Here is a 55,441-nt window from a genome sequence, read left to right on the forward strand (position 1 = left end):
GCAGGGTTCCGGTGTCGGGCAGGCTGGCCTGATCCAGGTCGCCCTGCTTCATGCAGGCGACGGCGTCGATGACGAGTTCGTTTTTCGAGGGCCAGCGCCGGTACAGCGTGGCCTTGCCGGCCTTGGCCCTGGTGGCGACCATGTCGATGGTCATGCCGTCGAAGCCGGTCTCGGCGAGCACCTCGAGCGCCGCGGCCAAGATCTCCGGGTCACGGGTGTGGTCACGCTTGCGACCCAGTTTGGTCTCGGCCGCGGTGGTCTCGGCCGCCCCGGCGGGTTCGAGCTGCGTCATTGCGTCGACCTCCTTTTCGGTGACGGATCAATCCTGTATGCCTCCACATGTTACCGGGGCGTAAATTCAGGAACTGTTAAGATCCGGAACTCCACAGTATCGTATAGAGTCGCGTTTATGTCTGAAACGATGCCAGCTTCGTCTGTCGCGACGAGCACCCCCGTGCCACACTCCCGCCGGTGGTGGACCCTCAGCGTGGTCGCCCTCGCCCAGCTCATGGTCGTGCTCGACTCCACGGTCGTGAACATTGCCCTCCCCTCCGCCCAGGCCGACCTCGGCTTCTCCAACGGCGACCGCCAGTGGATCGTCACCGCGTACTCGCTCGCCTTCGCCAGCCTGCTGCTGCTGGGTGGCCGGCTCTCCGACCTGATCGGGCGCAAGCGCACCTTCATCATCGGCCTGATCGGCTTCGCGATCGCCTCCGCGCTCGGCGGCGCGGCCGGAACCTTCGGCTGGCTGGTCGCCGCCCGGGCCCTGCAGGGCGCATTCGGCGCACTGCTGGCCCCGACGGCCCTGGCCGTGCTCACCACGACCTTCACCATCCCCAAGGAGCGGGCGCGGGCCTTCGGCGTCTTCGGCGCGATCGCCGGTGCGGGCGGTGCCGTCGGACTGCTGCTCGGTGGCTTTCTCACCGAGTACTTCGACTGGCGCTGGAACCTCTACATCAACGTGGTCATCGCCATTGTCGGGGTCATCGGCGCCGCGATCTTCGTCGACCACCTGCAGCGCACCGGCCCCCGGCCCAAGCTCGACATCCCCGGCACGATCCTGGTCTCGGCCGCGCTGTTCGGCCTGGTCTTCGGCTTTTCCAACGCCGAGACGGATGGCTGGGACTCGCCGCTGACCTGGGGCATGCTCGCGGGCGCCGTGGTGCTGCTCGTCGCGTTTGTGCTCTGGCAGCGCAAGGCCGCGCATCCGCTGCTGCCGCTGCAGATCGTGCTCGACCGCAACCGCGGTGCCGCCTACCTCTCGGTGATGATCGCCGGTGCGGGCATGTTCGGCATCTTCCTGTTCGTCACGTATTACCTGCAGACGTCGCTCGGCTTCACACCAATGCAGACCGGTTTCTCGTTCCTGCCGATGATCGCGATGCTCGTGCTCGCTGCGCAGCTGTCGACGAACATCTTCGTGCCGTGGTTCGGCCCCAAGGTCATGGTGCCGTTCGGCATGGCGCTGGGTGCGACCGGCATGATCCTGCTCACCAATCTCAACCTCGACAGCACCTATGCGGCCAATGTGTTGCCGCCGCTGATGATTCTCGGCTTCGCGATGGGCTCGATCATGCCCGCCTCGATGCAGACCGCCACCCTCGGCGTCGACCGCCAGTTCGCCGGCGTCGCGTCGGCGATGGTGAACACCAGCCAGCAGGTCGGCGGCTCGATCGGCACGGCCCTGCTGAACACCCTGGCGGCCACCGCGGCGGCCGACTATGTGGCCTCGCACCTGCCCGCCACGGCCGAGGTGGCCGCACAGGCCGCGGTGACCAGCTACGCCGTCGCGTACTGGTGGGGCGCCGGTTTCTTCGCCGTCGGCGGCATCATCGCGGCGCTGCTCTTCCGCCGGATGGGCCACGGCCTGTCCCTGTCCAACGCGCACCTCGCCGCCGAGACCGAGCCGGTGGTCGCCCGCTAGGGTCGGTTGCTCTCAAGCAGGGGAACGGACGCAGGCTCGAGCGCGGCATCCGTCTTCTCGGAGCGCACGAAGCCGATACCGATCAGGATCAGCAGCCCGCCGACCAACTGCGGACCGGTGAGCTGTTCGCCCAGCAGGAGCCAGGCGTAGAAGGTGGCGGCCACCACCTCGAGTAGACCTACGAACGAGGCGAGCCTGGAGCCGAGCATTTCGCTCGCGGCGATGCTGGTGGAGTAGGCGATGGCCGTGGCCACCACGCCGATGATGATGAGCGGCAGCCACCACGGCACCGTTCCGCCGAACATCGCCACATCCGCGGTGGAGGTGGTGAAGGGCACCAAGCCGCTCAGCCCCACGGCACCCAGCAGCACGCCGCCGAGCAGCAGACCGAATCCGGCCAGCGCCACGGCCGGCAACCCCTCGCTGGGCTGCGCCGCCACGAGGTAGTAGATGGCGCAGCCCACCATGGCGGTCAGCGCCAGAGTGAGGCCGAGCACGTCCAGCCGCACCGACCCGGTCGGGTTCACCACGAGGATCAGGCCGGCCAGCGCCACGATCGAGCCGACGAGCACGACGCGCTTGGGCATCCGCCGGCTGCGCGCCCAGGCCCAGACGACGAGCAGCAGCGGGGCCATGTATTCGATCAGCACCGCGGTGCCGACCGGGATACGTTCGATCGCAGCGAAATAGGCGAGCTGGGTGCCGGCCACGCCGATGACCGCCATCGCGAGCACCCGCCACCGGGCACGCCAGAGCGTCGCCCAGCGGCCGTGTAGCGCGATGACGGCCACCGGGGCGAGCACGATGCCGCCGATGAGCACCCGCAGGGTCACGGCCGCGGCGGGACTCCAACCACTCTCGAGCAGCGGCTTGGCCAGGGCGCCGGAGAGGCCGAACGTGGCCGCGGCGATGAGGGCGATGACCAGGCCGAGCGAGGTGGACGGGCGAGTCATGGGGCTCCACACAGACAGACAGACGACGGAATTGAAGGGGTGTTGATCATGAAGATAGTGTGGTCGTGAGTAAGGAGTCAATTTGCATTTTGCCCCTGACACCGAGGCGAGTCTGGCGTTCACGGTCGACCTCGCCAACACCGTCGCCGGCGCCACCAAAAGCGGTCTCGACGAGCTCGTCACGCCCGTCCAATTGACGGCGCTCTTTGTGGCCCACCGGTTCTCCGGCCGCCTCGATGGGACCGAGGCCGAACTGGCCGAGGTGCGCGCCACCCGTGAGCTGTTGCGCCACATCTGGCTCCTCGGCCGCGACGACGCGGCCGTGGAGCTGAACGCCATGTTGCGAAACGCCAGGGCCCTGCCCCGGTTGATGCGCCACGACGGACTCGACTGGCACCTGCACGCCACCGACCCGGCTGCTCCGCTGGCCGAACGCATCCGGGTGGAGGTGGCCCTGGCCCTGGTCGATGTGATCCGCACCGACGAGACCGGCCGGCTGCGCGCCTGCGCGGCCCAGGACTGCGCCGGCGTTCTGGTGGATCTCTCCCGCAACGGCTCGAAGCGGTTCTGCAGCATCCGCTGCGGCAACCGGATGAATACCATCGCATTCCGGCAGCGCGCCGCGGGCTAGGTCAGGGGTGCGGCCGGCGCAGGAACAGCTGGCGCAGGGCTCGGATGAGCAGGATGAAGCCGACGAGGCCGATCGAGGCACCGAGGAAAGCGAACAGCCGCACCCCCGCCACGAGGTCAGGACCGGTGTCGGAGACCACCAGCACGATGCCCAGGCTGACGGCGGTGATGCCGATCAGTACTCCAATGGCTTCGGTGACGACCGAGCCGATCCACCACCTGTCATCGGGCTCGGCGAAGGCGCGGATGCGCAGGCTGAAGGTGCCCTTGGCCAGGGAAGAGCTGATGGTCTCCAGCCGACGCGGCAGCCGACGCGCCGTGGCCTGCAACACGGCGGCCTGCGCCTGGAGCGAACCGAGAAGGCTCTTGGGAGTGACGAGCCGCCGCAGAAAATGCGGCACCCTGGCCAGCGCCGTTTCCACCATGTCGAAGTCGGGGTCGAGGATGTCCAGGCAGCGTTCCAGGGTGATCAGGGACCGCAGCGCCTGGCCCAGCGAGGTCGGCACGGCCAGGTGGTGGTCGCGGATGGTGTCCAGCATCGCGGCGAAGATCGAGCCGTTGGCGCTGTGCCGGTTCAACGTCAGCACGCGGCCCAGGTCGCGTTGCAGCGAGAGGATGTCGGCATCCGGCGGCGCCTCCACCACCAGCAGCAGGGCATCCGTCGTGGCGATATCGTCGTCGTTCGTCGCCGCGAGCAGCAGCGTCACCAGGCCCTCCCGCATGCTGCGCTCCAGCACGCCCACGTTGCCGAAGTCGATCATGCCCAGCATGCCGTCGGCCCGCAGCATCAGATTGCCGGGGTGCAGGTCGGCGTGGAAGATGCCCGTCACGATCACCTGCTCGAGAACCGCATCCAGCAGGGCCGCGGCGAGCGCCCCACGATCCTCGGGGTCCATCCGGCTCAGCCGGTCGCCCGCGGCGTTCAGCGGGAGACCGTCGATGAGGTCCATGGTCAGCAACCGGCGGGAGCTGGCCTCGGCGTACACGCGGGGCACCACGAGGACCTCGTTCTCCGCCGACGACGCCACCACGCTGCCGATCTGTTGGGTGCTGCTGAACTCGATGCGGTAGTCCAGCTCGTCTCGCAGCGACCGGCCGAAGCCCTCGGCCAGGGTCACCACGCCGAAGTCGCGCCCCCAGCTGGTCTGGTTCTCAATGCGCTGCGCGAGCCTGACGATGATGTCGATGTCCGCGGCGACCTGAGCCGCCGCGGCCGGTCGTTGCACCTTGAGCACCACTCGGGTGCCGTCCAGCAGGGTTCCGGCGTGTACCTGAGCGACGGATGCCGCCGCGAGCGGCAGTGCGTCGACCTGACTGAACACGGTCTCCAGCGGGCCGCCGATCTCGGCCTCGATCACCTGACGGATAGCCGGCCACGGCAGCGTCGCCGCGCCGGACTGTAGCGAGGCGAGCGCCCGGGTGTAGCTGGCCGGCAACAGGTCGCGCCGGGTGGAGAGCAGCTGGCCGAGTTTCACGAAGGTGACACCGGCCTCGTTGATGGCCGAGACGAGGGCATCCGGGGTGCGCCCGCCCTTCTTACCTTCGCGGGGAGCGCCGCCTGCCCTCTCGTTGAGGATCCAGCCGATGCCGTGTTTGGAGAGCAGCGTGAGGATCTGCAGGTAACGCTTGGTGCGCCGGCGCCGGTGCAGGGCCGCCCGGAAGGCGTCGATCGGGTTGGCGGCAGTGGTGGGCCAGAGCGCCTCGGTGGCCACCAGCATGGCCATGCCGAGCGCGAAGACCCAGCCGAACGCGAGGGCCACGAAGAGCAGCACGACCACGATCGGCACCGTGGGCGTGCCGTCGGCGGCGATCACCTGGGCCTGAATCGAGACGAAGTAGGCGAACGGCCAGCACCCGACGAAGACCAGCAGGCCCACCAGGAAGGTGCGCAGCCAGCCCACCGTGGTGCCGAGCAGGGAGCGGGTGGCGAATCCGATGGCGACGGAAAAAACGAGGGCGACCAGGATGATGACGACCCACGTCCAAAACGATTCCAACAACCCGTGCCCCGCAATCTCTCGCCGTTGGGGCTCAGGCTACCGCGCTGTTGAAGTCAGTGCAGCAGGAGTGCATACCGCACCATGTCCCGGGGTGTTCCGCCCACAGACCGCCAGGCCGGCATCAGCTCGGCGCGCTCGAAACCGGCGCGCTCGGCGGTGCGGGCGGAGCCCATGTTCCAGGGCTCCACGTAGAGTTCGAGCCGCGCCAGCGCCGGCAGGGTGCCGGCCCAGTCGACCAGCGCTCCGAGCGCCGCGGCCGCGTGGCCCTGACGGCGAGCGGTGGGGCGGATCCAGTAGCCCACGCTGGCGGAGCCGGGGTCGGCGCGCGGCCAGAGTCCGATCTGGCCGACGGCCCGGTCGGCCGGATCGGCGATGGCGAACGAGTAGCCCTCCCCGGTGCGGGACCGTTCGTGCTGCCGGTCGATGAAGGCCAGCGCGGCAGCGTGATCATTGGTGGCAGGCACGCTGGTGATCAGCGGAATCAGCTCGTCCCCCGATGCCTCTTGGATCAGCGGCGCATCCGTGGCCCTGAAGGCACGGAGGGTGACGCCGTCGCCGGGCACAACGGGCAGCCGCAGCGTCACGCGGCGCTCCGGGCCATCAGGGTGAACGCCGCGGTGGCACGCGGGTTGTCGGCCGGGCACTCGCTGCGGAAGCGGCGGGTGGCCACCCCGGCCTCGTAGGATGCGAACTCGATGTCGAAACCCGACCCAAGCTGCACGGCCAACCGCATCGCCAGGCGGATGCCGGTGGCGGTGAACTCGGCGGCCAGCTCCGGGGTGCGCCAGCCGAAGTCCTCGGTCAGCGCGTCGTAGTAGTCGATCTCCCAGCGGATCAGATCGGTGACCAGGGCGGCATCGAGCTGCGTGGCAGCGTACACGACGGGGTGCGGGCACCAGAGCACCGTGCCGGCGTAGTCGGGCAGGAGGCGCACGAGCACCGCCGACGATGACGTGGACTCACTGACGCAGTCGTCGATCGACCGGCCAGCCCTCTTCTCACGTTGCATGATCGCGCTCCCCCCAGCGTGCTGCCGTCTCTCACATTCCCCGGTACCTACGATTTCAGGTGTCGATGATCTGCGCAATTCGCGGCGGGTGCGCTGCTAGATTGCAGCGGGGGTTGATGATGACGATCAAAACAGGCCGGGTCGCGGCTGCGCTGCTGACCGTGGCGATGTTGAGCGGATGCACGGCAGTCGGTATGCGCGAGCCGACCGCCACTCCCACGCCCGGCGCCGCTGCCGATCGGCGCGGCCTGGCCCCCGGCATCGTCGTCGCGACGGGCACCTTCACAGGGTTCGTCGACGGTAGCGGCACCACCGCGCCCCGCCCCGAGGTGCAGGGCACGATCGAGGTGTCCACGCACAACGGTCGGTTGATGGTGAGCCTGCTCGACCTCGACGTCGGCCCGGTGGCGAACACCACCATCCTCGAGCTGAATGCCGTCGACGGCAACGCGACCAGCGGTGACTTCAGGGTCGCGACGAGCTACCTGGGCGACAGCGAGGTCACCACGGCCACGACGCAGACCTTCGACCTCGGCTACGACACCGAGATGGTGACCACGGACCCCAGCTGGATGCGCACGGCCGTGATCTGGGAACGGGTCGACGGCATCGGCACTCTCGGTCGTGCGCTGGCCACTGCCCCGCTCACCTGGACTCTGCCCGACCAAGACCCCGACCTGACCGTGACGGACGCCGGCGCTGGGGACCTGGCCAGGGGCGAGGTGCACTACGACAGCGCCGGCAACCCGTCGGCCTACGTCGTGGCACCCCTCGACGCGCTGGAGACCATCGCCATCCGGTTCGGCATCACCGAGCACGACATTCTCTGGCTGAACCCGATGCGAGGCTATGGAATGGCGCGGGCCGGGGAGACCCTCAATCTGAGCCTGTATGAACGCGGCCGTTGAGCGCCGGCTAGCTAGCGTCCGCTGGTGCTGACCACCGGGGCTCCGCCGCAGGAAGAGGTCTGCGCCTCGGCGACTCGAGGGTCGTCCTCTGGCAGGGCGCCCGACACGGCGGTGTATCCATTGATGGCGGTGAGCCCGTCTGTCGACACCGTGATGCCCGTGGCCATCAGGGAATAGCTGTCGTCGCGGTTTTGGGTGACCTGGAGACCGTTCAACTCGACACCGCCTTCGACGTCGAGGCATCCCACCCCGGTGCCGTTGTCGTGGGTGTTCTGCATGTCGAAGGTGTACGGCCGGGCGTCCACACCGATGGGGGTCACGAACTCGCAGTCCACCAGCGCGTGCAGGGTGGCGCTGCGGCTGTCGTCGAGCACCGTCACGACCACACCATTGTGCAGTGTCGCCGTCCAGCCGTTGTGCCCGCCGGGGCCGGCCAGGTCGTCGGCGAGGGTGACGGTGGCGCCGGAGGCCGTGCTGATGCCGAAGGTGAACGGCGAGGTCGTCTCGTCGTACCACTCGGTGTCGTTCTCGCCGTCGCCGTCGACGTCGGCGATCTCAGCGCTGACCGCCTCGGCCGGCATCGACTCGGCCGTGGCGGGACAGCCCGTGGGCATGGCGACGGCGGGGTCGACCGACGAATCTGGTGTCGCATCCGCGGAGTCGCCGGGCTCGGCCGGCGTCACGGCGCTGGTCTGGGCCGCGCCGGATGCCGCGCACCCGGAGAGAGCAATGGCCAGGAACCCGGCGACGACGAAATACCGACCGGCGGTCCTGGTTTTCGAGTGAACGGTTGACATCAGGATGATGCTACCGACGTTGTCTGGGGGGCCTCCGTGTTTCGGGCCCGCTTTCGGAGGCGATTGCCAGCGTGGACTGCGGGCGGTGCCTGGAGAGCCCGACAACACCGTAGGCCGCGATCGCGCCGGCGATGACAAAGGCGATCAGGGCGTACGGCGGGGCCTCGGACGCCTCACCGAGCACGACGATGCCGATGCCGACCGCCACCAAGGGATCCACCACCGTGAGACCGGCGATCACCAGGTTGGGCGGACCCGTGGAGTACGCGACCTGCACGAACACACCGCCCACGACCGCCGCCGTGAGAATGCCGCCGACACACAGCAGGGTGAGCAGCGACAGGTCGCCGGCCACCAGCTGGGTGATGGTGAGTTTGGCCAGGGTGGCGACGAAGGCGTAGAGCACCCCGGCACCGAGCACGTAGGCCACGGCGGTGAGGCGGGCGCGGAGCAGCGTGAAGATCAGGCCGCAGACGATCAGGACGACGCCGAGCAGAATCAGGATGATCACCACCTGGGGCGGCTGGATGGGCCGATCGGTGGCGTACACGGCAGCGATGGAGACGAAGATCACGATGCCGCCCACGGACAGGGCCACCGAGCGCAACACGGTTCCGTCAAGCCTGGTGTGCGCGAGCCGGGAGTCCACCACGGTGGACAGCACCAGGGCGGCGACCCCGAGCGGCTGCACAACGAGCAGCGGAGCCAGGCCGAGGCTGGTCAGCTGCAGCAAAATGGCGAAGCCCAGCAGGAGCGTGCCGAGCAGCCAGGACGGTCGTCGCAACAGGGCCAGCAGCTGGCCGATACTCATCTTCTGCTGGTCGCCGGGGCGCATCCTGGAAGTTTTGCCCACGCCTCGGTGCTGCAGCTGAGCGCCGAGGGCCAGGAACACCGTGCCGGCGAGCGCGACGGCGATGCCGAGGTTCTTGCGGGCGACCGGGTCGAGAAACGACACCATCGCATCGGTGGCTTCGGTGGGCATTACGGGCACGAGCACATCCAGACCTTATTTCAGTGCGGCTGCCGCCGACGATTCGGGCGGGTCTCCGCCTGGTCGGCGGTAGGTGTTAGCGTGCCCCCATGAAGCAGAGAGAGCTCTTCCTCCAGGCGGATGCCGCGTTGCGCTCCGTCATCGACCGGATCACCCCTGACGAGCTGATGCGGCCCGCACCGGCCGACTGGGCGGTGACGTCAAACCCCACCGTACGCGACGTTGTGGCCGCGCACGCCCGCGACGAGGCCTGGGTGCCCGATGTGCTGCTCGGCAGAACAATCGAGGATGCCGGCGGCACCTACGACGGCGACCTGCTCGGCGACGACCCGATCGCCGCCTACGACCGGCTCAACGACACGGCCACCGCGGCCGTGCAGGAAGACCTCAACCCGGAGAAGGTCGTGCACCTGAGCTATGGCGACTTCACTCTTCGGGAGTATCTCGAGCACATCAGCATCTACCGGGCGTTCCAGGCCTGGTCCATCGCCCGCCACCTCGGCTGGGACTTCGCGTTGCCGGCCGCGTTGGTGGAGACCCTCGAGGAGGTCATCGGCCCGCAGATCGACGGTTTCCGAGAAATGGGGGTGTTCCCGCCCGCGGTGCCGGTGCCCGAAGATGCGGACCGGGAGACCCGGCTGCTGGGGGCGGTGGGCTACTGGGTGCCGAAGGACTGACCGGCCTCGGCGGCCGACCGGGACCGGCGCGCCCGGTCGGCCAGGGTGATTGCTACGACGAGCACGCAGACTGTCGCGACCAGGACCACCACCACGGTGACTCCCGTGACCGAGGCGAGCAGCGGCACCAGCAGTACCAGCGCCGCCGCGGGCAGGATCACCAGGGGCTGGATCTGCGACCTGGACACCAGCACCGCGTGCACGGCCCACAGCAGCACCAGGAAGACGCCCGCCGGCAGGGCCACCGCATAGCCCAGCGCCACCGGTGACACCTCCAGGTGATGCCCGGCCTCGGCCACCGCCACCTCGAGTCCGGCACCGAGGGCCGCGAGCGCGGCGAACACGCTGTAGTGGCCGTACCCCCACAGGAAGGAGCGGCTGCGTTTGACGGAGAGCCCCTCCCCCGCGGGCTCGAGGAAGTAGAGCCACCAGATCGCGAACAGTGTCACCAGTGCCGCAGCGGACACGAGAACCAGGTCGCCACTCACGCCGCCCTCGCTCAGGGCGTCCTGGACGCCATAGGTGGCCGCCAGCACGCTCTCGCCGAGCAGGATGATGGTGAACAAGCCGTATCGCTCACTGATGTGGTGCGGGTGCCAGAAGGTCATGCCGGTGCGTTCCGCCCAGAGCGGCACGGCCAGGTCGAGCGCCGCGAAGACGAGGAACGAGAGCACGCCGACCTCTTCAGGCAGGGCCAACCGGGCCAGCCAGCCCAGTTGCACGAGGCTGACCCCCGCCGCATATCGCCAGGCCGTCACCCGGCTCGCCGGATGCTCGAAGCCGGCGCGCAGCCACTGGGCCACCAGGCCGATGCGCATGATGAGGTAGCCCAGCGTGATCGCGCGAAAGTCCTGCTCGGTGAACGCTGCGGGCACCCCGGCGGCGAGCACGAGTACCCCACCCATCTGCAGCATGGTGAGCAGCCGGTAGGGCACATCGTCGGTGTCGTAGGCCGACGCGAACCAGGTGAAGTTCATCCAGGCCCACCAAATGGCGAAGAACACCATCAGGAACGGGCCGACCTCTTCGAAGCCGTGGCCGCCCTCGATGCCGTGCGCGAGCTGCACCACAAGCTGAGCCACCGCAACGACGAAGGTGAGGTCGAAGAGCAGCTCGAGCGGGCTCGCCGCCCGGTGTGCCTCGCCGGTGTCGCGGGCGCTCATGCGCCGGTGGAGTCTGAAGCCGCCCGCATCCGTCATGCGCACAGCATATTGACTGGGCGTTACGAACGCACGAGCCGGGCGATGGCGTCGCCGGCTTCCTTGAGCTTGGCCTGGGCCTCGTCGCCGCCGACGGCCACGGCGTCGACGACGCAGTGGCTGAGGTGGTCGTTGAGCAGGCCCAGGGCCACCGACTGCAGGGCGCTGGTCATGGCCGAGACCTGGGTGAGGATGTCGATGCAGTACTTGTCGTCGGTGACCATGCCCTGCAGCCCGCGGGCCTGGCCCTCGATACGGCGCAGGCGCTTGAGGTAGTCGTCCTTGTTGGAGATGTAGCCGTGCGGGCCGTCGTGGGTGTGGTCTGCGGGGTGGTCTGCGGTCGTCATTGTGCGCTCCTGGCTGTCGGCTGACCTTATACCCCCTCACGGTATCACGATGGTGCGCTAGAGTACCCATAGGGGGTATCCCCATTCCGCAACATCCGTACGCAACATCCGTATCGTAAGAGAAGGTTCGCATCATGGCTCAGACAGAAACCGTCACCGACTACCTCGTCACCGGCATGACCTGCGGCCACTGCGTCGCCAGTGTCATCGAAGAGGTGTCCCTGGTGCCGGGGGTCAGCGCGGTGACCGTTGACCTCGCCGTAGGCGCCGCCAGCACCGTGCACGTCACGAGCGCAACCGCCCCCGCTCGGTCCGACATCCGCGCCGCCATCGACGAGGCCGGCTACGAACTGCAGACCACCGCGGGCGCCGCCGCGTGAACGAGCCCGTCGACCTCGTGGTCGGCGGCATGACCTGCGCGTCCTGCGCCGCCCGCATCGAGAAGAAGCTCAACCGGCTGCCCGGCGTGGTGGCCACCGTGAACTACGCCACCGACAAGGCCACCGTGCGCCTGCCGCAGGGCACCAGCATCGACGACGCCATCGCCACGATCGTGGCCACCGGCTACACGGCGCGGCTGCCCGCACCGCCCGTCGCCGCCCCGGCCGCCGAGCTGATCGAGCTGGATGCCGACACCCTCGCCCTCCGCCAACGCCTGCTGATCTCGACGATCCTGGCGATCCCGGTGGCGGTGCTCTCGATGGTGCCGGCCCTGCAGTTCACCAACTGGCAGTGGCTTGCGCTCACGCTTGCCGCCCCGGTGGCCGTCTGGGGCGCCTGGCCGTTCCACCGTGCCGCCGCACTGAACGCCCGGCACGGTGCCGCGAGCATGGACACCCTGATCAGCGTGGGTGTGCTCGCCGCGTTCGGCTGGTCGCTCTATGCCCTGTTCCTCGGCGATGCCGGAATGGCCGGCATGACCATGCAGATGGACCTGAGCATGACGGGGTCAGGGTCCGCCGAGATCTACCTCGAGGTCGCCGCCGCCGTGACCGTGTTCATCCTCGCCGGGCGCTACGTCGAGGCCCGCGCCAAGACCCGCTCCGGCGCGGCCCTGACGGCGCTGGTGAACCTGGGCGCCAAGGACGTCGCGGTGCTCCGCGGAACGCTGGAACAGCGCATCCCGATAGCCGAACTCGTCGTCGGCGACGTGTTCGTGGTACGCCCCGGCGAGAAGGTCGCCACCGACGGCATCGTCGTCGACGGCGCCTCGGCCATCGACACCAGCCTGCTCACCGGCGAGACCGTGCCCGTGGAGGTGGGCCAGGGCGACACCGTGGTGGGTGCCACGGTCAACGCCGGCGGCCGTCTCACGGTGCGCGCCACCCGGGTCGGCGCCGACACCGAACTGGCCCGCATCGGCCGCCTGGTCGAGCAGGCCCAGACCGGCAAGGCGCCGGTGCAGCGGCTCGCCGACAGGGTGTCGGCGGTGTTCGTGCCCATCGTATTCGTCATCGCGCTAGGCACACTGGCCACCTGGTTGGCTCTCGGCGCCAGCGCCGAGCAGGCCTTCACAGCCGCCGTGGCCACCCTGATCATCGCCTGCCCGTGCGCGTTGGGCCTGGCCACTCCCACGGCGTTGCTGGTGGGCACCGGCCGGGGCGCCCAGCTGGGCATCCTCATCCGCGGGCCGCAGATTCTGGAGTCCACCCGCCAGGTGGACACCATCGTGCTTGACAAGACCGGCACCGTCACGACGGGGCGAATGTCGCTGCTCGGCGTGCACGTCACGGCGGCGGTGTCCGCCGACGCCGGCGAGACCGAACTCCTGCGGTTCGCGGGCGCGGCCGAGGCCGGCTCCGAGCATCCGATCGGCGTTGCCGTCGTGACCGGAGCCGCAGCTCGGGTCGGCGTGCTGCCGGCGGCCACCGACTTCGCCTCGGCGCAGGGCTTCGGCGTGCAGGCCGTCGTCGACGGGCACCTGGTGCTCGTGGGGCGGCCACGCTGGCTCGCCCACGAGTGGCAGATCACCCTGCCGAACGATCTGCAAGCCACGCTCGACACCGTCGAGGGTGCCGGCCAGACGGCCGTGGTCGTGGCTTGGGATGGCGAGGCCCGGGGCATCCTGACCGTCGCCGACGAGGTCAAGCCCTCCAGCGCCGCGGCCGTCGCACAGCTGGTGGCCCTGGGCCTCAGCCCGGTGCTGCTCACCGGGGACAATCCCACCGTGGCACGTTCCGTGGCCGACCAGGTGGGAATCGGCGAGGTCTTCGCGGGAGTGCTGCCCGCGGAGAAGGTGGAACGGGTGCGTGCCCTGCAAGCCGCCGGCCACGTTGTGGCGATGGTCGGGGACGGGGTGAACGACGCCGCGGCTCTGGCCGCCGCCGACCTCGGCATCGCGATGGGTACCGGCACCGACGTGGCCATCGAGGCCAGCGACATCACCCTCGTGCGGGCCGACCTGCTCGCCGTGGTCGACGCGATCCGGCTCTCGCGGCGCACCCTGGGCACCATCAAGGCCAACCTGTTCTGGGCGTTCGCCTACAACGTGGCCGCGATCCCGCTCGCCGCGCTCGGTCTGCTCAACCCGCTCATCGCGGGCGCGGCGATGGCACTGTCGTCGGTGTTCGTGGTCACCAACAGCCTGCGCCTGCGCGGGTTCCGGGCGTCGAGCTAGCGCCCTCCGCCGGCCGTGCCGTGCCGGGCGGCCGGCAGTCGCCAGGCCAGCACGGCCGTGACCAGACCGACGATGCCGAACACGACCTGCAGCGGGTGGAAGCCGATCAGCGAGAACTGCACGATCTCGAAGAGCACCAGGCCCACTCCGGCGGCCAGCGAGAGTAGGCGGGCGTAGGGGCCGCGGCGCCACTGCCAGACGGCGGTGACCACGAAACCGAGCCCAACTAACAACGCCAGGGCGGCGCCGGGCAGCAGCCAGGTCTCGAACGCGGTGCCCTCGAGGGCCGCGGAATCGGCCATCAGGAGCGAACCGTCAGGGGCCAGCATCAGCAGCACCCCGCCGGCCAGCGCGGTCACGCCGGTGGCGGCCTCCAGCACGATCAAGGTTCTTTCTGATCCGGTGCGGGTGGGCGTCGGGTTTCGATGGGGGGCCTGGATGCGGTGCGTGCCGGTTGCCGTCATTCCCCGAGTATCGTCCGGCGGCCGGTTGAGCGCGAGGGGCGGCGAGCACGGTACGGCACGGCGGCACAGCACGCATCCGGCGACCCCTAGCCGCGGGGACGGCGGGTGCGCATGCTCAGCTGCACCGCCACCGCGGCGATCAGCATCAGCACCACGGCAATGATCGACGTGACACCCACCCCGCTGTCGAACGCGGCCTTGGCCGATTCGGTGAGCGCGTGAGCGTCGGCGGCGGGCAGCTCGCCGGCCACGCCGAGCGCACCACCGAGGGTCTCGCCGGCCTGGGCGGCCGCGCCCCGGCCGAGCCCGTCGGGCAGCACCACGCTGGCCCGGTAGGACGCCGCGAGGATCGCGCCGAGCACGGCCGTGCCGAGCACGGCACCCAGCTCGTAGGCGGTCTCGGAGACCCCGGCCGCGGCACCGGCCTTGTCCGGCGGCACCGAGCTGAGGATGGTGTCGTTGGAGATCGTCTCCGCCGCGCCGACGCCCACCGAAAGGATGCCGAAGGCCAGAACCACGACGCCGGCGGTGAGGTTCTCCCGCAGCAGCACGATCAGGCCGAAGCCCACCGCGGAGAGCAGGATGCCGCCCACGATCACCAGGCGCGGCGGCACCCGCCGCACCACGTAGGCCGAGGCCAGGCCGGCCACGACCGACAACACGGCCCCGGGCAACAGCAGCAGGCCGGCGGCGAGTGGGTCGAGGCCGAGCACCAGCTGCAGGTGCTGCGACACGAAGAACAGGAAGCCGACCAGGCTGAACACGGCGAGGAAGTTGGCCAGCACCGACCCGGCGAACGGGGCGTGCTGGAACAGGGTGAGGTCCAGCAGCGGGTTGTCGATCCGCAGCTGGCGGCGCAGGAACATCGCCCCGGCCAGCAGGCCCAGCAGCAGCGCGCCGACACCGAGCACCCCGACACCGTCGTGGGTGAGGGTCTTGATCGCGAAGACCAGCGGGGCGAGGGTGAGCAGCGACAGGGCCACGCTGAACACGTCGATGCGGAGCGGCGCCGGGTCCTTCGACTCGGGGATGAGCACCCCGGCGAGGGCGACGAGCGGCAGCAGGAACGGTACCGCGATGAGGAACACCGCACCCCAGTGGAAGTGCTGGAGCACCACGCCGCCGACGATGGGGCCGAGGCTGGAGCCGGCCGCGAAGGCGCCGGCCCACACCGCGATCGCCAGAGTGCGCTGACGGGCATCCAGGAACAGGCTGCGCAGCAGCGACAGCGTGGAGGGCATGATCATGGCGCCGAAGAAGCCCATCACCGCGCGGGCCACGATGAGCATCTCGGCGGTGGGCGCGAACGCGGCCAGGGCCGAAACCACGCCGAACCCGGTCGCGCCGATCAGCAGCAGCCTGCGGCGGCCGACCCTGTCGCCGAGGGTGCCCATGGCCACCAGCAGCCCGGCGAGCACCAAGGGGTAGATGTCGACGATCCAGAGCAGAGTCGTGCTGCTCGGGCGCAGGTCCAGGCTGATAGCCGGCAGGGCGAAGCTGAGCACGGTGTTGTCCACCGAGATCAACAGCACCGGCAGCATCAGCAGCACCAGGCCCGCCCATTCGCGGCGGCCGGCGCGGGGTACGGCGGTGGAGAGGTCGGAGGTGCGGATGTCGTCTGTGGTGCTCATGTCTACCTGGCTGAAGATTCGGGGCTCCGGGGAACGGCGAGTTTTACTGCACCATCGGGTACAGCAGATTTAGACTATACCACCAAGTACAGTAAAGTTGCGGTCATGGCCCAACACCGCGACAGCGCCCGCGAGAGCATCCTCACCGCGTTCCAGGAACTGCTCATCGACACCAGCGGGTCCGGCGCATCGCTGGACGCCGTCGCCCGTGCAGCCGGCGTCACCAAAGGCGGGCTGCTCTACCACTTCGGTTCCCGCGACGGCCTCGAGACGGCGCTCATCGACCGGCTCGAGAGGCTGGCCGACGCCGAATACGAACGGATGCGCGCCGCCCCGGCCGGCGCCGCCGCGTCCTACGTGGCGATGGCTGAGTACGTGAACAGCCCGCTGGACCGGGCGACCCTGGCCGGCGGATCCCTGGCCCGCCGCAACCCGCGCGCCCACGCCGTGATCGTGGACATGCGGCGACGCTACTTCGACATCCTCAACGAGGATCTGCGCGACCCCGACCTGGCCCGGGCCACGATGCTTCTGGCCGACGGGCTCTACTACGACGCCACGACGATCGGCGAGCCCTTCGAACATGAGCTGGATATCCCCGCGTTCCTGGCCCGCCTCACCCCGCGAACTGTGAGCTAAGCACCAGAAACCGCCGGTTTTCGGGGGTCAAGTCTCAGCTCGCGAGCGGATTAGGCGGCCTCGGCGACCTCGGCGGCGGCGACCGCCCGATAGAGGGACGCCAGCAGCAGGGGCAGCTGGCTGGCGGGCGCATCCGGTGCCTCGGGGTGCCACTGCACGCCGGTGATCGGGAGGGTGCGGTGCTCGACGGCCTCGACCAGACCGTCGGGGGCGGTCGCCACGGGAGTGAGGCCGGCGCCGAGCCGGCCGACGCTCTGGTGGTGGGCGCTCTGCACCGAGATGCGGGTGTCGCCGAGCGCCGCGGCGAGGGTGCTGGTGGAGCGGAGGACGACGGCGTGGGTGGAGAGAATCTCGTCGATGGGCACGCCGATGTTGCGGTGGATGCCGTCGTCGATGTGCTGGACGAGGTCGCCACCGAGGGCGACGTTGATGATCTGCAGTCCGCGGCAGATGCCGAGCACCGGTGTGCCCCGGTCGGCGGCGCGCTGCACGAGCGCGATCTGGCCCTCGTCGGCGTCGATGAAGTGCGGCGTCTCGCCCGGGTAGCCGGCCCGTGCACCGTAGAAGCGCGGGTCGATGTCTTCGCCGCCGACGATCACGACGGCATCGGCCGAGTCGGTGAGGTCCAGCAGCGCGGGGGCGTCGAGGTCGGCGGCGGCCAGGCGTACGACGGTCCAGCCGCCGTCGGTGCCGGCGTCGACGACCGTGGCGTTGAGGGTCTGCACCTTGGCGTGGTACTCCGGGCGATCGGGCCGGCTGCGGGTGACCTCGATGACGGCGAGGGTGGGCCGTTCGGGCAGCGACGGCGCGGGCAGGGCGGTCATGGTGGCGAGCTGGGTGGTGGTCATGACTCGCCTCCGTGACGGGATCGGGTGGTGGGGTGCGGATGGTGCGGGTTCCAGTGTGCCTGAGCCGCGCCATCGGCATCCGGTTCGCGGTAACAGGGCGCAACAGTGCCGGGGGTTCTATGCTCGACACGTCACCGCATCCGAGGGAGATCATCCATGCAGCCCAGCCGTACGCGCATACGACCGGCACTCCCCCGGATAGGCGCGGCCGTGCTGCTCGGGGCCGTCCTCGCCGTGCTCGGGGTAGGAGTCGGCGAACCGCAACCCGCCAGGGCGGATGACCCGGTGACGTTCGATCAGAGTCACATCGTCGACACCGTCGGAGCGCTCGGCGACCGGGAGCCCGAGGTGGTCGCCGCCCTCGATGAGCTCTTCGCCGGCACCCAGATCGACCTGTTCGTGGCCTACGTGTCGAGCTTCGACGGGGTGGACGACACGTCGACCTGGGCCGACCAGACCGCCGTGGACAACGGGTTCGGCGACAACGATGTGCTGCTGGCCGTGGCCACGGATGACCGGCAGTACCAGCTGTCGGTCGCCACCGACTTCGTGCTCGACGAGGCCCAGCTCGCCGAGGTGCAGAACACCGCCATCGAACCGTCGCTGCGGGAGAACGATTGGGCCGGCGCCGCCATCAACGGTGCCGCAGCCATGGAGCAGAGTGTGGCCGGCGAGCCCCTCAGCGCCCCCGTCATCACTCCTGGCGAGGCCAGCCCGAGTTCCGGCGGCTCCGGCGGCGGTTTTCCGCTCTGGATCGCCGTGTTGCTGGTGCTCGCCGTGGTTGGTGGCATCGTCGCGATCGTGATCGTGGTGCTGCGGCGGCGCGGCACCGCCCCCGTCACCGGCCAGGGCAAGCCCACTGACGAGGTGCCGACGGCCGAGCTGAAACGGGAGGCGTCGAGCGCGCTGATCGAGACTGACGACGCCATCAAGACCAGCGGCCAAGAGGTGGGCTTCGCGCTCGCCTCGTACGGGGCTGCCGCCGCGGAACCCTTCCAGGCCGCCGTGAGCGGCGCGGCCGGCAAGCTCAGTCAGGCGTTCACTTTGCAGCAGCGCCTCGACGACGCCGAACCCGACACCGAGGAGCAGGTGCGGGCCTGGTTCCGCCAGATTATCGCTCTGTGCGCCGAGGCCAACCGTGCCCTCGACGAGCAGGCCGCCGCCTTCGACGAGTTGCGCCAGCTGGAGGCTAACGCCCCGGCCGCCGCGGCCGAGCTCGACACCGAGCTGGCTGCCGTCGATGCCCTCCTCGACCAGGCCGAGGCCCGGGTGGCGGAACTCGCCACTCGGTACGCCCCCGCCGCGATCGACACCGTCGCCGACAACCCCGAGCAGGCCGCCGAACGGCTCACCTTCGCCATCAACGCGCTGGCCGAAGCCCGCACCCAGCTCGCCGCCGGCGAACCGGGCGCCGCGGCCGTGGACATCCGCGCGGCTGAGGAGGCCATCGACCAGGCCAAACTGTTGGTCGACGCCGTCGACAGGCTGGCCGCCGACCTGCAGCGGGCGGAGGCCGGCATCCCTGCGATGCTCGCCGACCTCGACACCGATCTGGTCGCCGCCCGCTCGCTGCCCGCTGCGGGCGAGGCGTCGGCCGCGGTTCCCGGGGTGATCGCCCGCACCGAGCAGACGCTGGCCGAGGTGCGCGCCAGCCTGGCCGCGCCGCCCATCAACCCGATCGAGCTGCTGCGCACCCTCGAGGCCGCCAATGCCGCCATGGATGCCGCGCTGCAGGGGGTGCGCAACGCCCAGTTGCAGGCGCAGCGCCTGCAGGCGGCGTTGGCCCAGAGCCTGCAGTCCGCGCGCAGTCAGGTGTCGGCGGCGGAGGACTTCATCACGGCCCGGCGCGGTGCGGTCGGCGCCGAGGCGCGCACCCGCCTGGCGGAGGCCGGCCGGTTGACCGCGCAGGCCGACTCCCTCGTTGCCAGTGACCCGGCCGCCGCGCTGGCCGTGTCCCAGCGGGCCGGCTCGCTGGCCGCGGAGGCGACGGCCATGGCCCTGCGCGACGTGGACAGTTTCTCGACCAATGACGATGACTTCGGCGACTTCTTCGGCGGTGGCGGGGCCAGCCGGCGCGGCGGCAGCAACGGCTCGATGGGAGCCGTGCTCGGCGGCATCCTGATCGGCCAGATCCTCGGCGGCGGCGGTGGGGGCGGCGGCATGTTCGGTGGCGGTGGCGGCGGTGGCGGCTTCGGAGGGATGGGCGGTGGCGGTCGGCGCAGCAGTGGCGGCGGCTTCGGCGGTGGCGGACGCCCCGGCAGCTTCGGCGGCAGCGGCACCCGCGGCCGGCGGGGCGGTGGCGGCCGCTTCTAGGTCGCGCCGAGGCCGAGTTGCCAGTTGGCGCCCCCGGCGTGACCCGCAGGGGGCCGAAAGTGGCAACTCGCCGCAACCTCCCGCCGCGAGATGACAGTTGGAGCACCTTGCGGGCGACTCAGGCGGCCGTCAGTGCCATCTCGCTGCTCTGTCCACCGCATGGCCCCCTCACTGGGCTCCCCACTTAGGGGCAGGCGCCGCGATACCCGGCCATCGGCCGATGGCCTGCCGCTATCGTCGGAATTACTTGGACTTAATGGGGAGAACCATGGAATTTGCAGAATTGCTCGCGGCGCTGGCACTCAAGGTACGGAACCAGCGAGAAGCGATCCAAACCGAAGAAGCCACTAAGAACGCCTTCATCATGCCGTTCATCTCCACCATCCTCGGATACGACGTCTTCAACCCTCTTGAGGTTGTCCCCGAATTCACCGCGGACGTTGGGGTGAAGAAGGGCGAAAAGGTCGACTACGCGATCATGCGCGACGGTGAAGTGCAGATACTCATCGAGTGCAAGAAGTCCAAGGAAGCGCTGAAAATCGAACACGCTTCCCAGCTGTTCCGCTATTTCGCTGTCACCAACGCGCGCATCGCCGTGCTCACCAACGGCGAGACCTACCAGTTCTACACGGACCTGGATGCTCCCAACCGGATGGACGACAAGCCGTTCCTGGTTCTAGACCTGCTCGACATCGACGAGACCCTGCTCCCGGAGCTACGCAAGCTCACGAAGGACGTTTTCGACCTTGACTCGATCATCAATGCCGCCGAGGAGCTCAAGTACATCGGCCAGATCAAGCGAACCATTGCTGCCCAATTCAAGGAGCCGCAAGACGAGTGGGTCAGATTCTTCACCACGCGCGTATACGACGGAGCGTTCACGCAGAAGGTGCGCGAGCAGTTCACTTCCCTGGTGACCAAGGCGACCAAACAGTTCCTGAACGACCAAGTCAACGACCGGCTCAAGACCGCACTCGGATCATCGGCGTTCTCACCACTTCCCGTCTCCGCGGAGGCTGCAGGCCTGACTAGCCAGCCCGTAACCGCCGAAGACCTCGACAGGGATACTGAGATCGAAACGACTCTTGAAGAGCTCGAGGGATATCAGATTGTCAAGGCCATCGCCTGCAGCGAAGTCAAGCCACAACGCGTCATGCACCGCGACGCGAAGTCTTACTTCGCCGTGCTACTCGACGACAACAACCGCAAGCCGATTGCCCGGCTGCATTTCAACGGGGTGAAGCAGAAGTACCTCGGTGTCTTCGACAAGGACAAAGTCGAGACCCGACACGCCATCAGCTCGCTCGACGACATCTACCTGCACGCCGGAGCCATCCGCGAATCTGTCAAGAACTACAACGGTTAATCCGAATCGCCTGCGCCCTACCGCCCGAGCGCGAACAGGGGCGGGGCGGGCACGTCGACCGTCAGGTCGGCGAGGATCCGGCCGACAGTGGGGGTGAACTTGAAACCGTGGCCGGAGAAGCCGGCGCCCACGATCACCGGGCCGCGCCGGTCGAGCACGAAGTTCGAGTCCGGCGTGGTCGTGTAGGTGCAGCTGATCGCGGCGAAGTCGTCGGGGTCGGCGCCGGGCAGCCATTCGCGGGCGTAACGGCGCAGGGCCAGCAGCTGCTCGGGCTCGGCGGTGAAGTCCCGGCGGTCGGGGTCGACGACGGGGCCCACGCCGTGCCAGCCGGCCTTGATGCCCTCCCCCGGTGTGTGCATGCCGTAGACCGGGGACCGCCAGTACTCGTAACCGGGCGTGCCGGGCCAGTAGCCGTGATTGAAGCCCGGCCAGGTGAAGCTGGTGTCGAGCACGGCGAAGTGCGCCGGCTGCTCCTGGGTGACCACTAGGCGCGGCAACGGCAGCAGCCCGGCGAGCAGGGTGTCGGTCCAGGCGCCGAGCGTGACGATCACCCGTTTGGCCTCGAACTGTTCGGTGTCGGTGTCTACCAGCACCCTGTCATCGCCGATCACCGTGAGCCGGGTGGCCGGCATTCCGTGCTCGATGCGCGCGCCGTGGGCGGCCGCAGCGCTCTGCAGTGCGTCGACCGACGCATCCGCGTTCAGGCGGCCGGCCTCCGGCGTGTAGAGCACCTCGGTGTCGAAGCGGATGCCCGGCCAGCGTTCTCGCGCGGCGTCGACGGCCAGCAGTTCGGGGTCGAACCCCACCGAGGTGAGGGCCGCGTGCACCGCCGCGAACGGTTGACCCTGGCCGTGGTTGACCAGGCCCACCTGCTCGAGCAGCGTGGTGTCGGCGTCGTCCTCGAGCTCCCGCCAGAGCCGCAGCGCCTCTACCAGCATGGCCACGTAGGTGGGGTCGGAGTAGCTGAGGTTGAAGTTGCGGGAGGCGCCGTGCGAGGCGCCGGTGGTGTGCCCCCGGTCGAAGCGTTCCAGCAGGGTCACCTCGCGGCCGCGGCGGGACAGCTCCCAGGCGGCCGCTGAGCCCATGGCGCCGCCGCCGAGCACCAGGGTGTCGACACGGGTGGTCATCCGAGCACCTCCCGCACTGTGAAGTCGAGGGCGGCGACGGTGAGGGCGATCGAGGCCACGTCGATGCGTTCGTCGTTGCCGTGGAACAGCATCCGGAAGGTGCCGTAGTCCCAGCGCGGGCTGAGCAGGCCGAAGCCGTAGGCGGGGATGCCGCGGCGCCGGTAGAACCGGGCGTCGGAGCCGCCGACGCTGAGCACCGGCAGCAGGTCGGCGTTCGGGTAGGCGCGGGCGACCGCAGAGCTCAGCGCGGCGAACAGCGGGGTGTCCACCGAGGAGCGGGTGGCGGCCTCGAACCTGTCGCCGACGATGTCGATGTCGACCATCAGCTCGCCGAGGGCGTGGCGCAGATAGGCGTCCACGTGGCCGGCGTCTGTGCCGGGCAGCACCCGGATATCGAGGTCGACGGTGGCCAGCGACGGGATGACGTTTTCCTTGGTGCCTGCGCGCACGATGTTGGGCGAGATGGTGGTGTGGCTTGAGGCGTGAGCGAAGCCGGCCAGGGTGCCCAGCTCGTGCACGGCGTCGTCGATGCGGGCCGGGTCGGTGAGCCGCTCGGCCAGCTCGGCGGGAAGGCCGAGCACCGACACGTAGTGCCGCCAGTCCGCGGTGATCTGCACCGGCGCTTCGAACCGGGCCAACCGGCTCACAGCCTCGGCGGCGATCACGGCGGCGTTGCGGGCGCCCCAGGGCGCCGAGCCGTGGCCGGGGGTGCCGTGCACGACCAGGCGTCGGCCGGCAATGCCCTTCTCCCCCACCGTGGTGGTGATCGACGGCCGCACGCCCACGGGCGCGCCGCCGGATTCGGTGAGCACAAAGTCGGCGTCGATGAGGTCGAGGCGGTGCTCGGTGAGCCAGCCCACTCCGTGCCGGCTGCCGCTCTCCTCGTCGGCGACGGCCGCGAAGACCAGGTCCCCGCGCGGCCGGAACGGGCCCATGGCGAGATCGCGGATCACGACGGCGTAGCTGGCCGTGAGGTAGAGCATGTCCAGGGCGCCCCGGCCCCAGATCTCGCCGTCGACGAGCTCGGCGGTGAACGGGTCGCGGCTCCAGCCGTCCAGGTCCACCGGTACGACATCGGTGTGACCGACCAGTGCGAGCGACGGGGCGGTCTTGTCGGTGCCGCGGAGGCGGGCGATCAGCGATGCCCGGCCGGGGTGCGGTTCCACCACCTCGAGCTCGAGCCCGGAGCCGGCGAAGAACCCCTCGAGGGTGCGCACGCTGCGGATCTCGCCGCCGGAGTCGGCGGTGCCGTCGTTCACGCAGGCGTTGCGGATGAGATCGCGCAGCAGGTCGACGGTCTGGCGGGTGAGCACATCCGGGTCGGTCATCAGCGCACCATTCCCGCCAGGCTGTGGGCGAACTCGTCCAGAATGGCCCGGCCGGCCGGCCGGGCGCCGAGCTTGCTGGCCGCGTTGAGGTGCCCGGCGTTGCCCACTTCGACGAAGCCGGCGCCCCATGCGGCCGCCAGGTTACGGGCGGTGCCGAGAGCGCAATACGGGTCGTCAGCACTGGCGATCACCAGGGCGGGGACGCCGAGCAGGACCGGTTCGGCCGAACGGAAGCTCGGCGCCGCCTGCGGGAACCCGGCTCCGAACCGATCCGGCGGCGCCACCAGCAGGGCGCCGCGCACGCGGCCGGGGTTCTGCGCCAGCCAGGCCGCGGCGGCCAGGCAGCCCAGGCTGTGCGCCACCAGGATCGTGTCCGGCGTGGTGACGGCCGCGTCCACGGCGGCGATCCAGTTCTCGAGGTCAGGCTCGTCCCACGAGGCCGGGCGGATGCGCACGGCATCCGTCTGTGTCGCCTGCCAGCGGGACTGCCAGTGCTTCTCGTTGGAGTCGTTGATGCCCGGCACGATTGTCAGGCTCAGGGGGGTCGGCATGCAACACACACTATCCGCCGCGGCGACGCTGCCGATGAATCGGGCGAAGGTGCAGGGGAACGCGGTAGCTTCTTAGCGTTGACACCCTTCGAAAGGACAATCACATGACCAAGCAGTCGATCTTCGGCCGCATCGCCCAGCTCACCCGGGCGAACATCAACGCGATGCTGGACTCCGCGGAAGACCCCCAGAAGATGCTCGACCAGATGGTGCGTGACTTCACCAACAGCATCGCCGATGCCGAAAGCGCGATCGCCGAGACCATCGGCAACCTGCGAATGCTCGAAGACGACCACCGCGAAGACGTGCAGGCCGCCGGCGAGTGGGGCCGCAAGGCCCTCGCCGCCAGCCGCAAGGCCGACGAACTGCGCACGAATGGCAACGCCGCCGACGCCGACAAGTTCGACAACCTGGCAAAGGTGGCCCTCGGCCGCCAGCTGCAGTCCGAGAAGGAGGCGAAGGACGCCGAACCGCAGATCATGAGCCAGACCGCCGTCGTCGAGCAGCTCAAGACCGGCCTGAACACCATGAAGACCAAGCTGGGCCAGCTCACCGCCAAGCGCAGCGAGCTCATCGCCCGGTCCAAGACCGCTGCCGCGCAGTCGCAGGTGATGGATGCCGTGAAGAGCATCGACATGATGGACCCCACCAGCGAGGTCAGCCGGTTCGAGGAGAAGATCCGCCGCGAAGAGGCCAAGGTGCGTGGCGCCAGCGAACTCGCCGCATCCAGCCTCGACGCGCAGTTCGAGAGCCTCGACGACCTCGGTGAGCTCACCGAGGTGGATGCCCGCCTCGCCGCGCTCAAGGCCGGTTCGCCCTCCTCGATCGAGCAGTAGCGCACCGCCTCACACAGCGTGAATCCAGAACGGCCACGGGAATACCCCGGGGCCGTTCTGCATTGTCACCACCATGACTACTCTCGGAATCATCGGTGCCGGTCATATCGGCAGCCAGCTCGCCCGCCTCGGCGTGGCCAACGGATACGACGTCGTGGTGAGCAACTCCCGCGGCCCGGCGACCCTCGAGGGCCTGGTGGCCGAACTCGGGCCGCGGGCCCGCGCCGCCCTGCCCGCAGAGGCCGCCGCGGCCGGAGATCTGGTGATCGTCACGATCCCGCTGCACGCCATCGACACATTGCCGCTGCCCGAACTGGCCGGCAAGCTCGTGATCGACACCAATAACTACTACCCCCAGCGGGACGGCAACATCGTGGCCCTCGACGAGGAGACCTCGACGACCGCCGAGCTGCTGCAGGACCTGCTGCCGGACGCCAGGGTCGTGAAGGCGTTCAACCACATCTACGCCGCTGACCTCACCACCGACGGCCAGCCGGCCGGCTCGGCGAATCGCCGTGCCCTCGTCATCGCCGGCAACGACCCCGAGGCCCGCGCGGTCGTCACTGCGCTGCTGGACGACTTCGGTTTCGACACCGTGGACCTCGGCCCGCTGAACGAGGGCTGGCGGATCCAGCGCGACACCCCGGGCTACGGCCCGCGGATGGACGAATTCGAGCTGCGCGAGGCGGTGAGCGCGGCCATCCGTTACCGGGACATGCCGCAGGCGGTCTAGGCCGACGCCCCCGAACTGGCAGATGCGCCCGGCCGGGGCCGAGGGGCATACTGGGGTGGTGTCCCCCAACTACGTGGTCGTGCCGCAGTGGCAAGGTTCGGTTTCTCCGCGCGCGATGCGCCTGGTCGACGGGGCGGAGGCGATCCAGGGCGACCTGCCCTCCTCGGTCACCTTTCCCGTCGACGTGCCCGCCGAAGCGGGCGATGCCCTGGACACCGGCATCCACCGGTTCTCGGCGCTGCTGACGGTGCGTGACCGGCAGTTGGCCGTGCTCCGCGCCGGTTCGGAGCCGGTGCTCACGATCGGCGGCGACTGCGGGGTGTCCTTCGGCGCCGTCGAGCACGCCTCCCGCCGGCACCCCGGCGACATCGCGCTGGTCTGGTTCGATGCCCACCCCGACCTGCACACCAGCGAATCCTCGCAGTCCGGTGGCTTCGGTGGCATGGTGCTGCGCGCCATCCTCGGTGACGGCGTCGACGGTCTCGCGCTCGACGCCGATGCCCGGCTCAGCCCGGACCGGGTGGTGCTGGCCGGCGTGCGCGACATCGACCCGGCCGAAGATGTCTACATCACGGAGCAGGGCATCCCGCTGGTGCCGGTGGAGGATTTCGGCACCCCGGCGGCGGTCGTGGCCGCGGTCAAGCGCACGGGCGCCGCGCACGTGTATGTGCACATCGACCTCGACGTGCTCGATCCTGCCACGATCGTCGGCCTGTCGAACATCTACCCGTTCGGTCTGGCCGTGGAGGGCCTCACCGCCGCGATCACGGCGCTCCGCGCCGAATTCTCGCTGGCCGGCGCCACCATCGCCGGCTTCGCGCCGTCCTCCCCCGAGGCTGCCAACGACGACCTGCCCAGCATCCTGCGCATCATCAGCGCGATCACCCGCTGACGACCTTTTCGCTTGCCTGATCGAAGGAGATCAACCATGACCACGGAGGACTTGAGAGTCGTGACCGAGCGGCGCGGGCACCTGCTGCTGATCGGGCTGAATCGGCCCGAGAAGCGCAATGCGGCTGACTTCGCCATGTTGCAGCAGCTCGCGCTGGCCTACGGGGAACTGGAGCGTGACCCGGAGCTGCGCGTGGGTGTGGTGCACGCTCTCGGCGAGCACTTCACCGCCGGGCTCGACCTGGCCGATGTGGGCCCGCGGCTCGGCCCCGACGGTATCGACATCGTGCCTGAGGGCGGCATCAACCCCTGGCAGGTCGACGGCACCGCGCTGACCAAGCCCGTGGTGATCGCCGTGCAGGGCACCTGCCTCACCCTGGGCATCGAGCTGATGCTGGCCAGCGACATCGTCGTCGCCGCCGAGTCCACCCGGTTCGGTCAGATCGAGGTGAGCCGGGGCATTCTGCCGTTCGGCGGCGCCACGATCCGGTTCCCGCGCGCCGCCGGCTGGGGCAATGCCATGCGCTGGCTGCTCACCGGGGACATGTTCGACGTCAGGGAGGCGCACCGGATGGGGCTGGTGCAGGAGATCGTGCCGAACGGTCGCGAGCTGCACCGTGCCATCGAGCTCGCCGAGCGCATCGCCGCGCAGGCGCCGCTGGCCGTGCAGGCCACCCTCGCCAGCGCCCGCACGGCGCTCCGTGACGGACCTGCAGCGGCCGAGGCCGAGCTGCAGCCCGCCCTGGCGCGCCTGGCCGGGTCGACGGATGCCCGCATCGGCATGGAGGCGTTCCTCTCGCGCCAGCCCGCCGCGTTCCAGGGACGCTAGTCTGGCGAACTCTGGATTCCTCCCGGGAACGGTCGGTAGGCTGCGACGATGACCGACTCTGCAGCGATGCCCGCCACCCGTAGCTATGACGTCATCGTGATCGGTGCCGGCGCCGTGGGCGAGAACGTGGCCGACCGCACCGTGCAGGGGGGCCTCCGCACCCTCATCGTGGAGGCCGAACTCGTCGGCGGCGAGTGCTCATACTGGGCCTGCATGCCCTCCAAGGTGCTGCTGCGCAGCGGCGCCGCCCTCGCCGCGGCCCGCCGGGTGGCCGGCGCGGCCGAGGCGGTCACCGGGCAGCTCGACGTGGCTGCCGTGCTGGGGCGCCGCACCACCTTCACGCACGACTGGAACGACGACAGCCAGGCCGACTGGCTGGCCTCCGCGGGCATCGACCTGCTGCGCGGCCACGCCAGGCTCAGCGGCGTGCGCGAGGTCACCGTGCAGACGACGGATGGGCCGGTGGTCGTCACTGCCAGGCACGCCGTGGTCCTCAGCACCGGGTCCAGCGCCCTGTTGCCCGACATCGACGGCCTCTCCGACGTGTCACCGTGGACCAGCCGGGACGCCACCTCGGTGACGAACCTGCCCGGCCATCTCGCCATCATCGGCGGTGGTGTCGTCGCCGTGGAGATGGCCGCCGCGTACCGGTCGCTTGGCGCCGAGGTGACCCTGCTCGTGCGCAGCTCCCTGCTGCGGGACCAGGAACCGTTCGCCGGCGAGCTGGTGGCCGCCGCCCTCGCCGACACGGGTGTCCAGGTGCTCACCGGCGCCAGCCCCACCGCCGCCCGCCGCATCGATACCGGCCAGGTGGCCCTGGTGCTCGCCGACGGCCGCACCATCACGGCCGACGAGGTGCTCGTGGCCACCGGCCGGGTGCCGCGCAGCCAGGACCTCGGCCTCGAGACCGTGGGCCTCACCCCGGGCGACTGGGTCGACGTGGACGACACCCTGCTGGTCACCGGCGACTCCGCCGCCCTGGCCGGCGACTGGCTCTACGCCACCGGCGACGTGAACCACCGGGCGCTGCTCACCCACCAGGGCAAGTACCAGGCCCGTGCGGCCGGCGACGTCATCGTCGCCCGCGCCAGGGGCACGGTGGTCGACGACGCCCCATGGGGCACCCACGTTGCCACGGCCGATCACGCCGCGGTGCCGCAGGTGACCTTCACCGACCCCGAGGTGGCCTCGGTCGGGCTGACCGCCGCGGCGGCCGAGCAGGCCGGCTACCGCATCCGGGTGCTCGACTACGACCTGGCCGGGGTCGCCGGCGCCAGCGTGCTGGCCGACGGCTACACCGGGCAGGCGCGCGCCATCGTCGACCTCGACACCGAGGTGCTGCTGGGTGTCACCTTCGTGGGCGCCGGTGTCGGCGAGCTGCTGCACGCGGCCACCATCGCCGTGGTCGGCGAGGTACCGATCAGCCGGCTCTGGCACGCTGTGCCCAGTTACCCCACCCTCAGCGAGGTCTGGCTGCGGCTGCTCGAGGCCTACGGCCGGCCGCCGGCCAGCAGCGACCGGAGCCTCTGATGCGACGGCTTCTGCTCGATTCCCCGCTCAGCCGGGCCGGGTATCTGTACGCCACCGCCGTCGGCCTGGTATGGGGTGCGATCTGGAGCACCGGCCGCGTCGAACGCCGGAACGGCCTGTTCGTGTTCCGCGGCCTGCCCGCCTGGTCGTTCGGCCGCGGCGGCTCCTGCGTGGGCGCCGTCTACCTCACCAACCAGAACGTGACGGCGGATGTGCTCGAGCACGAGGCCGTGCACAAAGTGCAGTGGCAACGTTACGGCATGCTTTTTCCGCTGCTGTATCTGCTCGCCGGGCGGGACCCGTTGAAGAACCGGTTCGAGATCGAGGCGGGCCTGGAGAAGGGCGGCTACCTACGCCAGAAGCGTGCGGCTACGCGTGCTCCGCGCGCCCGTCACGCCAGTACCCCATGAAGGCCACCTGGCGACGGTTGATGCCGACCTCGGAGACGAGGAAGCGGCGCAGCCGCTTGATCACACCGGCTTCACCGGCCAGCCAGGCGTAGAGCTCGCCGTCGAGAGCCGATCCGTCCGGTACCTCCCAGAGGATGCTCTCGTCGATGTCGATGTCGGGCAGCTCGGTACCGCTGTGGTGTGCGGTCAGGAAGCGGGCCGTCCAGCCCCGAACGGCGGATTCGAGCGCGGAACCGTGACCGGCACCGTTGCGGGGCAGCCAGGTGACGGTGACACCATCCGGCGCGTTCGTCTCGTGGGCGTCGGCGGCCTCCGGCACCTCGATGTAGGCGCAGCCCCTGGCCGTGCGGGGCAGGGCGGAGAGGATTGCGCAGATCGCCGGAGCGGCGGTCTCGTCGCCCGCGAGCAGCACAGTGTTGGCGTTGCCGGGGGCCCATTCGATGCCGACCACCGGGTTGTCACCGTCGGCGACCGGTCCAACGATGGCGACCTCGTCGCCCACGTTGGCGGCGCGCACCCAGCGCGACGCGGGGCCCGCGTCACCGTGGGTGACGAAGTCGATGTCGACCTCGCGGTGCTCGGGCCGGGCGTGCCGCACCGTGTAGGTGCGGATCGGATTGCGGCGCTCGTCGGGCAGGTCGCGCCAGGTCTCGTACCAGGAGTCGTTCCGAGGGAACGCCGAAACGCCGACCCCGGGCAGCGGCAGGACGATCTTGATGCGCTGGTCGAGGCCGGCGGTACCGAATTCGTGCAGGTCGGGGCCCGTGAAGGTCACCCGGGTGAAATTTGTCGACAGACGTTGCACGCGGGCCACCGAGACGGCGAACGGGCGGTAGCTGGGGCGCGGTGCCCGCACGCGTGCGGCGGCCGGCGCGGGAGCGACTGTCGAGGTAAGCATGGCCTAAGTATGGCATGCCTTACCTATGTTTCACCTAGCGATTTCCGGTGAACGGTTCCGAGGTGGGTCGCTACGCGGCGGTGACCCACTCGCTGGCGACGTAGCTGCCCGCGCCGCGGCGCGTGGCCGGGCTGACGTAGCCGGTGGGGATCGCGGCGGGCTGTCCGCTGCTCACGTAGCCGGCCGGCTCGGCTGAACGATCGGTGCGGGGGCTGGCGATGCTGATGTAGGAATTCATGATGCTCCTGTCGGGTGGGGCTGGTTTCGACGCAGAGCTTCATTGGACGCGTGCTGGTGGTGGTGTGTGATCGCGCGGCCGGCCGGCTGGGCCGGCCGCGCGAGTGAGGTGGTGCGGGTGTTACTCGCCGACGCCGACGGGCTCGGCGGCCACGTTGGCCGAGCCGGCCACAGCGTCGGTGGCCAGGTTCAGCCTGAGGCTCGCGCCGAGGGTGGCGTCCACGTTCGTCCAGTACTGGATGGCGCGTTCCTTGACCTCGGGGCGGGTGACGCCACCGACGGCACCGGTGATCGTCTCCAGGAACCGGGCCTTGGCCGCGTCGTCGAAGACGTCGCGGTAGAGGGTGCCGGCCTGGCCGAAGTCGTCGTCCTCGGAGCGGAGGGTGGCGGCGCTGCGCACCAGCGCACCGTCGAACTCCCAGCTGCCGTCGCCCGCGAGGGCCGGATCGGCGACGGGGCCGCCGAGCGAGTTGGGCGCGTAGACCGGGGCGCTGGCGTCGTTGAAGTGGTACCGGGCGGCGCCATCCTGCGAGTAGTTGTGCACCGTGGCCTGGGGCGCGTTCACCGGCAGCTGGTTGTAGTTGGTGCCCACGCGGTAGCGCTGGGCATCCGGGTAGGAGAAGATACGAGCCATCAGCATCTTGTCGGGGCTGGCGGCGATGCCGGGCACGAAGTTGGCCGGCGAGAACGCGGCCTGTTCGATCTCGGCGAAGAAGTTGCCCGGGTTGCGGTTGAGGGTGTGCGTGCCCACCTTGATGAGCGGGAAGTCCGCGTGCGGCCAGACCTTGGTGAGGTCGAACGGGTTGAACCTGTAGGTCTTGCCCTCTTCGTAGGGCATGACCTGCACGTGCACGTCCCAGGACGGGAAGTCGCCGGCGTCGATGGCTTCGTAGAGGTCGCGGCGGTAGTAGTCGGCGTCGGCGCCGGCGATGAGCTCGGCCTCTGCGCCTTCCATCTCGATGTTGCCCTGGTTGGACGTGAAGTGGTACTTCACCCAGAAGCGCTCACCGGCGGCGTTGATCCACTGGTAGGTGTGCGAGCCGAAGCCGGGCATGGTGCGCCAGGACCGCGGCAGGCCGCGGTCGCCCATCAGGTAGGTCACCTGGTGGGCGGACTCGGGCGAGAGGGTCCAGAAGTCCCACTGCATGTCGGCGTCGCGGAGGCCGGAGCCGGGCAGGCGCTTCTGCGAGTGGATGAAGTCGGGGAACTTGATGCCGTCGCGGATGAAGAACACCGGGGTGTTGTTTCCGACGATGTCGTAGTTGCCCTCCTGGGTGTAGAACTTCACCGAGAAGCCGCGCACGTCGCGCCAGGTGTCCGGGCTGCCCTGCTCGCCGGCGACGCTGGAGAAGCGCTGCAGGGTGTCGGTGCGCGCGCCGGGCTGGAACAGCGCCGCGCGGGTGTATGCGGACACGTCACCGGTGACTTCGAAAACGCCGTGCGCTCCGCCGCCCTTGGCGTGCACGATGCGCTCCGGGATGCGCTCGCGGTTGAACTGCGCGAGCTTCTCGACCAGGTAGCGGTCGTGCAGGGCGGTGACGCCGTCGGCGCCGGCGGTGAGGGAGTGCTCGTCGCTGGGAACCGGGGTTCCGGTCTGGGTGGTGGTGGGGGGCAGTGTTGTCATGGTGCTCCTTCGTGTCATGTGCTGGTCGTTCGCGTCGTTTAGAAGTCGGTGGCTGTCGAGGGGAGCGTCGTGCCGGTCTGGCAGTCCGGGCAGAGACCCCAGAAGGTGACCTCGGCGGTCTGCACGACGAAGCCGGCGGTGTCAGACGGGGTCAGGCAGGGAGCTTCGCCGGTCACGCACTCCACGTCGCGAACGCTGTGGCAGTTCGTGCAGACGATGTGGTGGTGGTTGTCGCCCACCCGGCGCTCGAACAGCGCGGCGGAGCCGGCCGGTTCGATGCGGCGCACCAGACCGGCGGTGTTGAATGCGCCGAGCACACCGTAGACCGCCTGCAGGGAGGTGCCGGGCAGTTGCCGGCTGACGGCCTCGAAGAGCTGGTCGGCGGTGGCGTGCGGAGACTCGGCGAGCCCGCCAAGCACGGCCAGCCGGGGTGCGGTGACCTTCAGTCCCGCAGCGCGAATCTCGGCGGCATGGTCGGCGGCGTGGTCGAGGGCGGCTGGTATCGCCTGGTCGTCCATTCCGTGTCTGTGCATGCCCTCACGCTAGCAGTTGTTTTGAATCACTCAAAACAAGACACGCCGGTCACAGGCCGGCCGGCACCCGGTCCTGCCAGCGGAGTCTGCGCTCCAGTTGCGCCCCGAGCGCCAGCAGGGTGGCCTCGCCGCCCGGCCGGCCGATCAGTTGAACACCCATCGGCAGCCCGTCGGCGGTCTGCGCGACGGGCAGGGTGATGGCCGGCAGGCCGCAGACATTCACCATCGAGGTGAACGGCGTGTACTGCACCTGCTGGGCGAAGTTGCGTTCGCCATCCGTGGCGTCGTACCAGCCCACAGGTCGCGGGGTCAGCGCCAGCGCGGGCGTGAGCACGGCGTCGAAGCGGGCCAGCTGGCGGATGAACGAGCGCTCGTAGGCGGCCAGGGTGCTCAGCGCCTCGGCCACGGCGCGGCCGGTCAGCGAACGGCCGCGGTGCATCAGCCACCGGGTGAGGGGTTCGAGCAGGGCCTCCTGCTCCGGGGTTTCGGCGGGGATCCGGGCCGCGCTGAGCTGCCACAGCGCCCGGAAGGCCGGCGCGTAGCTCGGGTCTGCCGTGAGGGCGGTTTGTTCGATGCCGTGCCCCATCGCCGCGAAGCCGTCCACGGCCGAGGTGAGCGCGGCCAGGGCCTCGGGAGCCAGGCTGATCTCGTAGGCGTCGTCCCAGGCCGAGGTGGTCATCACGCCCAGCTGGTACCGGCCCTCACCGCGGATGGCGGCGCCGAGCAGCTGCTCGTCTCCCCCGGGCGCCCGCACCGAGAACGGATGCTCCGGCCGGCCGCCGCCCGGCGCGATCATGGCGTCCAGCAGCAGGGCCGCATCCGCCACGGTGCGGGCCAGCGGACCGGCCACCGGCAGTCCGCCGGGCACGTTGAGGCCGCTCGCCGCCGGAATTCGGCCCCGGGACGGCTTCAGGCCGACGAGGCCGCAGGCGGCGGCGGGGATCCGCACCGAGCCGCCGCCGTCACTCCCGGGTGCGAACGGCAGCATCCGGGCGGCCACGGCCACCGCGGCGCCGCCGCTGGAGCCGCCGGCGCCGAAAGTGGGGTTCCAGGGATTGCGGGCCGGCGGGGCGGCCAGGCTCTCGGTGTAGGAGGGCAGGCCGAACTCGGGTGTGTTGGTCTTGCCCAGGCTGATTCCGCCGGCGGTGTCGAGGGCCTGCACGAGCAGGTCGCTGGTTTCGGGCACGTTGTCCCGCATCAGCCGGGAGCCCAGGCGCGCGGGCACGCCGGCGCGCAGCTGCAGATCTTTGTCGCCGAAGGGCAGGCCCCATAGCGGTGCGGTGCGGGGCACCTCGTTCTCCACGAACCGGGCCCTGGCCAGGGCGGCCTCGGCGGTCACGGTGACAAAAGCGCCGAGCCCGGGGTTCAGCCGCTCGATGCGGGCCAGGTAGTGCTCGGTGAGGTCGGTGGGGCTGATCTCGCCCCGCTGCAGCGACCGCCACTGGTCGAGGGCGGTCAGTTCGAAGAGGTCGGCCATCCCCCGAGCCTAGCCATGCTGGCGCCGGAAACCCCGGCGCGGGTAGCCTCGGAGGATGACCCGCACCAAGACTGCCGCGCTGTACAACCCGATGGGCACGACCGCCCTGGTCACCGGCGCGTCCAGCGGGCTGGGGGTGGGCTTCGCGCACGAGCTCGCCCGCCGCGGCGCCGACCTGGTGCTCACCGCCCGGCGGCTCGACCGCCTCGAGGCCCTCGCGGTGGACCTGGCCGAGAAATACGGCACCGTGTCGACGGTGATTCCGCTCGACCTCGCCGAACCCGGCGCCGTACCCGAGCTGGTGCGGGACCTGACCGAACGCGACATCCGGGTGGCCACCCTGGTCAACAACGCCGGCTTCGGCCATTTCGGCGCCCTGGTGGATGCGCCGGCCGGCCGGGTGCACGACCAGGTCGCCGTGAACGTGGCGGCGCTGACGGATCTCACCCACGCCCTGCTGCCCGGTCTTCAGGCCGCGGCCCTCGCCCATCCGCACGGGGCCGCACTGGTGAACCTGGCCAGCACCGCAGCGTTCCAGCCGGTGCCGCGGCTGGCCGTGTACGCCGCCGCCAAGGCCTACGTGCTCAGCCTCACCGAGGCGCTCTGGTACGAGACGCGGGCCACCGGCCTCAAGGTCACCGCGGTGTGCCCCGGCCCCACCGAGACCGAGTTCTACGCCGTCGCCCGGCGGTCACCGGACGGGCCGCGGCGTCTGATGAGCGTCGACGAGGTGATGCACACGGCCTTCGCCGCTCTCGACGCGGCCACGACTCCCCCGCACACCGTCGTCGGCGGCCAGAACCGGGTCGTCGCCTGGCTGGCCGGAACGGCACCCCGGCGCGCCGTGGTGACGGTGACCGGGCGGTTGTCGCGCCGCTGAGTTGCCGGCTGCCGCTACTTCAGGCTCTTCTGAAGCAGCACGGTGCCCAGCCAACGCTCGAACTTGAAGCCGACCTTGCCCATCCGGCCGATCTCCTCAAAACCGAAGTCCTGGTGCAGCTTGATCGAGGCGTCGGCGCCCTGATCGGCGATCACGGCGATGATCTCCTTGAGGCCGGCGGCCCTGGACCGCTCGATGAGTTCGGCCAGCAGAACCCGACCCAGCCCCTTGCCGGTGGAGGCGGCACCGAGGTAGATGGAGTTCTCGACGGTGAACCTGTAAGCCTTCTTCTGCTTCCACGGGCTCACCAGGGCGTAGCCGAGCAGCTGGCCGGCAGGGGACTCGGCGACGATGAACGGCATGCCGAGCTTGGCCAGGTAGTGGAACTTGTCGCGCCATTCGGCAAGCGTCATCGCATCCTCGTCGAAGGTGACGGTGCTGTTCGCGACGTAATAGTTGTAGATCTCCTGAATATGGGGCAGGTCGGTCTCCACCGCGTCGCGCAGCGCGTACTCGAACGGCGCCTCGGGCGCCGGCGCCGGAGACAGGTGACGCGGCAGCCGCCGACGGGGCTGGTATTCCTCTTCTAACACCGGACGGGTCCTCTCCACATGCTGTTCAGGCTACCGTCAGCGACCAGTCGATGGGCGCGGCGCCCTGCGCGGCCAGCAACGCGTTCGCCCGGCTGAACGGGCGCGATCCGGTGAATCCACGTCGGGCTGACAGTGGGCTCGGATGCGCGGAGACGATGGTGGGGGTGTCTCCCAGTAGCGGGGCGAGGTTTTCGGCGTCCTTGCCCCAGAGGATGGCGACCAGCGGCGTGCCGCGGGCGGCCAGCGCCCGGATGGCCTGCTCGGTCACGGCCTCCCAGCCGTGTCGCCGGTGCGAGCCCGCGGCGCCGGCCCGCACCGTGAGCACCCGGTTGAGCAGCAGCACGCCGTGCCGGGTCCAGGGGGTGAGGTCGCCGGTGGCCGGGGTCGGCAGCCCGAGGTCGTCGTGCAGCTCGGTGAAGATGTTGCCTAGGCTCCGCGGCACCGGGCGCACCTCAGCGGCCACCGAGAAGGCCAGGCCCACCGGATGCCCTGGGGTCGGGTACGGGTCCTGGCCCACGATGAGTACTCGCACGTCGGCGAACGGCTGCCGGAAGGCCCGCAGGATGTGCTCCGGCGCGGGCAGCACCCGTTCGCCGGCCGCGGCGTCGGCCCGCGCGAAGGCGAGCGGGGCCGCGAACGGGTCCACGGTGTTCACGTCGACCGGCGCATCCCCCGCGCCGGGGACGCCGAAGGCGCGCGCCCAACCGGGGTCGATCGGCGCCGCGATCAGCGCGGGTTCTGCCATCCGCTAGGCGCCGAAGGTGCTCACCAGCACCCCGCCCTCGGATTCGCTGACGGTCCAGACACTGCCGGCGCCGGCCACGCCGAGGGTGCCCTGGCCCACGATCAGCACGGTGCCCTCGTCCACGGCGAGGCCGCCGCGGATGAGTCCGGCCTCGGTGGCGGCGACCATGCGGCTCAGGGTGCCCCACTGGGCGACGTGCACGTCGACGGTCACGTCGAGCAGGCCGATGCCGTTCTCGATGGTGATCTCGTCGAGGTCTTCCGAGGCCTCCTGCGGGCTCACCGGCACGCCGCCGATGCGCCAGCCGCCGAGCAGGGCTCGCTCGGCCGCGATCATCGCGCCGGCGGAGTAGCCCAGGTACGGGATGCCGGCGGCCACCTGGCGGCGGATCTCACCGGCGATGGGCGCGACGGCCGTGAGGTAGGCGGGGGTGAGGCCGCCGCCGATGACGATGCCGTCGGCATCCGCCACCGCCAGCAGGGTCGCCAGGCCATCGAGGGCCAGCGACGTGATGACGGGGTCAAGCGGGCCGGCTGCTTCGAGCGCGGCGACAAGTTTGGCGGCGTGGTCGTCGCCGTCGCCGTTCCGCACCACGATGATCGCGATCCGCGGGTCGGTGCGGCCGGCGGCGGTGGCCCGCAGGGCGGCCTCGGCCAGGAACGGCCCGAAGACCGCCGCGTCGTTCTCGGTGTCGTTTTCGGGGGCCCAGCCGCCGCCGACGAGGTGGATGCTCATGCGTCGACCACCGAGGTGAGCGGGGTGGCCGTGACGGGCGGGAGCGACGACCAGGGGAAGACGATCCAGCCGTCGGTCTCGCGCCAGGTGAAGTCGGGCACGTGCACGGTGCGCGGCTTGGTGTACAGGGTGGCGGAGCGCACCTCACCGGCCGATTCCTTGAGGATGCCGACCACGAGGGCGAGGGTGTGGCCGGAGTCGGAGACGTCGTCGACCAGCAGCACCCGCAGGCCCGCGAGGGCCGGGGCGTCGAGCATCGGGCCGGACAGCACGGGCTCGGGCAGGCGCTCGTCGATGCCGCTGTAGAACTCGACGTTGATGGAGCCGCAGTTCTTGGTGCCGAGGGCGTAGGAGATGGCTCCGGCGAGCAGCAGTCCGCCGCGGGCGATGGCGATCACGACATCGGGCTGGAAGCCGCTGGCCAGCACCGTCGAGGCCAGCGACCTGGAGGCGTCGGCGAAGTCGGTCCACTCCAGCACCTCGCGCGGCGGGTCGATGGTGGCGGGGGGCGCGGTTTGCTGCTGGTCGGGTTGCATTTGTCAATGGTAGAACCTCGGGCGGCCGCAGTGCGCGGCCGAAGGGCCCGGTTCCGCGGCGACGCCCCGGTTACAGGAGAATTGACCCATGATCACACTGCACCAGGACGCCCACGGTTTCATCCGCATGAACCGCCACTTCCCCAGCAAGACCCCCATCGCGATTCTCTTCACCGACGGCACGACCGGCGAGTACACCGGCGCTCGGCTGAACGACCTGTACGACACGGCGCTGGCTACCTTCCGCGCCGAGAACCGCCTGGATGCCAAGGGCTTTTCCCGCGCGCCGGCGAAGACCGTGCACCCCACCAACAACGTGGAATTCGTGCCGGTCGAGTCCGGGATGGCGCCGTAACCGTCTTGTGAGCCTTCTGCCGCACAGCGCCGAGGTGGAGATCGTGCTGCTCCTGGCCTCCCCCGTGCACCGCTACGAGGGGCGCCCGGCCGACGGGCCGCTGCCGATGGTCGGCGCGGAGAGCCACCCCAGCGTCCGCCTGCGGGCGGGCCTGGGCATCGTGGGCGACCGGCACTTCGCCAAACCGGCGCACGTACACGCGTCGGTCACCGTGATGAACGCCGACGTTCTGGCGCAGGTGGCGGATGACCTCGGCCTGCCGCGCACTCTGGACCCGGCCGCCACCCGGCGCAACGTCCTGCTGCGCGGGGTGGATATCGACTCTCTGCGCGGCGCCACGTTCTCGCTCGACACCGGCGACGGCCCGGTCGAGTTCCTGGTCAACCGGCCGGCGAACCCGTGCGCCTGGATGGACGTGGTGCTAGCTCCCGGCGCGCACCGGGCCCTGCGGGGCCGCGGCGGCATGCGCTGCGAACCGCTGACCGACGGGATGCTGCGGCTCGGGCCCGCCCGGCTGCGCTGCAGCAGCCCCCTGACCGGTGTGGGGCTTACGGGTGCCGAACCGCCTGGCCGGCCAGCACGGCCCGGTAACCCTCCCGGTAGCTCGGATAGGTGAAGCTGAACCCGGTCTCGAGGATTCGACGGTTGCTCACGCGTTTGTCGCCGCCGCGGCGGCCGCCGGTCTCGACGATCTCCGGGTGGGGCAGGCCGAGTTCGTCTGCGAGGAAATCCAGCACCTCGGTGGCGGGCACCGGCGTCGAGTCGACGCCGAGGTAGAGAGGGTCGGGCGCCGTGTCCCGACAGACCAGGTGCACGATCATGGCCGCGGCGTCGTCGCGGTGGATCCGGTTACTGAGACGGCCGCGCGCGGCAATCGTCGCCCGCCCCTCGCGGACCTGCCTGATCAGGCGCTCCCGGCCGGGGCCGTAAATGCCGCCCAGGCGCAGCACGACGGCGGCCGGGATCCGGCTGCGCAGCAGCTGCTCGGCCTCGAGCAGGATCGAGTCGGTGCCCGGTCCCGGGGCCGCCGGGGTCTCCTCGTCGACAGTGCTGCCGTCGTTCACGTCGTACACCGCGGTGGAGGACACCAGCAGGAACCGGCGCGGGGTGACCCCGGTCGCGTCGAGGGCGTCGAGGAGGTTGGCCAGGCCGGTCACATACGCGGCCCGGTACACCGCGGGGTCTGGGTTGCCCGCGGCGACGGTCACGATCACGATCTCGGTGTCCGCCGGCACCTCGGGCCGCTCGCGGCTCAGGTCGACGGACTGCCCGTTGAGGGCGACCGGGAGCACCCCGGCCTGGCGGCGCACTCCCACCACTCGTTGGCCGAGGGCGACCAGGCGGAGGCCCACCTCGGTGCCGAGGTCGCCGCATCCGGCTATCAGTACAGTCATGACTCCAGTATGGAGCGGCTCGCGCGGCGTCAGAGCACGTCGCCGTCGGCCGCCGGCGGAACGTGGCGTTCCGGCGTGCCGTTGTAGAACGACAGCGGCCGGATCAGCGCGTTCGCGGCCAGTTGCTCCATGATGTGCGCGGTCCAGCCGGTCACCCGGGCGGCGACGAAGATCGGCGTGAAGCTGGCGGTGTCGAAACCCATCAGGTGGTACGCCGGGCCGGCCGGGTAGTCCAGGTTGGGCAGGATGCCGGTGCGGGTCTTCATGCCGTCGGCGAGCGATTCGTAGAGGTCGAGCAGGTCGGGCCGGTCGAAGTGGTCGATCAGGGTGAGCAGCGCCGCGTGCATGGTGGGCACCCTGGAGTCGCCGTGTTTGTACACCCGGTGGCCGAAGCCCATCACCTTGCGCTTGTGCGCGAGGGTGTCCTCCAGCCAGAGTTCTGCGCGCTCTGCCGACCCGTCGCCCAGGCCGATCTCGCTGAAGATGTGCATCACGGCCTCGTTCGCGCCGCCGTGCAACGGGCCCTTGAGCGCCCCAATCGCCCCGGTCACGGCGGAGTAGAGGTCGGAAAGGGTGGAGGTGATCACCCGGGCCGTGAACGTGGACGCGTTGAAGGAGTGCTCGGCGTACATGATCATCGACACGTCGAAGGCTTCGACGACCTCGACCTCCTGCACCTCGCCGAAGGTCATGTAGAGGAAGTTCGCCGAATAACCGAGGTCGTCGCGGGGTTCGACGAGGTCGAGGCCGTGCCGGCGGCGCTGATCGTACGAGACGATCGCCGGCAGCTGCGCGAACAGGCGCAACGACTTGGCCAGGTTGGCCTCCACCGACGAGTCCGGGGTGCTCAGGTCGTTGGCGCCGATCACGCTCACGGCGGTGCGCACCACGTCCATCGGATCGGCGGAGGTGGGGATCTCGTCGATCACCCGGCGCACCGAGTGGTCCAGGCGCCGGAGTGACCGCTCAGCGACCTCGAATGCGGCCAGTTGCACATCGTCCGGCAGCTCGCCGTGCCAGAGCAAATAGGCGACCTCTTCGAAGCTCTTCTGCGCGGCCAGTTCCTGCACCGGGTAGCCACGGTAGAGCAGCGAGTTGGAGTCGGGGTTGACCCTGGACACCGCCGTCGTATCGGCCACCACCCCGGCCAGGCCGCGGTGGATCTCCGGCACGACCGGCTGTTGCACCGGGGCCGTGTGGGTGGGCTGGTTGATAGTCATTTCGCTCCTTTGCGTCCTGAGGTACTTAGCCGTGCTGGTACTGCTTCGTGGTGCCGTTGTGGTGCTGGGCTAGCCGTCGTGACCGCTCAGAGTGAAGTTGAAAATCCCCGAATCGAAGCGATTGTAAGCCTCGTAGTCCAGCAGCCGGTAGAGCTCGGCGCGGGTTTGCATGTCCGGCAGCCGGCTGGTCAACGAGCCCTCGGCGAGGATGGTGTCCAGGCCCGCAACGGCTGCGCCCATCGCCAGGCGCAGCAGCGACACCGGGAAGATCACCAGGTTGATGCCCACGTCGGCGAGCTGGTCGACCCTGAAGAGTTCGCTCTTGCCGAACTCGGTCATATTGGCCAGGATCGGCACGTCCACCGCCGCCCGGATGGCTTCGAATTCGGCCAGGGTGCCCATGGCCTCGGGGAAGATCGCGTCGGCGCCGGCATCCACCAGCGCCTTGGCCCGGTCGATCGCTGCGGCCAGCCCGTCGACGGCGCGGATGTCGGTGCGCGCCATCACGAGCAGGTTCGCATCCCGCCGGGCGTCGACGGCCGCGCGGATGCGCTTGAGGGCCGTGTCGGTGTCGACGACCTGCTTGCCGTCCAGGTGCCCGCAGCGTTTGGGGTTGACCTGGTCCTCGATGTGCAGGCCGGCCACGCCGGCATCCTCGAGGGTCTGCACGGTGCGGGCCACATTCATCGGCTCGCCGAAGCCGGTGTCGGCGTCGACGAGGGTGGGCAGGTCGGTCATCCGGGAGATCTGCTGGCTGCGGCCGGCGACCTCGGTGAGGGTGGTCAAACCGATGTCGGGCAGACCGAGGTCGGCGGCGAGCACGGCACCGGAGATGTAGACGCCCTCGAATCCCTTGGCCTGGATCAGTTTGGCGCTGAGCGGGTTGAACGCGCCGGGGAAACGCAGCAGCTCGCCGCCGGCGAGGTCGGCGCGGAGTTGCGCGCGCTTGGCGGCGGGGGTGAGTCCGGAGTAGAGCATCAGAAGATTCCGTTCAGGCTGGGCAGCGGTTCGAGGAGGCCGGGGCGGGCCACCAGGGTGAGGCCGCCGAGTTCGGCAGCGGTCAGCTCCGGCAGCCGCTGGGCGAGGTCCAGGAACCGCTCGATTTCGGCCGGCTCCAGGGCGTTCGCGGCGAGCAGCCGGAACTTGGCGACGTAGTCGGCGCGCACGAACGGGCGGGCGCCGAGCGGATGCGCATCCGCGACGGCCAGCTCATCGACCAGACGACTGCCGTCGGCCAGCAGGATGTCGACCCGGCCGCCGAACGCCTTCTCGGCGGGGTCGCTGGAGTGGTACCGGCGGGTCCACTCGGCATCTTCGCTCGTGCTGACCGTGTTCCACAGGGCCACGGTGTCGGCCCGGCCGGCGCGCTCGGGCCGGTAGGAGTCCTCGTGGTGCCAGGAGCCGTCCTGCAGCGCGACGGTGAAGATGTACGGCACCGAGTGGTCCAGGGTTTCCCGGCTGGCCCGCGGGTCGTACTTCTGTGGGTCGTTGGCTCCGGAGCCGATCACGTTGTGGGTGTGGTGTGAGGTGTGGATGACGATGCTCGCCACCGCGCCGGGCACCAGGATTTCGGGGTGCTCGCGGTGCAGCTTCCGGGCCAGGTCGATGAGCGCCTGGGCCTGGTACTCCGCGGAGTGCTCCTTGGTGAAGCTGTCCAGAATCGCCCGTTTGGGCTCACCAGGGGCCGGCAGGGCTACGTCGTAAGCGGCATCCGGCCCGTCGAGCAGCCAGGCGATCACGCCGTCCTCGCCCTCGTAGATCGGGGTGGGGCTGGTCTGGCCGCGCATGGCCCGGTCGACGGCCTCGACGGCCATCTTGCCGGCGAACGCGGGAGCGTACGCCTTCCAGGAGGAGATTTCGCCCTTGCGGGACTGCCGGGTGGCCGTTGTGGTGTGCAGCGCCTGGCCGACGGCCTGGAAGATCGTGTCGGGGTCCAGGCCCAGCAGGGTGCCGAGGCCGGCCGCGGCCGACGGGCCCAGGTGGGCGACGTGGTCGATCTTGTGCTTGTGCAGGCTGATCGAGCGGGCCAGGTCGATCTGCACCTCGTAGCCCGTCGCGATGCCGCGCACCAGGTCGCCTCCGGTGAGGCCGCGGCCGGCGGCCAGGTGCTGGGCGACGGCGATGAGCGGCGGGATGTTGTCGCCGGGGTGCGAGTACTCGGCGGCGAGGAAGGTGTCGTGGTAGTCCAGTTCCCGCACGGCCACCCCGTTGGCCCAGGCCGCCCACTCCGGCGAGACCCTCTCGGTGTCGGACGGGCCGAACACCGTGGCGCCGTCGCCGCCGGTCGACCGGGGATGCGCCAGCGCCTGCGACCGGGCGGCGACGACGGCGGCGCGGGTCAGCGAGGCCGCGGCGACGGCGGCGTTGTCGATCACCCGGTTGATGATCATCTCGGTGACGTCGTCGTCGACCGGGACCGGGTCTGCCGCGCAGGCGGCGATCTTCCAGGCCAGCTGGTCGGTCTTGGCGGGGCTGTTCTCGCTGGGGTGCACGCGCACGGAGGTTGTCTGCACGAAGGTGGTCCTTTCGAATCGGGGAGGTCAGGAGGTCGTTTCGGTGGCCTCGAGCACCGCGAGCACACTCGCGAGGCTGAGATGCAGGTGCACGTGGGTGGCGTGCGCGGCGAGAGCAGCATCGCCGTCGATGATCGCGTCGAGGATCAACAGATGTTCGGCCGCGGCGGCCCGAAGCCGCACCGGGTTTCCCCTGGCCACCCGGCGGATGCGGGCCAGGTGGGTGCGCACGGTGACCAGGGCGCCCACCAGGAAGGAGTTGTCGACGGCGGCGTCGATGGCGGCGTCGAACTCGTCGATCAGCGCGTAGTACTCGTGGATGCCGGCTTCGCCCGCCTCTAGCAGGGCCGGGGCGGCGACGAACCGGTCGCGCAGCATCCCGAACGCGGTGCGGTCATCGCGGCGCGCGGCCAGCGTGGCGGCCCGCTCCTCGAGGGCCTCGCGCAGCTCGTAGAGATCGTTGATCGACTCGACCGACATCTCGGTGACCGAGAAGCCCCGGCCGCTGCGGCCGGCGACGAGACCGTCGGCCACGAGCCGCGCCACGGCGGAGCGCAGCGGGGTGCGGGAGACGCCGAGCCTGGCGGACTGTTCCACCTCGAGCAGCACCGTGCCGGCCGGCAGGACTCCGTCGAGGATCTCGTCACGCAACACCCTGTAGGCCCGGTCGCTCGCCCGCTCCGGTGCGGACTTCACGGTCTCTGTATACACACGCGCATTCTATTCCCCTATTGCCCGGCGTGTGCAAGACTAACCGCACCTTGTGTATACATGAGAGCTTCAATGGAGAGGTTCGCACCATGATCGAAGACACTGGAACCACTCGCACGACCCCCCAGGGCTACCGCGATGTCTGGCGGCGGAGCATCGACGAGCGCGACGACTTCTGGCTTCAGGCCGCCGGGCTCATCGATTGGGTCAGCGCGCCGACCACGGCGCTGACAGAGCGCTCCCCCACTGACTACTCCTGGTTCGCGGACGGCACCCTCAACACCAGCTACAACGCCCTCGACCGGCACGTCCTGGCCGGCCGCGGCGATCACACGGCGCTGATCTACGACTCCGCGATGACGGGCACCCGCATCCGGCTGAGCTACCGCGACCTGCTCGACCGGGTCGCCAGGTTCGCCGGGGTGCTGCGGGCCAATGGCGTGGGCCGGGGCGACAGGGTCATCGTGTACCTGCCGATGATCCCCGAGGCCGTCGTGGCGATGCTCGCCTGCGCCCGGATCGGGGCCGTGCATTCGGTGGTGTTCGGCGGCTTCGCGGCCAGCGAGCTCGCCGTGCGCATCGACGATGCCCGGCCCGCGGTGATCGTCACGGCCTCCGGCGGCCTGGAGCCCGGCAAGGCGGTGGCGTATCTCCCCTTGGTGCAGAAGGCGCTCGAGCTCAGCGCCGGCTCGGTGCACACCGTCATCGTGCGCGACCGTGCCACGATCGACGGATCTGCCGCCGACTACGCCGGGGACCCCGCCGACGATGCCGCCGTGCGTTGGCTGGACTGGGCGGATGCGGAGGCCACCGCCACCCCGGCCGACCCGGTCACCGTCGCGAGCACCGACCCGCTCTACATCCTCTATACCTCCGGCACCACCGGAAACCCGAAGGGCATCATCCGCGACAACGGCGGTCACGCCGTTGCGCTGACCTGGTCGATGCGGGGCATCTACGACATCGGGCCCGACGACGTGTTCTGGGCGGCGTCGGACGTCGGCTGGGTGGTCGGCCACTCCTACATCGTCTACGCACCGCTGCTGGCCGGCGCCACCACGATCATCTACGAGGGCAAGCCCATCGGCACCCCGGATGCCGGCGCCTTCTGGCGCGTCGTGGCGGACTACAGGGTGAATGTGTTGTTCACCGCCCCCACGGCCATCCGGGCCATCCGCCGGGTCGACCCCGACCTGGCCGAGCTGGCCCGCCACGACGTGTCCAGCCTCACCGCGCTGTTCCTGGCCGGTGAACGGCTCGACCCGGAGACCTTCCACTGGGTCAACGACGGCCTGCACTGCCCGGTCGTCGACCACTGGTGGCAGACCGAGACCGGCTGGGCCATCTGCGCCAACCCGCGCGGAATCCAGGAGCTGCCCACCAAACCCGGCTCCACCGCGGTGCCGGTGCCCGGCTACGACATCGCGATTCTTGATTCGAAGGGCGCACCCATCACCAAGCCGGGCAAGGACGGCAACATCGTCATCCGGCTGCCGCTGCCGCCGGGCTCCCTGCTGGGCATCTGGGGCGGCGCCGACCGCTTCGTCGACGCCTACCTCACCGCCTTCCCCGGCTACTACGCCACCGGGGACTCCGGGCACCTCGACGCCGACGGCTATCTCTACGTGATGGGCCGCACCGACGACGTGATCAACGTCGCCGGCCACCGGCTCTCCACGGGGTCCCTCGAGGAGGTGCTCACCCGGCATCCGGCCGTTGCGGAGTGCGCGGTGCTCGGTGTGCACGACGCGCTCAAGGGCCAGCGGGCGGCCGGTTTCGTCACCCTCAAGGCCGGCTCTGTGGTCGACCACGATCTGCTCACGGCCGAGCTGGTCAACCTGGTGCGGGAGCACATCGGCCCGGTGGCGGCGTTCCGCGACGTGAGAATCCTGGACCGGCTGCCCAAGACCCGCTCAGGCAAGATCCTGCGCAAGACCATCCGCCAGATCGTCGACGGCGAGCCGTACAAGGTCCCGCCCACCATCGAAGACCCCGCCGTGCTCGACGCGCTCGCCCTAGCTGTCCGGCCCCCACCAACCGACTAACATCCACCCATCTCACCGGAGCAAAGGAGCCCCATGAAGGAATCACTGAACGACACCAGGCCGGAGGACTCGATCGACTATGTCGCCTTCGAGACCAGCGACCGCTTCGTCAACCTGCAACGCCGGCGCCGGAGGTTCGTGGTGCCGATGGCGGTGTTCTTCCTGGTCTGGTACTTCGCGTACGTGCTTGTGGCGGCCTACCTGCCCGATGTGATGGCGCGGCCGGTCTTCGGCAGCATCAACCTGGGCCTGGTGCTCGGCCTCGGCCAGTTCGTCACGACGTTCGCCATCACCATCTGGTATGTCGCCTTCTCCAACCGGGTGCTCGACCCGCTGGGCGCAGAGCTCCGCGCCGAGCTCGAAGCGAAGGTCGCCGCATGAGCGCCCTGGGAATGAGCCTGACCGCTGTCGCCGCCGCGGTCGAGCCCACGGAGAACAACCCGGTCCTGAACATCTCGATCTTCCTGGCCTTCGTGGCCGTCACCCTGGTGATCGTGATCCGGGCCGGCCGCAACAACCGCACCGCCGCCGATTACTACACCGGCGGTCGCTCGTTCACCGGGCCCCAGAACGGCTTCGCGATCGCCGGCGACTACCTCTCGGCGGCATCGTTCCTCGGCATCGTCGGCGCCATCGCGGTGAACGGCTACGACGGGTTCCTCTACTCGATCGGCTTCCTGGTGGCCTGGCTGGTGGCCCTGCTGCTGGTGGCCGAGCTGATGCGCAACACCGGCAAGTTCACCATGGCGGATGTGCTCTCCTTCCGGCTGGCCCAACGGCCGGTGCGCGTCGCCGCGGCCACCACCACCCTGGCGGTGTGCTTCTTCTACCTGCTCGCGCAGATGGCCGGCGCCGGCGGGCTCGTCTCGCTGTTGTTGGGCATCAACGACAAGCTCGGCCAATCCATCGTGGTGACGGTGGTCGGCGGGCTGATGATCATGTACGTGCTGATCGGCGGCATGAAGGGCACCACCTGGGTGCAGATCGTCAAGGCGTTCCTGCTCATCATCGGCGCTGGCGCCATGACGGTGTGGGTGCTGGTGATCAACGGGTTCAACCTGTCCACCCTGCTCGATGCCGCCGTCGCGAACGCCTCGGTCACCCCGGCGGAGTCGATCCTCGCGCCCGGCCTGCAGTACGGCGGCAACCCGCTGGACTTCATCTCCCTGGCCATCGCCCTGGTGCTCGGCACCGCGGGCCTGCCGCACGTGCTGATGCGCTTCTACACGGTGCCCAGCGCCAAGGAGGCCCGACGCTCGGTGGTCTGGGCGATCTTCCTGATCGGGGCGTTCTACCTGTTCACGCTGGTGCTCGGCTTCGGCGCCGCGGCCCTGGTGGGTGCGGACACCATTCTCGCTTCGCCCGGCGGAGTGAACTCCGCGGCGCCGCTGCTGTCGCTGGCGCTGGGCGGCCCGCTGCTGCTGGGCTTCATCTCGGCCATCGCGTTCGCCACCATCCTCGCCGTGGTCGCCGGTCTCACCATCACCGCGGCCACCTCGTTCGCGCACGACATCTACGCCAGCGTGATCAAGAAGGGCAAGGGTGACCCGGACGGCGAGGTCAAGATCGCCCGGCGCACCGTCGTGGTGATCGGCATCCTCGCCATCGCCGGCGGCATCGGCGTGCAGGGGCAGAACATCGCCTTCCTGGTGGCGCTGGCCTTCGCCGTCGCGGCGAGCGCCAACCTGCCCACCATCCTGTACTCGCTGTTCTGGCGCGGTTTCACCACCCGCGGGGCCCTGTGGAGCATGTACGGCGGGTTGGGGTCGGCGATTCTGCTGATCGTGTTCTCGCCGGTGTTCTCCGGCACACCCACCTCGATGTTCGGTGAGGGTGTGGACTTCGCGATCTACCCGCTGAACAACCCGGGCATCATCTCGATCCCGCTGGGCTTCTTCCTCGGCTGGCTCGGCTCGGTCACCAGCACCCGCCGGGAGGACCCCAAGCTGGCCGCAGAGATGGCGGTGCGCTCCCTCACCGGGTTCGGCGCCGAGAAGGCGAGCGAGCACTAGCCCCGCTCCCGCTCCCGCTCCCATTCCCGAGGCCGCGACTGTGGCCGATGCGGACAATTGCGCCCGGTACGCCGGGCGCAATTGTCCGTTCGGGCAACAGTTGGGGGCGGGTGTGGGTTTAGACGCGGGGCAGCAGCGGGCCGCGGGCGACCAAGGTGGTGGAGGCCTGGGCGACGGGTTTGACCACGACGAGGTCCAGGTTCACGTGCGCGGGCAGTTCGACGGCGGCCAGGATGGTGGCGGCGACGTCGTCGGCCACGAGCGGGTGCACCACGTTGGTGTAGGCGGCGGCCGCCTTCTCGGGGTCGCCGCCGAAGCGCACCAGACCGAATTCGTCGGTCTGCACCATGCCGGGCGCGATCTCGATCACCCGGATCGGTTCGCCGCTGAGCTCCAAGCGCAGCACCTCGGTCAGGGCGTGCGCGGCGAACTTGGCGGCGTTGTAGCCGCCGCCGCCGATGTACGCCGTGTGCCCGGCGGTCGAGGTGATGTTGACGATGTCGGCGGACGCGGCAGCGCCGGCGGCCGCGGCATCCGTTGCGGCGGCGATCGAGGCGCGCAGCAGCGGCAGCAGGGCGGTGGTGACCCGTTTCAGCGCGAGCACGTTGATCTCGTACATCCAGGCCCAGTCGTCGATCGACCCGGCCTCGACGGAGTCGAGCCCCTTGGCGCCGCCGGCGTTGTTGACCAGAGCGTTCACCGGGCCGGAGGCGGCGAGGTAGTCCCGCAACGAGTCGACGTCGGCCTGCACGGTGAGGTCGGCGGCGAACACCGCCGCGCCGGTCTCCTGGGCCAGCGTCTCGAGCCTGTCGGCCCGGCGGGCCACGCCCACCACATCCCAGTCGTGCTCCCGGAACAGGCGCACCGTCGCCGCTCCGATTCCCGAACTCGCACCAGTGACCACGACTCTTTTTTTGCCCATTGCCCCATTCTGCCCGGAGAATAGACCCGATGAGTTCGCCGACAGAGACCCCGCACCACGCCGGCCCGCACAAGCCGAAGCGCCGCGTACCGCTGTGGGACAACGCCCGCTGGATCGCCATCACCCTGATGGTGATCGGTCACGCGATACTCAAGCTGATCGGCGAATCCGACACCGCCTACGGCGTCTACCTGTTCATCTACGCGTTCCACGTGCCGGTTTTCGTGGCCGTCAGCGGCTACTTCGCCAAGTCAGGACCGCCGGGCCCCCGCCAGATGCACCGGCTGATCACCGACGTCGTCTTCCCGTACCTGATCTTCGAAAGCATCTGGACGCTGGTGGAGTGGGCGCTCAGCGGCACCCTCAAGGTGGACTACTCCACCCCGTCCTGGACCCTCTGGTTCCTGATCGCCCTGGCCATCTGGCGGGTGGCGCTGCCCTACCTGGTTCTGATGCGGTATCCGCTGCTGATCAGCATCGCCATCTCGGTGGGCGCCGGCTACGTCGGTGACATCGACAGCACCTTCTCGTTGTCACGCACGCTGGGGCTGCTGCCGTTCTTCGTGTTCGGCTGGAAACTGCGCCAGTGGCCGCTCACCGCCCGGTGGATGCACCTGCGCCCGGCCGCGGTCTGGCGCTGGCGTTCCGGCGCGATCGCCCTCTTCGGCGCCCTCGCCCTGGCCGTCACCGTCAATATCATCGGCGTGCGGGACCTGCGGCTGCGGAGCTTCACCCTGTACGACGAGGCGTACTGGCAGTTCGGCTACGACCAGTTCTGGGCCGGGGTCATCCGGCTGGGCCTGATGATGGCGTCGTTCCTGTTCATCCTGGCCTTCCTCATGCTGATGCCGCGCCGGGCGACCTGGTTCACACCGCTGGGCGCCGCGACCATGTACATCTACCTGCTGCACACCTTCCTGCTCTACCCGCTGCGGGAAACCGGGGTGCTCGACGGTCCGCAGCAGCCCTGGGTGCTGCCGGCCGTGATCCTGCTGGCCATCCTGATCTCGGTGGTGCTGTCGTTGCCCGTCGTGAGGCGCGTTTTCCGGCCGCTGGTGGAACCGCGACTGCGCTGGCTGTTCAGGCAGGAGCCGTCCACCCACACGGGCACCATCGTGCTGCCGCACGGGCCCGGCAGCAGATGACGTAGTGTTTCGCGAACCGTTGTCGCGCGGCATAGCCCTGCCTATGGTTGCAGCAGAGCAACGGAGCGTCTGGTTCCGCCGCTGTAGATTCCTCGGGCTTGCCGGCCCGACCACGAACAGGGAGACCGACCCATGAGCGATTCCGCAGACTGGAAGTTCGAAACCAAGCAGGTCCACTCCGGGGCCCGCCCAGACCCGGTGACCAACGCGCGGGCCACGCCGATCTACCAGACCACCTCCTACGTCTTCAACAACGCCGAACACGCCCAGAACCTGTTCGCGCTGGCAGAGTTCGGCAACATCTACACCCGCATCCAGAACCCGACTCAGGCCGTGGTCGAGGAACGGGTCGCCGCCCTCGAAGGCGGCACCGGCGCCCTGCTGGTGGCCTCCGGCCAGGCAGCGTCGACCTTCGCTGTGCTCAACATCGCCCAGGCCGGCGACCACATCGTGTCGTCCAGCTCGATCTACGGCGGCACATACAACCTCTTCAAGTACACCCTCGCCAAGCTCGGCATCGAGACCACCTTCGTCGAAGACCAGGACGACGCCGCGGAGTGGGCCAGAGCGGTGCGGCCCAATACCAAGCTGTTCTTCGCCGAGACCATCGGCAACCCCAAGATCAACGTGCTCGACATCGCGCTGGTCGCCGAGGTGGCGCACACCAACGGGGTGCCGCTCATCGTCGACAACACCATCGCGACGCCGTACCTGATCCGCCCGTTCGAACACGGCGCCGACATCATCGTGCACTCGGCCACCAAGTTCCTCGGCGGCCACGGCACCATCATCGGCGGCGTCGTCGTCGACGGCGGCCTGTTCGAGTGGTCGGCCAACGTCGAGAAGTTCCCCGGCCTGACCGAACCGGACCCGTCGTACCACGGCGCCAGCTACACCACCGCGGTCGGCGACGCCCTCGCGTTCATCATCAAGGCCCGCGTGCAGTTGCTGCGCGACCTCGGCAGCGCCATCGCCCCGGCGAGCGCCTGGCAGCTCATCCAGGGCATCGAGACGCTGAGCCTCCGCATCGAACGGCACGTGTCCAACGCGCAGACCATCGCGGAGTTCCTCGAGAGCCACCCCGACATCGCGTCGGTCAACTACGCGGGACTGCCGTCCAGCCCCTGGTACGCGGCCGCCAACAAGTACGCCCCGCTGGGCGTTGGCGCGGTGCTGTCGTTCGAGCTCAAGGGCGGGGTGGATGCCGGGCGCGCGCTGGTGGACAACCTCAGCCTGTTCAGCCACCTGGCCAACATCGGTGATGTGCGCTCGCTGGTGATCCACCCGGCGTCGACCACGCACGCCCAGCTCACCCCGGAGCAGCAGCTCACCGCGGGCGTCACGCCGGGCCTGGTGCGCCTGTCACTGGGCATCGAGAACGTCATCGACCTGCAGGCCGACCTCGAGGCCGGCCTGGCCGCCGCCCGCGCCGTGGTCGCGGCGTCCCGCGCGAACGCGTAGAGCTCGCCGACGTTCACCCGCCCGCATGACGTAACAATCGGCGGCCACGGCCGAACATGGCCACAATGGAGCCGTATGGAATGGCAATACTCCGCGGACACCGTCCCGTCCAGCCTGGTCACCGACGCGCAGGCGCGCTCCCTGCTGGGTAAGCCGCCCGTCACGGGCGCCTGGCGTGACGGTGACCCTGTGGGCGGCCGTCGGTTCGTGGACATCGGCGCCCTCGACCTCGAGGCGGGTGGGCACCTGGCCGGCGTGCGGATCGCCTACGAGAGCTGGGGCGAGCTGAATCCGGCCGGCGACAACGCAGTTCTGGTGCTGCACGCTCTCACCGGGGACAGCCACGTCGTCGGCCCGCCGGCGGCCGGGCATCCGACCGCCGGCTGGTGGAGCGGCATCGTCGGCCGGGGCCTCGCGATCGACACCGACCGGTGGTTCGTGGTGGCGCCGAACATGCTCGGCGGCTGCCAGGGCAGCACCGGCCCGGCGTCCCTCGCGCCGGACGGCTCCGAGTGGGGCCCCCGGTTCCCGTATCTGAGCATCCGCGATCAGGTGGCGGCGCAGGTGGCCTTCAGCGACCGGATCGGCGTCGAACGCTGGGCCGGGATCGTCGGCGGTTCCATGGGCGGCATGCACGTGCTGGAATGGGGCATCGAACACTCCGGCCGGGTGGCCCGGCTGGGCATCCTGGCCGCCCCGCCGGTCACGACGGCCGACCAGATCGCCCTCAATTCGGTGCAGATCGAGGCCATCCGCACCGACCCGCTCTTTCGTGCGGGCGATTACTACGACGCCGAGCCCGGCGATGGCCCGAGCCGCGGCCTCGCCCTGGCCAGGCGGATGGCGCTGCTCAATTACCGCAGCCCGTCGGAACTCAACTCCCGGTTCGAGCGCAGCTGGCAGAGCGACATCACCCCGCTGGGCGGGCACGGCCGGTTCGCCGTGGAGTCCTACCTCGACTTCCACGGCAACAAGTTCACCCGGCGGTTCGACGCGAACAGCTACATCACCCTGGTCGAGGCGATGAACTCCCACGACATCGGACGTGGCCGGGGCGGCGTCGACGCCGCACTGGCCCGCATCACGGCCCGCACCCTCGTCGTCGGCATCGACAGCGACAGGCTCTTCCCCCTGGACGGCCAGCGTGTCATCGCGGCCGGACTGGGGAGCGGCGGCGACCCCGTGGTGATCGAGTCCGGCTACGGTCACGACGGATTTCTCATCGAGGACCAGGCCATCGGCGACCAGCTCCGGTGGCTGCTCGGCTGAACCGCGGAAGGGTTGACACGCAGTGCGTTCGGGAGAACTCTGGCGCCATGAAACCCGGCCCGCTCATCATGTTGCTGATCGGCACGATCCTGACCCTGATCGGCTTCGGACTGACCGCCACCGGCACCGTTGCCGCCGTCGCCGCCGGCGTGCAGGGTGAAAACGGCTACTTCTCCACCCGCACGGTGCCCCTCGTCACCAACTCCTACGCACTGACGAGTCCTCCGCTCGGTCCCGTCACGACCACGGGAACGACCCCGCCGCTGAACCTGGACATCGCCAGGATCCGGTTGGTGGCGACGGGAGCCAACGACGACCCGGTGTTTCTCGGCATCGCGCCGCAGGCCGACGTCGACAGCTACTTGGCGAACGTGGCACACACCGAAGTGCGCGGCATCGAATCCACGCCGCTCCGCGCGCGGTACGCAGACATTCCCGGCTCAGACCGGCCCGAACCGCCCGCCGAACAGGACTTCTGGACCGTCAGCGCAGTCGGGCCCGGCAGCCAGGAGATCACCTGGCCGGTGCAGCCCGGGGCCTGGGCCGTCGTGGTGATGAATGCCGACGGCAGCAGCCCGGTCGCCGTGCAGGTCAGTGCCGGTGTGCGCTCAGGTCTCCTGGCGCCCGCGGCGATCACCCTGCTGCTGGTCGGCATCATCACCCTGGTGATCGGGCTGATCCTGGTGATCCTCGGTGTGATCGGCCTGGGCCGCAACGGTCCGGCGCCCTCCAGCCGCAGCGGCGCCACGCCAGCACCGGGCGGTGCGACCGGCCAGCCCGGCGCCGACCCCGACAGGCCGGGCGCCGACTATCCCGCACGACTGAACGGATGGCTCGACCCCGACGTCTCGCGGGCGCTGTGGCTGGTCAAGTGGATCCTGGTCATCCCGCACGTCATCGTGCTGTTCTTCCTCTGGTTCGGGCTCTGGATCGGCACGATCGTGGCCGGGTTCGCCATCCTGTTCACCGGACGTTACCCGCGGGCGATCTTCAACTACAGCGTCGGCGTGCTGCGCTGGAACTGGCGGGTGAGTTTCTACTCGTACTCCGCGCTCGGCACCGACAGGTACCCGCCGTTCACCCTCGCCGCCACCGACTATCCGGCCGACCTCGAGGTGGACTATCCGGCCCGGCTCTCGCACGGACTGGTCCTGGTCAAGTGGTGGCTCCTGGTGATTCCCCACCTGTTCATCGTGGCGATCCTCACCGGCGGCAGCTGGGGCTGGACCGCGAGCGGCAACAACGGCTGGACCACCGCCACCAGCACCGGTTTCTCGCTGCTGGGCATCCTGGTCCTCATCGGCGCCGTGATCCTGCTCTTCAGCGGACGCTACCGGCGCGGGATTTTCGATCTGGTCATCGGACTGAACCGCTGGCTGTACAGGGTGATCGTCTATGCCGCGCTGATGCGCGACGAGTACCCGCCGTTCCGGCTCGATCAGGGCCCGCTCGATCCAGGCTCCGCCGTGGCTGGACCACCCGCACCGGCCGCCCCCGTCGCTTCCCATGACGGTCGATAGGCCGCTCCCCGGCCCCCGGCCCCGCAGCGGTCCCGATCGTGCCGACAGGTTCCTACGCAATTGGCTGCTGTGGGTCAGCCTCGGCGAAAGCGTCGGGTTCCTCGTCCCGGCCCTGGCCCAGCTGACCTTCGCCGGTTCATCCGTGCTGGCGCCGGCGTTGATCTTCGCCGGCGCCGCCGAAGGCACCGTGCTCGGCTGGACGCAGGCGACCGTGCTCCGCAGCCGGGTGCCGGCACTGAACCGCCGCCGCTGGGTCGGCGCCACGGCCATCGCCGGCGCCGCGGCCTGGTTCATCGGGCTGTTGCCCGCCGAGTGGGCCGAGGTCTGGCAGCGCTGGCCGGCAGCAGCCCAATTCACCGCCGGAATCCTGCTCGCCACTGTGCTGCTGTGCGCTCTCGGCTTCGCCCAGTGGTTCGAGCTCCGTCGGCACCTCAGGGGTGCCGGCTGGTGGATACTCGGCAGCGCCGCCGCCTGGGGCGCCGGCCTGGCCGTGTTCTTCGCCGTGGCCACACCGCTGTGGCAGCCGGGCCAGCCCGGCGCGCTCATCCTGCTCATCGGGGTTCTCGCCGGGATGTTCATGGCGGTGGCCATGGCCCTGGTCAGCGGCGTGGTTCTGCACCTGCTTCTGCGCCGGAAAGAAAGTCCACGTCAACAGCCGTAAATCCGCCACCGGGGCCGATAAGGTGACGGATAGGGCACTCATGAGGAGTACTGCAGCCATGCCACGTATTGCCAGAGAGCGTGATCGCGTCCTTCGTCGGACCGCCCGGATAACCGGGCTGACCGCTTCGGTGACGTCGCTGGCCTACCTGGCCGTGCCGGGCGGGCTCGATATGCCCGTGGTCCTGTTCGCCGGGTCCCTGATCCTGTTGATGGTCGGGTGCCAATACGTCCTCGGTCAGAGCGGCGCACTCCGTTGGGCGGTGTGCATCGTGCTGCTGAGCAACGCCGTCATCCTCGTCGTCGGGCTGGCCGCCAGGGTTGATGTCGGTCTCAACCCCGTCGAGGAGGCCCTGATCGCCACCCTGGCTGCCGGCGCGGCCAGCTGTGTCGCGCCGGTGCTCGTCG

The 55,441-nt window shown here is 69.8% G+C and carries 57 protein-coding genes (2 of these 57 only partly in view); 27 read left to right on the plus strand and 30 right to left on the minus strand.

Annotated elements, in window-relative coordinates; all coding sequences use genetic code 11:
• Positions 1-292: the 5' portion of a TetR/AcrR family transcriptional regulator gene (locus C3B61_RS11640; RefSeq protein WP_088455392.1), read on the minus strand. It extends 389 nt beyond the left edge of the window; only the first 292 of its 681 coding nucleotides appear in the window; it begins with the start codon at positions 290-292; the stop codon falls past the left edge of the window.
• A 117-nt stretch (positions 293-409) separates the two neighbouring features.
• On the opposite strand from C3B61_RS11640, the gene C3B61_RS11645 reads away from it, so the two are divergent.
• Positions 410-1,924, plus strand: coding sequence for an MFS transporter (locus tag C3B61_RS11645; RefSeq protein WP_103460777.1), 1,515 nt, complete (start codon positions 410-412; stop codon positions 1,922-1,924).
• On the opposite strand, the gene C3B61_RS11650 is transcribed toward C3B61_RS11645, so the two are convergent.
• The gene (locus C3B61_RS11650; protein ID WP_088455390.1) at positions 1,921-2,877 is read right to left on the minus strand and encodes an EamA family transporter; all 957 of its coding nucleotides are present in this window, start codon (positions 2,875-2,877) and stop codon (positions 1,921-1,923) included. The two genes, C3B61_RS11645 and C3B61_RS11650, sit on opposite strands and share 4 nt — an antisense overlap.
• A gap of 82 nt (positions 2,878-2,959) precedes the next feature.
• Here C3B61_RS11650 and C3B61_RS11655 point away from each other — a divergent pair, with 82 nt between their 5' ends.
• A complete protein-coding gene (locus tag C3B61_RS11655) occupies positions 2,960-3,508 on the plus strand; it encodes a CGNR zinc finger domain-containing protein (RefSeq protein WP_103460779.1) in 549 nt (182 codons plus the stop codon).
• A gap of 1 nt (position 3,509) precedes the next feature.
• Here C3B61_RS11655 and C3B61_RS11660 read toward each other — a convergent pair whose 3' ends face one another.
• From C3B61_RS11660 to C3B61_RS11670, 3 genes are read right to left on the minus strand one after another with little or no spacing between them, the layout of a single operon-like run.
• Positions 3,510-5,507: an ABC1 kinase family protein gene (locus tag C3B61_RS11660; protein WP_133160288.1), complete on the minus strand. Its 1,998-nt coding sequence runs from the start codon at positions 5,505-5,507 to the stop codon at positions 3,510-3,512.
• A 53-nt stretch (positions 5,508-5,560) separates the two neighbouring features.
• Positions 5,561-6,091: a GNAT family N-acetyltransferase gene (locus C3B61_RS11665; protein WP_103460784.1), complete on the minus strand. Its 531-nt coding sequence runs from the start codon at positions 6,089-6,091 to the stop codon at positions 5,561-5,563.
• Positions 6,088-6,516: a hypothetical protein gene (locus C3B61_RS11670; protein ID WP_103460786.1), complete on the minus strand. Its 429-nt coding sequence runs from the start codon at positions 6,514-6,516 to the stop codon at positions 6,088-6,090. The genes C3B61_RS11665 and C3B61_RS11670 overlap by 4 nt, the downstream gene beginning before the upstream one ends.
• A gap of 119 nt (positions 6,517-6,635) precedes the next feature.
• Between C3B61_RS11670 and C3B61_RS11675 the strand changes: the two genes are divergently transcribed.
• A complete protein-coding gene (locus C3B61_RS11675) occupies positions 6,636-7,424 on the plus strand; it encodes a LysM peptidoglycan-binding domain-containing protein (RefSeq protein ID WP_133160289.1) in 789 nt (262 codons plus the stop codon).
• An 11-nt stretch (positions 7,425-7,435) separates the two neighbouring features.
• Here C3B61_RS11675 and C3B61_RS11680 read toward each other — a convergent pair whose 3' ends face one another.
• On the minus strand, positions 7,436-8,221 hold the full coding sequence (locus C3B61_RS11680) for a hypothetical protein (protein WP_103460791.1): 786 nt from the start codon (positions 8,219-8,221) through the stop codon (positions 7,436-7,438).
• A gap of 10 nt (positions 8,222-8,231) precedes the next feature.
• Positions 8,232-9,218 (minus strand): DMT family transporter, encoded by a 987-nt coding sequence (locus tag C3B61_RS11685; RefSeq protein ID WP_241990376.1) that lies wholly within the window; start codon positions 9,216-9,218, stop codon positions 8,232-8,234.
• An 83-nt stretch (positions 9,219-9,301) separates the two neighbouring features.
• Here C3B61_RS11685 and C3B61_RS11690 point away from each other — a divergent pair, with 83 nt between their 5' ends.
• Positions 9,302-9,889 carry a DinB family protein gene (locus C3B61_RS11690; protein WP_103460796.1) on the plus strand — a complete coding sequence of 196 codons (588 nt, stop codon included), beginning with the start codon at positions 9,302-9,304 and terminating at the stop codon, positions 9,887-9,889.
• On the opposite strand, the gene C3B61_RS11695 is transcribed toward C3B61_RS11690, so the two are convergent.
• Complete coding sequence (locus C3B61_RS11695) at positions 9,868-11,088, minus strand: low temperature requirement protein A (protein ID WP_103460798.1); 1,221 nt, start codon at positions 11,086-11,088, stop codon at positions 9,868-9,870. The two genes, C3B61_RS11690 and C3B61_RS11695, sit on opposite strands and share 22 nt — an antisense overlap.
• A 23-nt stretch (positions 11,089-11,111) precedes the next feature.
• A complete protein-coding gene (locus C3B61_RS11700) occupies positions 11,112-11,435 on the minus strand; it encodes a metal-sensitive transcriptional regulator (protein WP_088455381.1) in 324 nt (107 codons plus the stop codon).
• Positions 11,436-11,569: 134 nt separating this feature from the next.
• On the opposite strand from C3B61_RS11700, the gene C3B61_RS11705 reads away from it, so the two are divergent.
• Both C3B61_RS11705 and C3B61_RS11710 read left to right on the plus strand, forming a co-directional pair.
• Entirely contained in the window at positions 11,570-11,815 is a 246-nt protein-coding gene (locus C3B61_RS11705; RefSeq protein ID WP_103460800.1) for a heavy-metal-associated domain-containing protein, read from the plus strand.
• Between the two features lie 29 nt (positions 11,816-11,844).
• Positions 11,845-14,052 carry a heavy metal translocating P-type ATPase gene (locus C3B61_RS11710; protein ID WP_103460916.1) on the plus strand — a complete coding sequence of 736 codons (2,208 nt, stop codon included), beginning with the start codon at positions 11,845-11,847 and terminating at the stop codon, positions 14,050-14,052.
• On the opposite strand, the gene C3B61_RS11715 is transcribed toward C3B61_RS11710, so the two are convergent.
• Positions 14,049-14,516 (minus strand): hypothetical protein, encoded by a 468-nt coding sequence (locus C3B61_RS11715; protein WP_133159810.1) that lies wholly within the window; start codon positions 14,514-14,516, stop codon positions 14,049-14,051. The two genes, C3B61_RS11710 and C3B61_RS11715, sit on opposite strands and share 4 nt — an antisense overlap.
• 86 nt (positions 14,517-14,602) lie before the next feature.
• The gene (locus C3B61_RS11720; protein WP_103460804.1) at positions 14,603-16,147 is read right to left on the minus strand and encodes an MFS transporter; all 1,545 of its coding nucleotides are present in this window, start codon (positions 16,145-16,147) and stop codon (positions 14,603-14,605) included.
• Positions 16,148-16,252: 105 nt separating this feature from the next.
• Here C3B61_RS11720 and C3B61_RS11725 point away from each other — a divergent pair, with 105 nt between their 5' ends.
• On the plus strand, positions 16,253-16,786 hold the full coding sequence (locus C3B61_RS11725) for a TetR/AcrR family transcriptional regulator (RefSeq protein WP_103460807.1): 534 nt from the start codon (positions 16,253-16,255) through the stop codon (positions 16,784-16,786).
• Between the two features lie 50 nt (positions 16,787-16,836).
• Here C3B61_RS11725 and C3B61_RS11730 read toward each other — a convergent pair whose 3' ends face one another.
• The gene (locus C3B61_RS11730) at positions 16,837-17,634 is read right to left on the minus strand and encodes a gamma-glutamyl-gamma-aminobutyrate hydrolase family protein (RefSeq protein ID WP_241983625.1); all 798 of its coding nucleotides are present in this window, start codon (positions 17,632-17,634) and stop codon (positions 16,837-16,839) included.
• 210 nt (positions 17,635-17,844) lie between these two features.
• Here C3B61_RS11730 and C3B61_RS11735 point away from each other — a divergent pair, with 210 nt between their 5' ends.
• Positions 17,845-19,947: a TPM domain-containing protein gene (locus tag C3B61_RS11735; protein ID WP_208858811.1), complete on the plus strand. Its 2,103-nt coding sequence runs from the start codon at positions 17,845-17,847 to the stop codon at positions 19,945-19,947.
• A gap of 268 nt (positions 19,948-20,215) precedes the next feature.
• A complete protein-coding gene (locus C3B61_RS11740) occupies positions 20,216-21,313 on the plus strand; it encodes a type I restriction endonuclease (protein ID WP_103460810.1) in 1,098 nt (365 codons plus the stop codon).
• Positions 21,314-21,330: 17 nt separating this feature from the next.
• On the opposite strand, the gene C3B61_RS11745 is transcribed toward C3B61_RS11740, so the two are convergent.
• Genes C3B61_RS11745 through C3B61_RS11755 form a run of 3 tightly spaced genes read right to left on the minus strand, consistent with a single transcriptional unit; the run spans position 21,331 to position 24,319 of the window.
• Positions 21,331-22,440, minus strand: coding sequence for an FAD-dependent oxidoreductase (locus C3B61_RS11745; RefSeq protein ID WP_103460812.1), 1,110 nt, complete (start codon positions 22,438-22,440; stop codon positions 21,331-21,333).
• Complete coding sequence (locus C3B61_RS11750) at positions 22,437-23,768, minus strand: M20/M25/M40 family metallo-hydrolase (RefSeq protein WP_103460814.1); 1,332 nt, start codon at positions 23,766-23,768, stop codon at positions 22,437-22,439. Before C3B61_RS11750 ends, C3B61_RS11745 begins: the two co-directional genes overlap by 4 nt.
• Positions 23,768-24,319 carry an RBBP9/YdeN family alpha/beta hydrolase gene (locus C3B61_RS11755; RefSeq protein ID WP_208858812.1) on the minus strand — a complete coding sequence of 184 codons (552 nt, stop codon included), beginning with the start codon at positions 24,317-24,319 and terminating at the stop codon, positions 23,768-23,770. The genes C3B61_RS11750 and C3B61_RS11755 overlap by 1 nt, the downstream gene beginning before the upstream one ends.
• A 104-nt stretch (positions 24,320-24,423) precedes the next feature.
• On the opposite strand from C3B61_RS11755, the gene C3B61_RS11760 reads away from it, so the two are divergent.
• The 6 genes from C3B61_RS11760 to C3B61_RS11785 all read left to right on the plus strand — a co-directional run bounded on the left by C3B61_RS11760 (position 24,424) and on the right by C3B61_RS11785 (position 29,548).
• Complete coding sequence (locus C3B61_RS11760; protein WP_088455373.1) at positions 24,424-25,155, plus strand: PspA/IM30 family protein; 732 nt, start codon at positions 24,424-24,426, stop codon at positions 25,153-25,155.
• Positions 25,156-25,228: 73 nt separating this feature from the next.
• Entirely contained in the window at positions 25,229-25,888 is a 660-nt protein-coding gene (locus tag C3B61_RS11765) for an NADPH-dependent F420 reductase (protein ID WP_088455372.1), read from the plus strand.
• A gap of 58 nt (positions 25,889-25,946) precedes the next feature.
• The gene (locus C3B61_RS11770; RefSeq protein WP_103460921.1) at positions 25,947-26,780 is read left to right on the plus strand and encodes an arginase family protein; all 834 of its coding nucleotides are present in this window, start codon (positions 25,947-25,949) and stop codon (positions 26,778-26,780) included.
• A gap of 36 nt (positions 26,781-26,816) precedes the next feature.
• Positions 26,817-27,608 (plus strand): crotonase/enoyl-CoA hydratase family protein, encoded by a 792-nt coding sequence (locus C3B61_RS11775; RefSeq protein WP_103460817.1) that lies wholly within the window; start codon positions 26,817-26,819, stop codon positions 27,606-27,608.
• A 48-nt stretch (positions 27,609-27,656) separates the two neighbouring features.
• On the plus strand, positions 27,657-29,138 hold the full coding sequence (locus C3B61_RS11780) for a dihydrolipoyl dehydrogenase family protein (protein WP_244285917.1): 1,482 nt from the start codon (positions 27,657-27,659) through the stop codon (positions 29,136-29,138).
• Positions 29,138-29,548, plus strand: coding sequence for a Fe-S oxidoreductase (locus tag C3B61_RS11785; protein WP_088455370.1), 411 nt, complete (start codon positions 29,138-29,140; stop codon positions 29,546-29,548). The genes C3B61_RS11780 and C3B61_RS11785 overlap by 1 nt, the downstream gene beginning before the upstream one ends.
• Here the strand turns inward: C3B61_RS11785 and C3B61_RS11790 are convergent.
• From C3B61_RS11790 to C3B61_RS11805, 5 genes are all read right to left on the minus strand, one after another.
• Entirely contained in the window at positions 29,508-30,446 is a 939-nt protein-coding gene (locus tag C3B61_RS11790) for a siderophore-interacting protein (RefSeq protein ID WP_103460820.1), read from the minus strand. The genes C3B61_RS11785 and C3B61_RS11790 overlap by 41 nt on opposite strands.
• Before the next feature lie 70 nt (positions 30,447-30,516).
• A complete protein-coding gene (locus tag C3B61_RS19720; RefSeq protein ID WP_165791160.1) occupies positions 30,517-30,684 on the minus strand; it encodes a hypothetical protein in 168 nt (55 codons plus the stop codon).
• A gap of 120 nt (positions 30,685-30,804) precedes the next feature.
• Positions 30,805-32,307 carry a catalase gene (locus C3B61_RS11795; RefSeq protein WP_103460822.1) on the minus strand — a complete coding sequence of 501 codons (1,503 nt, stop codon included), beginning with the start codon at positions 32,305-32,307 and terminating at the stop codon, positions 30,805-30,807.
• Positions 32,308-32,345: 38 nt separating this feature from the next.
• Positions 32,346-32,825, minus strand: coding sequence for a Fur family transcriptional regulator (locus C3B61_RS11800; protein ID WP_103460825.1), 480 nt, complete (start codon positions 32,823-32,825; stop codon positions 32,346-32,348).
• Positions 32,826-32,889: 64 nt separating this feature from the next.
• Positions 32,890-34,317 (minus strand): amidase, encoded by a 1,428-nt coding sequence (locus C3B61_RS11805; protein WP_103460827.1) that lies wholly within the window; start codon positions 34,315-34,317, stop codon positions 32,890-32,892.
• A 55-nt stretch (positions 34,318-34,372) separates the two neighbouring features.
• Here C3B61_RS11805 and C3B61_RS11810 point away from each other — a divergent pair, with 55 nt between their 5' ends.
• Positions 34,373-35,197, plus strand: coding sequence for an SDR family NAD(P)-dependent oxidoreductase (locus C3B61_RS11810; protein WP_240632383.1), 825 nt, complete (start codon positions 34,373-34,375; stop codon positions 35,195-35,197).
• 14 nt (positions 35,198-35,211) lie between these two features.
• Here C3B61_RS11810 and C3B61_RS11815 read toward each other — a convergent pair whose 3' ends face one another.
• From C3B61_RS11815 to C3B61_RS11830, 4 genes are read right to left on the minus strand one after another with little or no spacing between them, the layout of a single operon-like run.
• Positions 35,212-35,790, minus strand: coding sequence for a GNAT family N-acetyltransferase (locus tag C3B61_RS11815; protein ID WP_088455365.1), 579 nt, complete (start codon positions 35,788-35,790; stop codon positions 35,212-35,214).
• 25 nt (positions 35,791-35,815) lie between these two features.
• A complete protein-coding gene (locus C3B61_RS11820) occupies positions 35,816-36,535 on the minus strand; it encodes a uracil-DNA glycosylase (protein WP_103460829.1) in 720 nt (239 codons plus the stop codon).
• Between the two features lie 3 nt (positions 36,536-36,538).
• Positions 36,539-37,270, minus strand: coding sequence for a Type 1 glutamine amidotransferase-like domain-containing protein (locus tag C3B61_RS11825; protein ID WP_088455363.1), 732 nt, complete (start codon positions 37,268-37,270; stop codon positions 36,539-36,541).
• Positions 37,267-37,806: a phosphoribosyltransferase gene (locus C3B61_RS11830; protein WP_088455362.1), complete on the minus strand. Its 540-nt coding sequence runs from the start codon at positions 37,804-37,806 to the stop codon at positions 37,267-37,269. Before C3B61_RS11830 ends, C3B61_RS11825 begins: the two co-directional genes overlap by 4 nt.
• A gap of 88 nt (positions 37,807-37,894) precedes the next feature.
• Between C3B61_RS11830 and C3B61_RS11835 the strand changes: the two genes are divergently transcribed.
• Complete coding sequence (locus tag C3B61_RS11835) at positions 37,895-38,161, plus strand: hypothetical protein (RefSeq protein ID WP_088455361.1); 267 nt, start codon at positions 37,895-37,897, stop codon at positions 38,159-38,161.
• A 7-nt stretch (positions 38,162-38,168) separates the two neighbouring features.
• The gene (locus C3B61_RS11840) at positions 38,169-38,777 is read left to right on the plus strand and encodes an MOSC domain-containing protein (RefSeq protein ID WP_240632382.1); all 609 of its coding nucleotides are present in this window, start codon (positions 38,169-38,171) and stop codon (positions 38,775-38,777) included.
• Here C3B61_RS11840 and C3B61_RS11845 read toward each other — a convergent pair.
• The 5 genes from C3B61_RS11845 to C3B61_RS11865 form a co-directional block, all read right to left on the minus strand.
• Complete coding sequence (locus C3B61_RS11845; RefSeq protein WP_088455360.1) at positions 38,710-39,555, minus strand: NAD-dependent epimerase/dehydratase family protein; 846 nt, start codon at positions 39,553-39,555, stop codon at positions 38,710-38,712. The two genes, C3B61_RS11840 and C3B61_RS11845, sit on opposite strands and share 68 nt — an antisense overlap.
• A gap of 29 nt (positions 39,556-39,584) precedes the next feature.
• On the minus strand, positions 39,585-40,775 hold the full coding sequence (locus C3B61_RS11850) for a bifunctional 2-methylcitrate synthase/citrate synthase (protein ID WP_088455359.1): 1,191 nt from the start codon (positions 40,773-40,775) through the stop codon (positions 39,585-39,587).
• Positions 40,776-40,844: 69 nt separating this feature from the next.
• Positions 40,845-41,753 carry a methylisocitrate lyase gene (prpB, locus tag C3B61_RS11855; protein ID WP_088455358.1) on the minus strand — a complete coding sequence of 303 codons (909 nt, stop codon included), beginning with the start codon at positions 41,751-41,753 and terminating at the stop codon, positions 40,845-40,847.
• Entirely contained in the window at positions 41,753-43,288 is a 1,536-nt protein-coding gene (locus C3B61_RS11860) for an MmgE/PrpD family protein (protein WP_103460831.1), read from the minus strand. The genes prpB and C3B61_RS11860 overlap by 1 nt, the downstream gene beginning before the upstream one ends.
• A gap of 27 nt (positions 43,289-43,315) precedes the next feature.
• On the minus strand, positions 43,316-43,999 hold the full coding sequence (locus tag C3B61_RS11865) for a GntR family transcriptional regulator (RefSeq protein WP_244285918.1): 684 nt from the start codon (positions 43,997-43,999) through the stop codon (positions 43,316-43,318).
• Positions 44,000-44,088: 89 nt separating this feature from the next.
• Here C3B61_RS11865 and C3B61_RS11870 point away from each other — a divergent pair, with 89 nt between their 5' ends.
• Genes C3B61_RS11870 through C3B61_RS11880 form a run of 3 tightly spaced genes read left to right on the plus strand, consistent with a single transcriptional unit; the run spans position 44,089 to position 48,056 of the window.
• Entirely contained in the window at positions 44,089-46,044 is a 1,956-nt protein-coding gene (locus C3B61_RS11870) for an AMP-binding protein (RefSeq protein WP_103460833.1), read from the plus strand.
• A gap of 33 nt (positions 46,045-46,077) precedes the next feature.
• Positions 46,078-46,425 (plus strand): DUF485 domain-containing protein, encoded by a 348-nt coding sequence (locus C3B61_RS11875; protein WP_088455355.1) that lies wholly within the window; start codon positions 46,078-46,080, stop codon positions 46,423-46,425.
• Positions 46,422-48,056, plus strand: a complete 1,635-nt coding sequence (locus C3B61_RS11880) for a solute symporter family protein (protein WP_240632380.1) — start codon at positions 46,422-46,424, stop codon at positions 48,054-48,056. The genes C3B61_RS11875 and C3B61_RS11880 overlap by 4 nt, the downstream gene beginning before the upstream one ends.
• 118 nt (positions 48,057-48,174) lie before the next feature.
• Here C3B61_RS11880 and C3B61_RS11885 read toward each other — a convergent pair whose 3' ends face one another.
• Positions 48,175-48,978 (minus strand): SDR family NAD(P)-dependent oxidoreductase, encoded by an 804-nt coding sequence (locus C3B61_RS11885; protein ID WP_103460835.1) that lies wholly within the window; start codon positions 48,976-48,978, stop codon positions 48,175-48,177.
• 29 nt (positions 48,979-49,007) lie between these two features.
• On the opposite strand from C3B61_RS11885, the gene C3B61_RS11890 reads away from it, so the two are divergent.
• The 6 genes from C3B61_RS11890 to C3B61_RS11915 all read left to right on the plus strand — a co-directional run.
• On the plus strand, positions 49,008-50,123 hold the full coding sequence (locus tag C3B61_RS11890; RefSeq protein WP_088457879.1) for an acyltransferase family protein: 1,116 nt from the start codon (positions 49,008-49,010) through the stop codon (positions 50,121-50,123).
• Positions 50,124-50,255: 132 nt separating this feature from the next.
• On the plus strand, positions 50,256-51,584 hold the full coding sequence (locus C3B61_RS11895) for a bifunctional o-acetylhomoserine/o-acetylserine sulfhydrylase (protein ID WP_103430729.1): 1,329 nt from the start codon (positions 50,256-50,258) through the stop codon (positions 51,582-51,584).
• A gap of 75 nt (positions 51,585-51,659) precedes the next feature.
• The gene (metX, locus tag C3B61_RS11900; protein WP_103460838.1) at positions 51,660-52,853 is read left to right on the plus strand and encodes a homoserine O-acetyltransferase MetX; all 1,194 of its coding nucleotides are present in this window, start codon (positions 51,660-51,662) and stop codon (positions 52,851-52,853) included.
• A gap of 47 nt (positions 52,854-52,900) precedes the next feature.
• A complete protein-coding gene (locus C3B61_RS11905; RefSeq protein WP_103460841.1) occupies positions 52,901-54,373 on the plus strand; it encodes a DUF4389 domain-containing protein in 1,473 nt (490 codons plus the stop codon).
• Complete coding sequence (locus tag C3B61_RS11910) at positions 54,360-55,034, plus strand: hypothetical protein (RefSeq protein WP_198418758.1); 675 nt, start codon at positions 54,360-54,362, stop codon at positions 55,032-55,034. The genes C3B61_RS11905 and C3B61_RS11910 overlap by 14 nt, the downstream gene beginning before the upstream one ends.
• 58 nt (positions 55,035-55,092) lie before the next feature.
• Positions 55,093-55,441: the 5' end (the start) of a sensor histidine kinase gene (locus C3B61_RS11915; RefSeq protein WP_103460844.1), read on the plus strand. 821 nt of this gene lie beyond the right edge of the window; 349 of the gene's 1,170 nt are visible here — the first part of the coding sequence; the start codon lies at positions 55,093-55,095; the stop codon falls past the right edge of the window.

The organism is Cryobacterium zongtaii, from assembly GCF_002909375.1.
In the GTDB taxonomy this organism is placed as follows: Bacteria; Actinomycetota; Actinomycetes; order Actinomycetales; family Microbacteriaceae; genus Cryobacterium; species Cryobacterium zongtaii.

Coding starts and splice junctions, on each gene's coding strand:
- C3B61_RS11645 (WP_103460777.1), top strand. CDS start 410: ATGTCTGAAACGATGCCAGCTTCGTCTGTCGCGACGAGCACCCCCGTG.
- C3B61_RS11650 (WP_088455390.1), bottom strand. CDS start 2,877: ATGACTCGCCCGTCCACCTCGCTCGGCCTGGTCATCGCCCTCATCGCC.
- C3B61_RS11670 (WP_103460786.1), bottom strand. CDS start 6,516: ATGCAACGTGAGAAGAGGGCTGGCCGGTCGATCGACGACTGCGTCAGT.
- C3B61_RS11675 (WP_133160289.1), top strand. CDS start 6,636: ATGACGATCAAAACAGGCCGGGTCGCGGCTGCGCTGCTGACCGTGGCG.
- C3B61_RS11680 (WP_103460791.1), bottom strand. CDS start 8,221: ATGTCAACCGTTCACTCGAAAACCAGGACCGCCGGTCGGTATTTCGTC.
- C3B61_RS11690 (WP_103460796.1), top strand. CDS start 9,302: ATGAAGCAGAGAGAGCTCTTCCTCCAGGCGGATGCCGCGTTGCGCTCC.
- C3B61_RS11695 (WP_103460798.1), bottom strand. CDS start 11,088: ATGACGGATGCGGGCGGCTTCAGACTCCACCGGCGCATGAGCGCCCGC.
- C3B61_RS11700 (WP_088455381.1), bottom strand. CDS start 11,435: ATGACGACCGCAGACCACCCCGCAGACCACACCCACGACGGCCCGCAC.
- C3B61_RS11705 (WP_103460800.1), top strand. CDS start 11,570: ATGGCTCAGACAGAAACCGTCACCGACTACCTCGTCACCGGCATGACC.
- C3B61_RS11710 (WP_103460916.1), top strand. CDS start 11,845: ATGACCTGCGCGTCCTGCGCCGCCCGCATCGAGAAGAAGCTCAACCGG.
- C3B61_RS11715 (WP_133159810.1), bottom strand. CDS start 14,516: ATGACGGCAACCGGCACGCACCGCATCCAGGCCCCCCATCGAAACCCG.
- C3B61_RS11720 (WP_103460804.1), bottom strand. CDS start 16,147: ATGAGCACCACAGACGACATCCGCACCTCCGACCTCTCCACCGCCGTA.
- C3B61_RS11725 (WP_103460807.1), top strand. CDS start 16,253: ATGGCCCAACACCGCGACAGCGCCCGCGAGAGCATCCTCACCGCGTTC.
- C3B61_RS11730 (WP_241983625.1), bottom strand. CDS start 17,634: ATGACCACCACCCAGCTCGCCACCATGACCGCCCTGCCCGCGCCGTCG.
- C3B61_RS11740 (WP_103460810.1), top strand. CDS start 20,216: ATGGAATTTGCAGAATTGCTCGCGGCGCTGGCACTCAAGGTACGGAAC.
- C3B61_RS11745 (WP_103460812.1), bottom strand. CDS start 22,440: ATGACCACCCGTGTCGACACCCTGGTGCTCGGCGGCGGCGCCATGGGC.
- C3B61_RS11750 (WP_103460814.1), bottom strand. CDS start 23,768: ATGACCGACCCGGATGTGCTCACCCGCCAGACCGTCGACCTGCTGCGC.
- C3B61_RS11755 (WP_208858812.1), bottom strand. CDS start 24,319: ATGCCGACCCCCCTGAGCCTGACAATCGTGCCGGGCATCAACGACTCC.
- C3B61_RS11760 (WP_088455373.1), top strand. CDS start 24,424: ATGACCAAGCAGTCGATCTTCGGCCGCATCGCCCAGCTCACCCGGGCG.
- C3B61_RS11765 (WP_088455372.1), top strand. CDS start 25,229: ATGACTACTCTCGGAATCATCGGTGCCGGTCATATCGGCAGCCAGCTC.
- C3B61_RS11775 (WP_103460817.1), top strand. CDS start 26,817: ATGACCACGGAGGACTTGAGAGTCGTGACCGAGCGGCGCGGGCACCTG.
- C3B61_RS11780 (WP_244285917.1), top strand. CDS start 27,657: ATGACCGACTCTGCAGCGATGCCCGCCACCCGTAGCTATGACGTCATC.
- C3B61_RS11785 (WP_088455370.1), top strand. CDS start 29,138: ATGCGACGGCTTCTGCTCGATTCCCCGCTCAGCCGGGCCGGGTATCTG.
- C3B61_RS11790 (WP_103460820.1), bottom strand. CDS start 30,446: ATGCTTACCTCGACAGTCGCTCCCGCGCCGGCCGCCGCACGCGTGCGG.
- C3B61_RS19720 (WP_165791160.1), bottom strand. CDS start 30,684: ATGAATTCCTACATCAGCATCGCCAGCCCCCGCACCGATCGTTCAGCC.
- C3B61_RS11795 (WP_103460822.1), bottom strand. CDS start 32,307: ATGACAACACTGCCCCCCACCACCACCCAGACCGGAACCCCGGTTCCC.
- C3B61_RS11800 (WP_103460825.1), bottom strand. CDS start 32,825: ATGGACGACCAGGCGATACCAGCCGCCCTCGACCACGCCGCCGACCAT.
- C3B61_RS11805 (WP_103460827.1), bottom strand. CDS start 34,317: ATGGCCGACCTCTTCGAACTGACCGCCCTCGACCAGTGGCGGTCGCTG.
- C3B61_RS11810 (WP_240632383.1), top strand. CDS start 34,373: ATGACCCGCACCAAGACTGCCGCGCTGTACAACCCGATGGGCACGACC.
- C3B61_RS11820 (WP_103460829.1), bottom strand. CDS start 36,535: ATGGCAGAACCCGCGCTGATCGCGGCGCCGATCGACCCCGGTTGGGCG.
- C3B61_RS11825 (WP_088455363.1), bottom strand. CDS start 37,270: ATGAGCATCCACCTCGTCGGCGGCGGCTGGGCCCCCGAAAACGACACC.
- C3B61_RS11830 (WP_088455362.1), bottom strand. CDS start 37,806: ATGCAACCCGACCAGCAGCAAACCGCGCCCCCCGCCACCATCGACCCG.
- C3B61_RS11835 (WP_088455361.1), top strand. CDS start 37,895: ATGATCACACTGCACCAGGACGCCCACGGTTTCATCCGCATGAACCGC.
- C3B61_RS11845 (WP_088455360.1), bottom strand. CDS start 39,555: ATGACTGTACTGATAGCCGGATGCGGCGACCTCGGCACCGAGGTGGGC.
- C3B61_RS11850 (WP_088455359.1), bottom strand. CDS start 40,775: ATGACTATCAACCAGCCCACCCACACGGCCCCGGTGCAACAGCCGGTC.
- prpB (WP_088455358.1), bottom strand. CDS start 41,753: ATGCTCTACTCCGGACTCACCCCCGCCGCCAAGCGCGCGCAACTCCGC.
- C3B61_RS11870 (WP_103460833.1), top strand. CDS start 44,089: ATGATCGAAGACACTGGAACCACTCGCACGACCCCCCAGGGCTACCGC.
- C3B61_RS11875 (WP_088455355.1), top strand. CDS start 46,078: ATGAAGGAATCACTGAACGACACCAGGCCGGAGGACTCGATCGACTAT.
- C3B61_RS11880 (WP_240632380.1), top strand. CDS start 46,422: ATGAGCGCCCTGGGAATGAGCCTGACCGCTGTCGCCGCCGCGGTCGAG.
- C3B61_RS11885 (WP_103460835.1), bottom strand. CDS start 48,978: ATGGGCAAAAAAAGAGTCGTGGTCACTGGTGCGAGTTCGGGAATCGGA.
- C3B61_RS11890 (WP_088457879.1), top strand. CDS start 49,008: ATGAGTTCGCCGACAGAGACCCCGCACCACGCCGGCCCGCACAAGCCG.
- C3B61_RS11895 (WP_103430729.1), top strand. CDS start 50,256: ATGAGCGATTCCGCAGACTGGAAGTTCGAAACCAAGCAGGTCCACTCC.
- metX (WP_103460838.1), top strand. CDS start 51,660: ATGGAATGGCAATACTCCGCGGACACCGTCCCGTCCAGCCTGGTCACC.
- C3B61_RS11905 (WP_103460841.1), top strand. CDS start 52,901: ATGAAACCCGGCCCGCTCATCATGTTGCTGATCGGCACGATCCTGACC.
- C3B61_RS11910 (WP_198418758.1), top strand. CDS start 54,360: ATGACGGTCGATAGGCCGCTCCCCGGCCCCCGGCCCCGCAGCGGTCCC.